This is a genomic window from Rhodoferax sp., assembly GCF_028689295.1.
Taxonomy (GTDB): domain Bacteria; phylum Pseudomonadota; class Gammaproteobacteria; order Burkholderiales; family Burkholderiaceae_C; genus Rhodoferax.
The window spans coordinates 229237-286907 of the sequence record NZ_JAQTWL010000002.1; the positions used below are offsets into that span (position 1 = coordinate 229237).

At 60.1% G+C, this 57671-nt stretch carries 49 protein-coding genes (2 of these 49 only partly in view); 31 read left to right on the forward strand and 18 right to left on the reverse strand.

The features are described from left to right. Positions 1–178: the 3' portion of an urease accessory UreF family protein gene (locus PHF15_RS03395; RefSeq protein ID WP_300118950.1), read on the forward strand. The gene continues 539 nt to the left of window position 1, outside the view; the window shows 178 of its 717 coding nt (coding positions 540–717); its start codon lies beyond the left edge, outside the window; the stop codon is at positions 176–178. A gap of 43 nt (positions 179–221) precedes the next feature. After that, a complete protein-coding gene (gene ureG, locus PHF15_RS03400; RefSeq protein ID WP_300118952.1) occupies positions 222–908 on the forward strand; it encodes an urease accessory protein UreG in 687 nt (228 codons plus the stop codon). Here ureG and PHF15_RS03405 read toward each other — a convergent pair. Further along, the gene (locus PHF15_RS03405) at positions 877–1584 is read right to left on the reverse strand and encodes an SIMPL domain-containing protein (RefSeq protein ID WP_300118953.1); all 708 of its coding nucleotides are present in this window, start codon (positions 1582–1584) and stop codon (positions 877–879) included. The two genes, ureG and PHF15_RS03405, sit on opposite strands and share 32 nt — an antisense overlap. Positions 1585–1720: 136 nt before the next feature. Between PHF15_RS03405 and ompR the strand changes: the two genes are divergently transcribed. After that, positions 1721–2452, forward strand: a complete 732-nt coding sequence (gene ompR, locus PHF15_RS03410; protein WP_300118955.1) for a two-component system response regulator OmpR — start codon at positions 1721–1723, stop codon at positions 2450–2452. Further along, a complete protein-coding gene (locus tag PHF15_RS03415; RefSeq protein WP_300118956.1) occupies positions 2439–3776 on the forward strand; it encodes a sensor histidine kinase in 1338 nt (445 codons plus the stop codon). The genes ompR and PHF15_RS03415 overlap by 14 nt, the downstream gene beginning before the upstream one ends. 1 nt (position 3777) lies before the next feature. Here PHF15_RS03415 and PHF15_RS03420 read toward each other — a convergent pair whose 3' ends face one another. After that, positions 3778–6114: a YgiQ family radical SAM protein gene (locus PHF15_RS03420; protein ID WP_300118957.1), complete on the reverse strand. Its 2337-nt coding sequence runs from the start codon at positions 6112–6114 to the stop codon at positions 3778–3780. A 226-nt stretch (positions 6115–6340) separates the two neighbouring features. Between PHF15_RS03420 and PHF15_RS03425 the strand changes: the two genes are divergently transcribed. After that, positions 6341–7000 carry an LON peptidase substrate-binding domain-containing protein gene (locus PHF15_RS03425; RefSeq protein WP_300118958.1) on the forward strand — a complete coding sequence of 220 codons (660 nt, stop codon included), beginning with the start codon at positions 6341–6343 and terminating at the stop codon, positions 6998–7000. On the opposite strand, the gene PHF15_RS03430 is transcribed toward PHF15_RS03425, so the two are convergent. Beyond that, positions 6993–8117: an oxidoreductase gene (locus tag PHF15_RS03430; protein ID WP_300118959.1), complete on the reverse strand. Its 1125-nt coding sequence runs from the start codon at positions 8115–8117 to the stop codon at positions 6993–6995. The two genes, PHF15_RS03425 and PHF15_RS03430, sit on opposite strands and share 8 nt — an antisense overlap. A 46-nt stretch (positions 8118–8163) precedes the next feature. On the opposite strand from PHF15_RS03430, the gene PHF15_RS03435 reads away from it, so the two are divergent. Further along, positions 8164–9066: an acyltransferase gene (locus PHF15_RS03435; protein ID WP_300118960.1), complete on the forward strand. Its 903-nt coding sequence runs from the start codon at positions 8164–8166 to the stop codon at positions 9064–9066. Between the two features lie 64 nt (positions 9067–9130). Here the strand turns inward: PHF15_RS03435 and PHF15_RS03440 are convergent, their stop codons facing one another. Continuing rightward, positions 9131–9709, reverse strand: coding sequence for an MOSC domain-containing protein (locus PHF15_RS03440; protein WP_300118961.1), 579 nt, complete (start codon positions 9707–9709; stop codon positions 9131–9133). Positions 9710–9796: 87 nt separating this feature from the next. Between PHF15_RS03440 and PHF15_RS03445 the strand changes: the two genes are divergently transcribed. The 3 genes from PHF15_RS03445 to PHF15_RS03455 all read left to right on the forward strand — a co-directional run bounded on the left by PHF15_RS03445 (position 9797) and on the right by PHF15_RS03455 (position 11642). After that, a complete protein-coding gene (locus PHF15_RS03445; RefSeq protein ID WP_300118962.1) occupies positions 9797–10699 on the forward strand; it encodes an alpha/beta fold hydrolase in 903 nt (300 codons plus the stop codon). Between the two features lie 181 nt (positions 10700–10880). Continuing rightward, positions 10881–11093, forward strand: coding sequence for a 30S ribosomal protein S21 (gene rpsU / locus PHF15_RS03450; RefSeq protein WP_296159322.1), 213 nt, complete (start codon positions 10881–10883; stop codon positions 11091–11093). Positions 11094–11195: 102 nt separating this feature from the next. Beyond that, the gene (locus PHF15_RS03455; protein ID WP_300118963.1) at positions 11196–11642 is read left to right on the forward strand and encodes a GatB/YqeY domain-containing protein; all 447 of its coding nucleotides are present in this window, start codon (positions 11196–11198) and stop codon (positions 11640–11642) included. Between the two features lie 39 nt (positions 11643–11681). Here the strand turns inward: PHF15_RS03455 and PHF15_RS03460 are convergent, their stop codons facing one another. Then, positions 11682–13976 (reverse strand): DUF1631 family protein, encoded by a 2295-nt coding sequence (locus tag PHF15_RS03460; RefSeq protein ID WP_300118964.1) that lies wholly within the window; start codon positions 13974–13976, stop codon positions 11682–11684. 23 nt (positions 13977–13999) lie between these two features. Then, positions 14000–15661 carry an energy-dependent translational throttle protein EttA gene (ettA, locus tag PHF15_RS03465; protein ID WP_300118966.1) on the reverse strand — a complete coding sequence of 554 codons (1662 nt, stop codon included), beginning with the start codon at positions 15659–15661 and terminating at the stop codon, positions 14000–14002. A gap of 326 nt (positions 15662–15987) precedes the next feature. Between ettA and PHF15_RS03470 the strand changes: the two genes are divergently transcribed. Beyond that, positions 15988–17823, forward strand: coding sequence for a DEAD/DEAH box helicase (locus tag PHF15_RS03470; RefSeq protein ID WP_300118967.1), 1836 nt, complete (start codon positions 15988–15990; stop codon positions 17821–17823). Between the two features lie 14 nt (positions 17824–17837). Here the strand turns inward: PHF15_RS03470 and PHF15_RS03475 are convergent, their stop codons facing one another. Next, positions 17838–18221, reverse strand: a complete 384-nt coding sequence (locus PHF15_RS03475; RefSeq protein ID WP_300118968.1) for a hypothetical protein — start codon at positions 18219–18221, stop codon at positions 17838–17840. A 76-nt stretch (positions 18222–18297) separates the two neighbouring features. Between PHF15_RS03475 and gloA the strand changes: the two genes are divergently transcribed. From gloA to PHF15_RS03490, 3 genes are all read left to right on the forward strand, one after another. Beyond that, a complete protein-coding gene (gene gloA / locus PHF15_RS03480) occupies positions 18298–18684 on the forward strand; it encodes a lactoylglutathione lyase (protein WP_300118969.1) in 387 nt (128 codons plus the stop codon). 232 nt (positions 18685–18916) lie between these two features. After that, positions 18917–19819 carry a phosphate/phosphite/phosphonate ABC transporter substrate-binding protein gene (locus PHF15_RS03485; RefSeq protein WP_300118971.1) on the forward strand — a complete coding sequence of 301 codons (903 nt, stop codon included), beginning with the start codon at positions 18917–18919 and terminating at the stop codon, positions 19817–19819. After that, complete coding sequence (locus PHF15_RS03490) at positions 19819–22977, forward strand: EAL domain-containing protein (RefSeq protein WP_300118973.1); 3159 nt, start codon at positions 19819–19821, stop codon at positions 22975–22977. The genes PHF15_RS03485 and PHF15_RS03490 overlap by 1 nt, the downstream gene beginning before the upstream one ends. Positions 22978–23045: 68 nt before the next feature. Here PHF15_RS03490 and eda read toward each other — a convergent pair whose 3' ends face one another. Then, entirely contained in the window at positions 23046–23687 is a 642-nt protein-coding gene (gene eda / locus PHF15_RS03495; RefSeq protein WP_300118975.1) for a bifunctional 4-hydroxy-2-oxoglutarate aldolase/2-dehydro-3-deoxy-phosphogluconate aldolase, read from the reverse strand. A gap of 59 nt (positions 23688–23746) precedes the next feature. Then, positions 23747–25564 carry a phosphogluconate dehydratase gene (edd, locus tag PHF15_RS03500; RefSeq protein WP_300118976.1) on the reverse strand — a complete coding sequence of 606 codons (1818 nt, stop codon included), beginning with the start codon at positions 25562–25564 and terminating at the stop codon, positions 23747–23749. A 133-nt stretch (positions 25565–25697) separates the two neighbouring features. Here edd and pdxH point away from each other — a divergent pair, with 133 nt between their 5' ends. From pdxH to PHF15_RS03560, 12 genes are all read left to right on the forward strand, one after another. Further along, on the forward strand, positions 25698–26351 hold the full coding sequence (gene pdxH / locus PHF15_RS03505; protein ID WP_300118977.1) for a pyridoxamine 5'-phosphate oxidase: 654 nt from the start codon (positions 25698–25700) through the stop codon (positions 26349–26351). 65 nt (positions 26352–26416) lie between these two features. Continuing rightward, positions 26417–27235 carry an ABC transporter ATP-binding protein gene (locus PHF15_RS03510; RefSeq protein WP_300118978.1) on the forward strand — a complete coding sequence of 273 codons (819 nt, stop codon included), beginning with the start codon at positions 26417–26419 and terminating at the stop codon, positions 27233–27235. A 151-nt stretch (positions 27236–27386) separates the two neighbouring features. Next, on the forward strand, positions 27387–29015 hold the full coding sequence (locus PHF15_RS03515; RefSeq protein ID WP_300118980.1) for an antiporter: 1629 nt from the start codon (positions 27387–27389) through the stop codon (positions 29013–29015). Positions 29016–29141: 126 nt separating this feature from the next. Then, positions 29142–32957 (forward strand): nitrate reductase subunit alpha, encoded by a 3816-nt coding sequence (locus PHF15_RS03520; RefSeq protein ID WP_300118982.1) that lies wholly within the window; start codon positions 29142–29144, stop codon positions 32955–32957. A gap of 66 nt (positions 32958–33023) precedes the next feature. Next, entirely contained in the window at positions 33024–34547 is a 1524-nt protein-coding gene (gene narH / locus PHF15_RS03525) for a nitrate reductase subunit beta (RefSeq protein ID WP_300118983.1), read from the forward strand. A 3-nt stretch (positions 34548–34550) separates the two neighbouring features. Beyond that, positions 34551–35237: a nitrate reductase molybdenum cofactor assembly chaperone gene (narJ, locus tag PHF15_RS03530; RefSeq protein ID WP_300118984.1), complete on the forward strand. Its 687-nt coding sequence runs from the start codon at positions 34551–34553 to the stop codon at positions 35235–35237. Then, on the forward strand, positions 35234–35968 hold the full coding sequence (narI, locus tag PHF15_RS03535; RefSeq protein WP_300118985.1) for a respiratory nitrate reductase subunit gamma: 735 nt from the start codon (positions 35234–35236) through the stop codon (positions 35966–35968). Before narJ ends, narI begins: the two co-directional genes overlap by 4 nt. Before the next feature lie 10 nt (positions 35969–35978). Further along, on the forward strand, positions 35979–36773 hold the full coding sequence (locus PHF15_RS03540) for a peptidylprolyl isomerase (RefSeq protein WP_300119096.1): 795 nt from the start codon (positions 35979–35981) through the stop codon (positions 36771–36773). 14 nt (positions 36774–36787) lie between these two features. Next, complete coding sequence (locus tag PHF15_RS03545) at positions 36788–37192, forward strand: ribonucleotide reductase subunit alpha (RefSeq protein WP_300118986.1); 405 nt, start codon at positions 36788–36790, stop codon at positions 37190–37192. An 8-nt stretch (positions 37193–37200) separates the two neighbouring features. Further along, positions 37201–37899 carry a Crp/Fnr family transcriptional regulator gene (locus PHF15_RS03550; RefSeq protein ID WP_300118988.1) on the forward strand — a complete coding sequence of 233 codons (699 nt, stop codon included), beginning with the start codon at positions 37201–37203 and terminating at the stop codon, positions 37897–37899. Between the two features lie 31 nt (positions 37900–37930). Continuing rightward, positions 37931–38635, forward strand: a complete 705-nt coding sequence (locus PHF15_RS03555) for a Crp/Fnr family transcriptional regulator (RefSeq protein WP_300118989.1) — start codon at positions 37931–37933, stop codon at positions 38633–38635. Between the two features lie 203 nt (positions 38636–38838). Next, positions 38839–41742, forward strand: coding sequence for an adenosylcobalamin-dependent ribonucleoside-diphosphate reductase (locus PHF15_RS03560; RefSeq protein WP_300118990.1), 2904 nt, complete (start codon positions 38839–38841; stop codon positions 41740–41742). On the opposite strand, the gene PHF15_RS03565 is transcribed toward PHF15_RS03560, so the two are convergent. The 7 genes from PHF15_RS03565 to PHF15_RS03595 all read right to left on the reverse strand — a co-directional run bounded on the left by PHF15_RS03565 (position 41739) and on the right by PHF15_RS03595 (position 48952). Beyond that, positions 41739–42197 carry a universal stress protein gene (locus PHF15_RS03565; protein ID WP_300118992.1) on the reverse strand — a complete coding sequence of 153 codons (459 nt, stop codon included), beginning with the start codon at positions 42195–42197 and terminating at the stop codon, positions 41739–41741. The genes PHF15_RS03560 and PHF15_RS03565 overlap by 4 nt on opposite strands. Positions 42198–42278: 81 nt before the next feature. Then, on the reverse strand, positions 42279–43904 hold the full coding sequence (locus tag PHF15_RS03570; RefSeq protein ID WP_300118993.1) for an NAD(P)-binding protein: 1626 nt from the start codon (positions 43902–43904) through the stop codon (positions 42279–42281). Positions 43905–43906: 2 nt separating this feature from the next. Then, positions 43907–44899 (reverse strand): thiamine pyrophosphate-dependent enzyme, encoded by a 993-nt coding sequence (locus PHF15_RS03575; protein ID WP_300118995.1) that lies wholly within the window; start codon positions 44897–44899, stop codon positions 43907–43909. A 9-nt stretch (positions 44900–44908) separates the two neighbouring features. Beyond that, positions 44909–46162: a transketolase C-terminal domain-containing protein gene (locus PHF15_RS03580; RefSeq protein ID WP_300118997.1), complete on the reverse strand. Its 1254-nt coding sequence runs from the start codon at positions 46160–46162 to the stop codon at positions 44909–44911. Beyond that, positions 46155–46739 carry a 2-oxoacid:acceptor oxidoreductase family protein gene (locus PHF15_RS03585; protein WP_300118999.1) on the reverse strand — a complete coding sequence of 195 codons (585 nt, stop codon included), beginning with the start codon at positions 46737–46739 and terminating at the stop codon, positions 46155–46157. The genes PHF15_RS03580 and PHF15_RS03585 overlap by 8 nt, the downstream gene beginning before the upstream one ends. Positions 46740–46895: 156 nt before the next feature. After that, on the reverse strand, positions 46896–48086 hold the full coding sequence (locus PHF15_RS03590; protein ID WP_300119001.1) for a serine hydrolase: 1191 nt from the start codon (positions 48084–48086) through the stop codon (positions 46896–46898). Continuing rightward, entirely contained in the window at positions 48086–48952 is an 867-nt protein-coding gene (locus PHF15_RS03595; RefSeq protein WP_300119003.1) for an ion transporter, read from the reverse strand. The genes PHF15_RS03590 and PHF15_RS03595 overlap by 1 nt, the downstream gene beginning before the upstream one ends. Positions 48953–49205: 253 nt before the next feature. On the opposite strand from PHF15_RS03595, the gene PHF15_RS03600 reads away from it, so the two are divergent. From PHF15_RS03600 to PHF15_RS03615, 4 genes are all read left to right on the forward strand, one after another. Continuing rightward, entirely contained in the window at positions 49206–50240 is a 1035-nt protein-coding gene (locus tag PHF15_RS03600; RefSeq protein WP_300119005.1) for an amino acid ABC transporter substrate-binding protein, read from the forward strand. 85 nt (positions 50241–50325) lie between these two features. After that, positions 50326–51501 carry an ABC transporter permease subunit gene (locus tag PHF15_RS03605; RefSeq protein WP_300119007.1) on the forward strand — a complete coding sequence of 392 codons (1176 nt, stop codon included), beginning with the start codon at positions 50326–50328 and terminating at the stop codon, positions 51499–51501. Between the two features lie 13 nt (positions 51502–51514). Next, a complete protein-coding gene (locus PHF15_RS03610; RefSeq protein ID WP_300119009.1) occupies positions 51515–52618 on the forward strand; it encodes an amino acid ABC transporter permease in 1104 nt (367 codons plus the stop codon). A 125-nt stretch (positions 52619–52743) separates the two neighbouring features. Continuing rightward, entirely contained in the window at positions 52744–53502 is a 759-nt protein-coding gene (locus PHF15_RS03615) for an amino acid ABC transporter ATP-binding protein (protein WP_300119011.1), read from the forward strand. On the opposite strand, the gene pmbA is transcribed toward PHF15_RS03615, so the two are convergent. Continuing rightward, the gene (pmbA, locus tag PHF15_RS03620; protein ID WP_300119097.1) at positions 53499–54860 is read right to left on the reverse strand and encodes a metalloprotease PmbA; all 1362 of its coding nucleotides are present in this window, start codon (positions 54858–54860) and stop codon (positions 53499–53501) included. The two genes, PHF15_RS03615 and pmbA, sit on opposite strands and share 4 nt — an antisense overlap. A 100-nt stretch (positions 54861–54960) precedes the next feature. Here pmbA and yjgA point away from each other — a divergent pair, with 100 nt between their 5' ends. Continuing rightward, complete coding sequence (yjgA, locus tag PHF15_RS03625; protein WP_300119013.1) at positions 54961–55614, forward strand: ribosome biogenesis factor YjgA; 654 nt, start codon at positions 54961–54963, stop codon at positions 55612–55614. Further along, positions 55611–56225, forward strand: a complete 615-nt coding sequence (gene mog / locus PHF15_RS03630) for a molybdopterin adenylyltransferase (RefSeq protein WP_300119015.1) — start codon at positions 55611–55613, stop codon at positions 56223–56225. Before yjgA ends, mog begins: the two co-directional genes overlap by 4 nt. Here the strand turns inward: mog and PHF15_RS03635 are convergent. Beyond that, positions 56215–57671, reverse strand: partial view of a DNA methyltransferase gene (locus PHF15_RS03635; RefSeq protein ID WP_300119017.1) — the final stretch only. 1867 nt of this gene lie beyond the right edge of the window; the window shows 1457 of its 3324 coding nt (coding positions 1868–3324); the start codon falls outside the window, past its right edge — the gene reads right to left on this strand; the stop codon is at positions 56215–56217. The genes mog and PHF15_RS03635 overlap by 11 nt on opposite strands.

Here is a 57671-nt window from a genome sequence, read left to right on the forward strand (position 1 = left end):
AGTGCCCCTGGGCCAAAGTGCCGGGCAGCGCATTCTGTCGGCCTTGACGTCCGCCATTCCTGCGGCCATCAATCACGCGATGTCGGTGCCAGACCACGCGCGCCAGGCTTATTCTCCGATGCTGGCCATTTTGAGCGCCCAGCATGAAGTTCAGTATTCACGTCTTTTCCGCTCGTAACCCTTTATATCGTTCAGGCTGAGCCTGTCGAAGCCCCATCACCATGACCTCACTACATCACATCAAGAACCGCACCAAACACCTGCCCCCTTTGCGCGTGGGCATCGGTGGCCCGGTGGGCTCGGGTAAAACCACGCTGCTGGAAATGCTGTGCAAGGCCATGCGCGACGAATACGACCTGGTGGCCATCACCAACGACATCTACACCAAGGAAGACCAGCGCCTGCTCACCGTAAGCGGCGCCCTGCCGCCCGAGCGCATCATGGGTGTGGAGACCGGCGGTTGCCCGCACACTGCGATCCGTGAAGACGCGTCGATCAACCTGGAGGCCATCGACCGCATGCTGGTGGATTTTCCGAATGCCGACATTGTGTTCATCGAGAGCGGCGGCGACAACCTGGCCGCCACTTTCAGCCCCGAACTGTCCGACCTGACGATCTATGTGATCGACGTGGCGGCGGGCGAAAAAATCCCGCGCAAGGGCGGCCCCGGCATCACCAAGAGCGATTTGTTTGTGATCAACAAAACCGACCTGGCCCCTTATGTGGGCGCCAATCTGGACGTGATGGCGCTAGATACCACGCGCATGCGCAGCACGCCCAAGGGCCTCAGGCCCTTTGTCATGACCAACCTGAAAACACTCGATGGCCTGGCGCACGTTGTGGACTTCATTGAGCAGAAAGGCATGCTTAAGAGCGCTACTTCAACTGCACCGAGCCCGACACATTGACGCTCACGTTGCTCAAACCGGCTTCCAGCGGCACCGGGGCGTCTTCCGCCATCGACTTGGCGCTGGCCGCCATCATGTAGGGCCGCACCGGGCCGATCTGGTTGGCGTTGACATTGATCTCGCTCAGGGTGTAGCCGCCAAAGCCGAAACTTTTGGCGATCTCCGTGGCGTTTTTCTGAAACTGTTCGATGGCTTGGCTTTGCGCCTGCGCCTGCGCCTCCTGGCGCAGTTGCGAACTCAAGCCAAAGCTGACACTGGCCACGCTCAGGGTTTGCAACTGCCCCGCCGTCTGGCCGATGCGCACAAAATCACGCCCTTGCAACACCAGTTCAGCCAAACCCTGCCAGCCAACCAGCTTGCCATTGCGATCGTGCCGTGGCGACAGTCCGAAACGCCCGGTGCTGACGCTCATCAAGGGACTTTGTTCCTGCCGTTTGGCCAGCGTCAGCGCAGCATCCAGTGCTGTCTTGAGTTGGCTTTGCACCTCTTGCGCAATCACGCCTTCGCGCTGGGTGCTCAGGGTCAGGGTCAGTTCGTCTTGCGGCACCTGCACCGTGGCGCTGGCCGCCAGGCTCACCCGCTGACTCGGCAGCGGTGGCGCCATGTGTTGAGCAAAAGCGGCGCTTGCGCTCATCATGGAAGCGCTGACCGCGATCAGTTTCATGCAGTTTTTCATCTCGGATTCCTTAAGGATACAGTCCAGTCAATGAGAAAATAATTTGTAACAGCATGTCAATACGTCCAAAAAAATCATAAACCACAAATTCAAACACGCAAAATCGCGCTTGTTACAAATTGTCCTGGAGCGAAGTATGTCCGCAAAACCCGATCGTGTTGACAAAATATTGGTGGTCGATGACGACGCCCGCATTCGCGACCTGTTGCGCCGCTACCTGACGCAAGAAGGTTTCGAGGTACTGCAGGCTGAAGACGGCAAGGGGCTGACCCGCGTGCTGCAGCGAGAACCCGTTGATCTGATCGTGCTCGACCTGATGATGCCAGGCGAAGACGGCTTGTCGGTGTGCCGACGCCTGCGCGGTGCCAACGACCGCACCCCCATCATCATGCTCACGGCCAAGGGCGAGGACATCGACCGCATTGTGGGACTTGAAGTGGGTGCCGATGACTACCTGGGTAAGCCCTTCAACCCGCGCGAACTGCTGGCCCGCATTCATGCCGTGCTGCGCCGCAGACCAACGGTAGAAGCACCGGGTTCGCCGTCGCCCGAGAATGAAACCGTGATTTTTGGTCCTTTCAGCTTTGACCTGGGCGCGCGCATCCTGCGCAAGGGCCAGGAAGAACTGAGCCTGACAACCGGTGAATTTGCCATGCTCAAGGCGCTTGTGCGGCATCCTCGCCAGCCGCTGTCGCGCGAAAAACTGGCGCAACTGGCCCGCGGGCGCGACTTTGAGCCCTTCGACCGCAGCCTCGATGTGCAGGTGTCGCGGCTGCGCAAACTCATCGAGGAAGATGCCACCGCGCCGCGCTACATCCAGACCGTGTGGGGCGTCGGTTACGTGTTTGTTCCTGATGGCGAGCAATAACCCCCGCCTGAGCCTGTTCTGGCGCACTTTTGTGCTGCTGGCGCTGCTGCTGTTGGGCAGTGTCCTGGCCTGGACCGAGACCATGCACGAACTCGAAGCCGAACCACGCGCCACCCAGACCGGACGGCAGATTGCGTCGATGGTCAATCTGAGCCGTGCCGCGGTCATGCACACCGACAGCATCACCCAGGTCTCGCTGTTCAAGACCATGAAAGACCAGGAGCACGTGGTGATCGTGCCGCGCGAACCCAATGATGTGATTCAGCCCCTGAACAATGACGAACTCAACCACTACATGGCGAAGGAGTTGAAAAATCGTCTGGGGCCAGACACGCTGGTGGCGGAAAAGGTCAATGGCGTGGAAGGCCTGTGGATTGGCTTCGACATTAACAAGGACCATTTCTGGCTACAAACGGATCGTTCCCGCTTTGACCAGCCCGAAGCCAAGACTTGGCTGGTCTGGCTGAGCACCGCGGCGGCTTTGTCGCTGCTTGGCGCGGCCTGGATGGCGCGGCTCATCAACAAGCCCCTGAAAGATCTGTCGTTTGCCGCCAAACGCGTGCGCGAGGGCGACTTCGAGGCCAGCCGACTCGATGAAACGGTGAGCACCAACGAGATCAGGGCGGTCAATATCGGTTTTAACCGCATGACACAAAAGCTCACCAGAATCGAAGAAGAGCGTGCGGTGATGCTGGCCGGTATTTCGCACGATTTGCGCACGCCGCTGGCACGATTGCGGCTGGAGGCCGAACTCAGTGTCAGTGATCCTGCGGCGCGTGAGCACATGGCCAACGACATTGCGCAACTTGACGCCATCATCAACAAGTTTCTGGATTACGCACGGCCTGGCCATATCAAACTGAGCCCGGTCGCACTCAGCCAGACCATCGAGCAGAGCCTGACAGCGCTGCGCCACCGCCCCGAGCTTGACATCAAGGTAAGTCTTGAACCCAATCTGATGGTTCAGGCCGATGCCGTGGAGTTACAGCGCGTGGTCACCAACCTGATTGAAAACGCTGCGCGCTATGGCACGTCGGCCGATAGCGGTCTGGCGCGGGTGGAAGTGGTGGCGCGTCAAATGGACAACACCGTGCTGCTGAGCGTGCGCGACCATGGCCCGGGCGTGCCTGCTGATCAACTCAAACAGTTGACGACACCATTTTTTCGCGGTGAAGCCGCCCGTACGGCTGCCAACGGCACCGGCCTGGGTCTGGCGATTGTGCAAAAAATCGTCTCGCGCATGAGGGGTACGCTGGAGCTCAGCAATGCCAGCGGCGGCGGCTTGTGCGCAAATATCCGATTGCAGCTTGCCCAAGTGAGTTGAATCACTTCTTCACACGCGGTGGCAGGCCGGTGTGCTGGGTCAATAAACGACCGGGTTTGGGCGTCTTGACTGCTGCAGTGCTTGAGTTCTTGCGCCGGGCGCTGGTGTAGCTTCCATCCGTCAAGGGCTGAAACGTCGGGATCAAATGGTGCTTGCCGTTGCCGATCAAATCGGCCCGGCCCATCGCCTTGAGCGCGTCGCGCAGCAGCGGCCAGTTGTTGGGGTCGTGATAGCGCAAAAAAGCCTTATGCAAGCGGCGGCGACGTTCACCGCGCACCACGTCCACTTTTTCTGCCCGGTCGTCCCGATGAATGCCCTTGAGCGGATTCAGGTCAGTGTGGTACATGGCCGTGGCGGTGGCCATGGGGCTGGGGTAAAAGGTTTGCACCTGGTCGGCGCGGAAGCCGTTTTTCTTGAGCCAGATCGCCAGGTTCATCATGTCTTCGTCGCTGGTGCCGGGGTGGGCGGCAATGAAGTACGGGATCAGGAACTGTTTTTTTCCGGCTTCCAGTGTGAACTTGTCAAACAGGGTCTTGAACTTGTCGTAGGTTCCCATGCCGGGCTTCATCATTTTGCTCAAGGGTCCCTGCTCGGTGTGCTCGGGCGCAATCTTGAGGTAACCGCCGACATGGTGCTGCACCAGTTCCTTGACGTATTCAGGGCTTTGCACGGCCAGGTCGTAGCGCACGCCCGAGCCGATCAAAATCTTCTTGATACCCTTCAAGGCGCGGCCACGGCGGTAGATGTTGATCAGCGGCTGGTGGTCGGTGCCCAGGTTCTGGCAGATGCCGGGAAAAACGCAGCTCGGCTTGCGGCAGGCGGCTTCGATCTCGGGGCTTTTGCAGCCCAGCCGGTACATGTTGGCCGTCGGGCCACCCAGGTCGGAGATTGTGCCGGTGAAGCCTTTCACCTTGTCGCGGATGTCCTCGATTTCCTTGATGACCGACTCTTCCGAGCGGCTCTGGATGATGCGGCCCTCGTGCTCGGTGATCGAGCAAAAGGTGCAGCCGCCAAAGCAGCCACGCATGATGTTGACACTAAAACGGATCATCTCCCAGGCTGGGATCTTGGTGGCGTGGTCATGGCTGCCCTTTTCATCCGCGTAGCTGGGGTGCGGGCTGCGCGCATAGGGCAGGCCAAAGACCTGGTCCATCTCGGCGGTGGTGAGCGGAATGGGCGGCGGCATGATCCAGACATCACGGGCGGTCGCGCCCTCCCCGTGCGCCTGCACCAGCGCGCGGGCGTTGCCGGGGTTGGTTTCCAGGTGCAACACTCGGTTGGCGTGGGCGTAAAGCACCGGGTCGGACCTGACCTGCTCGTAGCTGGGCAGGCGGATCACGGTGCGGTCACGCGCGGGCAGAGTCTGCCTGCCCGCGCGCTGGGACAGCGCGGGGTTGGGCATGAAGCACAAAGGCTGGGAACCACTGCCACGGTCCGTTCTGGCTGAGCTTGTCGAAGCCCCTACAGGCCCTTCGACAGGCTCAGGCCGAACGGCCTGGTCCTCCTTGCTGCAGGTCGTGCCCTGCCCGGCTGCTTGCTCGCTGGTGGTCTGGTAGGGGTTGATGTGCGACTCGACCGTGCCAGGTGAGTCGACGTCGGTCGAGTCGATCTCGAACCAGCCCAGGCGGGTATCGTCGTCAGTGCGGCGCACAAAGGCGGTACCGCGCACGTCGGTGATATGCTCTACCGGCTCGCGCCGGCTCAGGCGATGGGCAATTTCAACGATGGCGCGCTCGGCGTTACCGTACAGCAGCAGGTCACATTTGGCGTCAACCACAATGCTGCGGCGCACCTTGTCGCTCCAGTAGTCGTAGTGGGCGATGCGGCGCAGGCTGCCTTCAATGCCACCCAAAATGATCGGCACGTCCTTGTACGCCTCGCGGCAACGCTGGCTGTAAACAATGGCGGCGCGGTCGGGCCGTTTGCCGCCAATGTCGCCGGGGGTGTAGGCGTCATCGGTACGTATCTTGCGGTCGGCGGTGTAGCGGTTGATCATGCTGTCCATGTTGCCCGCCGTGACGCCCCAGAACAAATTGGGTTTGCCAAGCGCCTTGAAGGGCTCGGCGCTTTGCCAGTCGGGCTGGGCGATGATGCCCACCCGAAAACCCTGGTCTTCAAGCATGCGGCCAATCACCGCCATGCCAAAGCTGGGATGGTCCACATAGGCGTCGCCGGTGACCAGCACCACGTCGCAGCTGTCCCAGCCCAGTTGCTCCATCTCGGCGCGGCTCATCGGCAAGAACGGCGCCGTGCCAAAACGGGCTGCCCAGAACTTGCGGTAGCTCGACAGCGGCTTGGCGGCACGCGAGAAAAAAGAGACGTCAACCAAGGCGTTCATGGGCACATAGGGGTGGGAGGGGATGCCAAGTGTAAGGTTTTGAGGTTTGAAACATTGCCATCAAGGTCATTGCCGGCTTGGCTGGCAGAGCCTAAAACAGTCCCTTTGAACGATTGCGGGGTTCGGCGGGGTCGGCTAGTTGCGTCTGATGGACTGCGTTAACATGGTCTCGATCTATCGTGCCTCCTGGCGCTGTGGCATTCAGACTCAATTTTCCACAACAGTCATGACTGATAACCCATCGTTCGATGTGTTACCGCTTTTTCCCCTGGAACTGGTGCTGTTCCCGGGCGGCTGCCTGCCCTTGCGGATTTTTGAGGTGCGTTACCTTGACATGGTCGGCAAGTGCTTCAAGGCGGGTGAGCCGTTTGGCGTTGTCACGCTCAAGTGTGGCTCGGAGGTGCACACTGCCCCAAGCGACCTGGCGGGTGAGGCCGGCACAGCCCAGGAAATTTTCTATCCCGAGGGCACCTTGGCGCGCATCACCCACTTGAGTCGGCCGCAACCGGGCTTGATGCTGATCAGTTGCACTGGGGCGCAGCGCTTCAGTGTGGTCCAGCCTGAGTTGCTCAAGCACGGCCTGTGGGTAGGCCACGCCGAGTTGTTGTCGGACGATCAAAGCGTGCCGATTCCAGAAGACTTGTTGCCGGTGGCAGGTGCGCTGGCACGCGTGATAGACACCCTGAAAGCGCAGGGCATCACGCCGGAGCAGATGCCGATCCAGCCGCCCTACGCGCTGCATGACTGCGCCTGGGTGGCCAACCGCTGGTGCGATCTGCTGCCGATGTCGCTAGCGCAAAAGCACCGTCTTCTGACGCTGGACAATCCCTTGGTGCGCTTGGAACTGGTGAGCGATTTGCTGGAGCGCAACGGTATTCCTACCTGAGCGCTACTGGCGTTGGCAGCGCCACAAACTGCCCCAGCGCCGCGCTTTGCTCCCCCAGGCCCAGCAGTTGCATCACGGCGTGCACCTGGGCACGTGTAACGCCGGGCTGCGGCGCCAGTCCCCAGAGATAGTCACGCAATTGGGCGTAATAGGCCAGATAGTTGCCACCAGCCTGGGGCGCTACCGTGCGCACCGACACCGGCACTGCCACGCCGGGTATGTTTTCCATGTGCAGCAGCTGGCCCGGCTGCGGATCCTGTCCCCAGTCGTGCAGGGCATCCAGATGCGGGCGCTGGCCAGCTTTCAGGGCGTCTTCTTGCACGTCGAGGCCAAATTTTTTGAAGCTGCCCTGGGTGCCGTGCACAACCCAGCGTGGCCCTGGCTCGGCCACCAGCGTGCTAGCGTGCAGGATCACGCGCAGGCTGCCCTGCGGCCTGCCATAGCGCAGCACGGCATGAAACCAGTCGTTCACATGAGCGCTGTCGCGCAGCTCGGCTTGTTCCAGCAGTAGCGCATCAGGTTGGCCAAACAGCACCAGCGCCTGGTCCAGCAAATGCGGCCCCAGGTCCAGCCAGAGGCCGGAGCCGGGCAGATTTTGTTCGCGCCAGCGCGTCGGCACCATGGGGCGATAGCGGTCAAAGTGCGAATCCACCTGCACCACTCGGCCCAACTGGCCACTTTGGATAACCTGCTGCACGGACAGAAAATCGCTATCAAGGCGCCGGTTTTGGAAAACCGTGAGCACCTTGCCCCGTTGGCGCGCCAGGTCCAGCAGGGTTTCGGTCTGAGTCAGCGTCACGGTGCAGGGTTTGTCCACCACCACATGTTTGCCCGCCTGCAGCGCGGCCCGGGCCAATTCAAAATGACTGTCGTTCGGGGTGGCGATCACCACCAAGTCGATGGCCGGGTCGGCCAGCGCGGCACCGGCCGCAGCCACGCAGGGCACGGCAGGCCAGTCGCGCTGCACCGCCTCGAACTGACGCGTCACGATGCAGGCCAGGAGCAGGCCGGGCACGCCGGCAATGAGCGGCGCATGAAAGATGCGGCCGGCGCTGCCGTAGCCGATCAGTGCGACTTGCAGGGGCGCATGCCGATGGGGGTGTTGAGTTGATGGCATGAGGTTCATGCCCGAATCATCACAGAAAATCGCGCACAATTTAGCCATGCTTCACTTTTTGCCAGCACCGATCAACGGTGTCATTGCCAGCGCACTGATGCTGCTCAACATTTTGCTCTGGGTGCCTCTGTTGTTGATCACTGCCATGATCAAGCTGGTGCTGCCCTTCAGGCGGGTGCGCTTGGCGGTTGACCCCTTGCTGCTGCGCATTGCGGAGGCCTGGATTGCCGGCAACAGTGGCTGGATGCGCCTGACGCAACCGCTGCAATGGGACGTAAGCGGCCTGCAGGACCTGAACCCGCGTCAGTGGTATCTGGTGATTTGCAACCACCAGTCATGGGTTGACATTCTGGTATTGCAGCATGTGCTGAACCGGCGCATTCCCCTGCTCAAGTTTTTCCTGAAGAAGCAATTGATCTGGGTGCCCATCATGGGCCTGGCCTGGTGGGCGCTGGAGTTCCCGTTCATGCGCCGGCACAGCGAGGCATTTCTGCAAATGCATCCGGAAGAGCGCGGCAAGGACGCCGCCACCACTCGCGCCGCCTGCGAAAAATACGCGCTGGTGCCCACCAGCGTGATGAATTTTGTCGAGGGCACGCGCTTTACCCGGGCCAAACAACAACGCCAGCAGTCACCCTACCGGCATCTCCTCAAGCCCAAGGCCGGCGGCATCAGCCTGGCGCTGGACGCCATGGGCGAAAAATTTGGTGCGGTGCTCGACATCACCATTGCCTACCCGGATGGCACGCCCAATTTCTGGCAGTTTTTGCAGGGTCGCGCGCCGCGGGTCATCGTGCAGGCTCGCACTCTGGCTGTTCCGCGGGTGGCTGCCAAGGCTGCAGGCGACCCCTCGCAGGCTTTGCGCGAGTTGTGCCAGGTCTGGATCAATCAGTTATGGACCGACAAGGACGCCCTGCTGGACAAGCTTCTGACCAAAATAATTGAATAATTTACTTCAATAATCCTATATAAAATATTGATTTAATTATATTTATGACAGATGAACAGTCGAATTAGCGCAGGTGCTTGAATAACTTGGCGCTGAACATTTCCGGGATGCCAAGCCGGCGCGGACCCGCCACCAGCTCAAAGACTTCACCGGCCTGCAGCATGCCGGGCACCTCAACAGCCAGGTAAAAACCGCAACAGCCCTGCTGCGCCATCACCTTGCTCGCATGAGAAAAACCCATCGCGGCGTTGAACTTGTAACAGGGTTCGCGCGGTTGCGTCACACGCAAGGCACAGTGGGCAAATTGAAGCACGTCGCCAACCCACACTTCGCACTCGAGCAAACCCGCAAGGCTCAGGTTTTCACCCATGCTGCCCCAAGGCAGGCCATCGTCGAGGCCAGCCAGCCCGGCATCGGCACGGGCTTGTCGCCAGAATGGGTAGTGCTCGCTCGGGTAGGCATATACCGCTTTATCCAGGCCGCCATGCACCGACAGGTCGGCTTGCTCGTCGCCTGCCAGCCCCAGCGGCATCACCGCGACCTGCCCGATAGCAGCTTGTTTGTGAATGGCCGTGAGCACATTGCGTCCATGAATGCCGACACGCCGGGCGCTGCCGATTTGCAGACTTAAAAGTTGGGGCATGGTAAAAACTTGCGGGTTGATTCGATCGGCCCGATGCCGCTACTGGCATACTCGACGGACCGACACCCCATTATCAGGACACCGCCCATGCTCGCCCGCTTACTGCGCCGCATTTACTTCTTTCAATTGCTGGTGGGCGGCATGCTGGGAATCTATGTTGCGGATCGACTCGACCAAAGTGGGGCATCTGCACTGGCGCTCGTGTTTCTGTGCGCCCTGCTGCTGCCTCTGCTGCTGCAGTTGGCTGTGATCAGCACGAGCATGATTCTGTCGCGGCCGAAACAGGCCGGAACCTTGTGGTGGCGGGCGTTTGGGGGTGAATTTTTGGCTGCCCTGCGAATTTTCTGGCTGCAAATGCCCTTCGCTTCCGCGAAAACCGAAGTCTGGTTGCCAGACACCGCCCAGCGAACGCAGCCCTGGCGGGTGCCCGTGCTGCTGGTGCATGGCTACATTTCCAACTACCGGGTATGGGACAAAGTGGCACGGGCGCTGCACCATGCTGGCCATCCGGTGCTGGCCATCACCCTGGAACCACTCTTTGCCTCGATTGAGGATTACACCCCGCAAATCCAGCAGGCCGTGCAGCAATTGAAGCAGGCAACCGGTGCCGCGCGGGTGACGCTGGTGGGTCACAGCATGGGAGGATTGGTCATACGCGCCTGGCTGCGTCGGCATGGCAGCGCTGTGGTGGCCAAAATCATCACGCTGGGAACACCGCACCAAGGCACAAATAGTGCAGCCTGGCCGCTCACCACCAATGTGGCACAAATGAATTGGCACAGCCCCTGGTTGCAAGCCCTGCAGGCCGCCGAAAGCCAAGCCACCCGGCAATTGATACACATTGCCTTGACCAGGCATGACAACATTGTTTATCCGCAGCGCGAGCAGGTGCTCGAAGGTGCTGCGGTTACCGAGTTCGAAGGCGTGGGACATCTGGAACTGTGTCTGGACGACCGTGTGATCCAGTGGCTGTTGCAAAAATTAGACTAAAGCTGCCTATTTCATGCCAGGATGGTTCTGATATGCCATGGCTCATCGCTATAATCCATGGCTTTGCTGGCAAAACTCCGCTGCCTGATCAACTTTTAAGCGGGGAACTTCGTAAATTGTTGAGTTTCAGGCCCGATCTTCCCGAAACTGAACGTTTGCATATTTAGGATCTCTTGACGTAATGACAACCATCCGTGTTAAAGACAACGAACCTTTTGACGTCGCGCTGCGTCGCTTCAAACGCACCATTGAAAAACTGGGTCTTCTGACCGACTTGCGCGCCCGCGAGTTCTACGAAAAACCCACTTCCGAGCGCAAGCGCAAGAAGGCTGCCGCCGTTAAACGCAATTACAAGCGCATTCGTGCCATGCAATTGCCCAAGAAGCTGTACTGATCCTGTTGCTCTGACAGGGCTGTAACAGCCTCTTGCACAAGCTCGCCGGGGACGCTCAGGCGGGCTTTTTTTATGCCCGAATCCATTCAAGGAGTATCGAAGATGTCACTCAAAGACCAGGTGATCGAAGACATGAAAACCGCCATGCGCGCCAAGGACAGCGAGCGCCTGGGCACCATCCGCCTGCTGCTGGCAGCGGCCAAGCAGAAGGAAGTGGACGAGCGCGTGGTCCTGAGCAATGCCGACATGATCGCCATTGTGGACAAGCTCATCAAACAGCGCAAGGACTCTGTGGAGGCCTTCACCAAGGCCCAGCGCATGGACCTGGCAGACAAGGAAAGTGCCGAAATCGTGGTGTTGCAAGCCTATTTGCCGCAGCGGCTGAATGCGCAAGAAGTCAGTGCGGCGGTGCAAGCCATCGTGACCAGTCTGGGCGCCAAAGGTCCCGGCGACATGGGCAAGGTGATGGCAGCCGTGAAGGCGCAACTGGCCGGCAAAGCCGACATGGCCATGGTGTCGAAAGCGGTCAAGATCGCGCTGGCAAGCTGAGTCAGGCCCGCTCGGAGCGGCGCCGCATCCGGCGGGTCATCACAGCCGGAGATCGAGGCTGTTGAGCATGGCGGTGTGAACCACCGCATCAAGTGCGCCATCCACCATGGATTGCTCGGAGACCACCTGCAAAGCCTGGGTTGCCAGCAGCTTTTCGATCGACTCGCGCGCCATGGATCGCGTGCGACCATTTTGGTTGGTAAACAGGTACATGGTGTGTTGCGGGCTGATCCAGCTGAGCTGGGCGCGTTGCCAGACATCCTTGACACGTATTTCCACCCAAGTACCAACGGCCAGCTGCTCCAGATCAATACTGACGGGCACCGGTTGGGTCTGGCTTGCCATGGGTATCACGGACTCCAGCAAGGGCGCACCTGGCTGATCATACTGATAGGCAGCAGCTTCGTCAGCCAGGTCCATGAAGCCGGAGGCCTGAACCTCGGCTGGTGCAACCCAGTGCTGACGTTTGCCGGGCGAATTGTTCCCCGGGTCTTGGCTTGGCAGTTCCGGCGCTCTGACGGCCGGGCTAAAGGCCTGTTGATGCAATTTCATCAACGAATCAAAAAACGCACTGGTTTTCAGGGTTGGGTAATCGATTAGCGCCAGACCCTCGCGCAGTTTTGACAGAAGACTGGCGACCTGTCGGGTCAGCCTGCCGACATCGCCACGGGTCAGCTCGGGCTGTGCGCTCCAAAGCAGAAAATTGACCAGGCTTTTGTATTCGCCAGGGTCCTCAACACCCTCGGAATTATCGAGTTCGACATAAGCCATGACCTGAGCCCACGGCCCGAGAATAAATTCTGCCACGGTGGCATGCACCCGCTTCATGTCGGGAATCCGCTCCAGGATGGCGACCATTTTTTCGGCCAGCAGGTTGCGCTCTTCGGCCCGGCTCAAGGCTTGCTTTGCCTGTTCAACGGTCTTGTTGGTGCCTTGCGATTGCTCTGACCACATGGCATTGAGATTTTTCAAGGCCAGCTCAAAAGGCTCGGCATTCTCAACGGGCATGCGCGACAAGGGGTTGACGTAGCGATGTAGCGACCTGATGAAAAGTGCGCATCCGGGCGCGTCAACCGCTTCAAAGGCCAGCCCGCGCTGAGTCAGTTCCTGGAGCAGGCGGCGTGCCGGATGGAGCTTGTTATTGAAAAAACGCACATCCACCTTCACCAATTGGAACAGGGCAGGCTCCAAATCTTCGATGACACGGCGGATGGGTTCGAGCAACCGGGGGTCTTGCACCAGGTTGTCAACCATCTGGCACATCACTTCAAAGCTCAGGACTTGCGCGGAAGTCTGGCACTTGCGGCGAAATTTTTGCCGGATGGATTCCGGCTGGCCATCGGCATCAGAGACTGTTTGGTGGCGTTTTGGCAGGCGCGCCAAGACGTTGTCCACCTGGATCATGTTTTGCAAAGCCTCAAAGGCAACCGGAATCGTCGCGGCAAAGTCGGTGGTCGGCTCGTCGTCATCTTCGAGGGGACTCAGGTCAACGGTGCCCGAAAATTGCGTATCCACCTCGTCCGGAGCCAGCAGCTGCGGGGCAGGTGTCTGCGTCGCAAATAATTCATGCAAGCGGTGCAGCGTCAGCGCACCGGGCTGAGCTGGTGCTTCGACCGCATCAGCTTGCTGGCGCCTGAATTCAAACACGGGCTCAACAAGCGTTCTTTCGGGCGGCACCGTTTGGGCCAATGACAACGGAGTCACACCATAAGATTTGATTTTCTTTACCAGTAAGGCGTATGAGCCGTGCAAGGCTTTTCCCAAGGCTGCTGCCATGTGGTTCAACCAGATGATCCGCATGGACGTGGGCACGGCTGCATCGACCATCAGCTGGTGCAGGACCTTCAGATAAATTTGCGGTCGCAAGGGATTGCGCTCCTGCTTGATGTGATCAAGTCCCTCCAAGGCGCTCATGTAGCCATTAAGCTCGTTCAGCGAATCTTGCACCAGGAGTTGCACTGAACGCAGTACCCGTGCCATTTCAACCCGCTCCTGCACTTGGGTTTCATCCATCTGCTCCAACTGGTCATGGTTCAATTCACCCAAAGCCAGTTCACCAAATTGGGAACTAATGGCATGCTTGCTCTGAAATACCTGCCGCAACTGGGCCGGGAATTGGGCGCAAAGGGCCGCCGCCCTGTTATCCAGCCATTGACAACTCAGGCGCAACTGATCGCGTTCGGGTTGCCCGGCAGCATGCGCAATTTCTGCGTCGAGCGAGCGCAATGCAGCATGAAACACCTCGCGCAACAAGCCCTCGCCATCACGCGCCGACTGCCCCAATGCAGCGCGAAACAAATTCAGGTAGTGTTCACTTCGAACGGCGGCAGTCACTCTGTTGCTCGATTCGTCTTCTGTTAGCGTAAGGCCTTGAAACGCATGCGGTGGGGGCGCGCACCTTCTTCACCCAGGCGTTTTTTCTTGTCGGCCTCGTATTCCTGGTAATTGCCATCATAAAAGTACCACTGGCTGTCGCCTTCGCAGGCCAGAATGTGGGTGGCAATGCGGTCCAGAAACCAGCGGTCGTGGCTGATCACCATGACCGAGCCGGCAAACTCGAGCAAGGCGTCTTCCAGCGCGCGCAGGGTTTCCACGTCAAGGTCGTTGGATGGCTCGTCGAGCATCAGCACGTTGCCACCGGCAATCAGGGTTTTGGCCAGGTGCAGTCGCCCGCGTTCTCCACCCGAGAGCGTGCCCACGCGTTTTTGCTGGTCGGCGCCATTGAAATTGAAGCGCCCGCAATAGGCTCGGCTCGCCATCTGGAACTTGCCGATGTTCAACATATCGAGGCCGCCGGAGACGTCTTCCCAAACGGTCTTTTCGTTGCTGAGGTCGTCGCGATTCTGATCGACAAAGGCCATTTTGACGGTCTGGCCGATCTTGACTTCGCCGGAATCTGGTTTTTCGCGTCCGGCAATCATCTTGAACAGTGTGGATTTACCGGCGCCGTTGGGGCCGATGATGCCGACGATGGCGCCCGGTGGCACCTTGAAGCTCAGGTTGTCGATCAGCACTCGGTCGCCAAAGGACTTCGTGACATTGACAAACTCAATCACTTCCTGACCCAGACGATCCGCCACGGGAATGAAGATTTCGTTGGTCTCGTTGCGCTTCTGGTATTCGAAGTCGGACAGTTCCTCGAAGCGGGCCAGGCGGGCCTTGCTCTTTGCCTGGCGCGCCTTGGGGTTCTGGCGCGACCATTCCAGTTCTTTCTTGAGCGCCTTGGCGCGGGAATCTTCGCCCTTTTGCTCCTGCTCCAGACGTGCCTGCTTTTGCTCCATCCATGAGCTGTAGTTGCCCTTGTACGGGATGCCGTTGCCGCGGTCGAGCTCCAGAATCCACTCGGCGGCGTTGTCCAGAAAATATCGGTCGTGGGTGATGGCCACCACGGTGCCGCTGTAGCGCTGCAAAAATTGCTCCAGCCAGTCCACCGACTCGGCATCCAAGTGGTTGGTGGGTTCGTCCAGCAGCAGCATGTCGGGGTGCTCCAGCAGCAGGCGGCACAGCGCCACGCGGCGCTTTTCACCGCCGGACAACAGGCCCACCCGGGCCTCCCACGGCGGCAGGCGCAGGGCATCTGCGGCAATTTCGAGCTGGTGTTCGGAGTCGGTGCCGGCCGTGGCGATGATGGCTTCGAGTTCGGCCTGCTCGGCCGCCAGCTTGTCGAAGTCGGCATCTTCATCACCATAGGCGATGTAAACCTCTTCGAGGCGCGCCTTGGCGTTCAGCACCTTGCCCATGGCTTCTTCCACGGTTTCGCGCACGGTTTTGTCCGGGTCCAATTGGGGTTCTTGCGGCAGGTAGCCGATGTTCAGACCCGGCATCGGGATGGCTTCACCTTCGATTTCCTTGTCCAAACCGGCCATGATCCTGAGCAGGGTCGATTTGCCCGAACCATTGGTGCCCAGCACGCCGATCTTGGCGCCTGGGAAAAAACTGAGAGAAATGTCTTTCAGAATGTGCCGCTTTGGCGGCACGATCTTGCCGACGCGGTTCATTGAAAATACGTATTGAGCCATGAGTCTATTGCATTCACATTAGGGATAAAGGTTGCATTATCGGTGCTCTCATCCACTCTGCGCGGTGAACGTTGTTGTGAAGCGATTTACCTGTACCAGGTTTCCGAAAAATGACAAAATTGTGCAGCAAATCAAGGCCAAGCCGAGAGCATGCGACAATACGCGGGCTTGCGGGGCTTCAGTTGCCTGCAAGACCAGCACCTTGCTGGGAACCCAGGTACTACACCGCGGTTCCATTTTTGATCCCATCTGCCTTTGACTGAACTGTCGCTACCCGCGCCAGAACAGGCCGATGCCCTGGCGCCCTGGATGGGGTGCACCTCTAAATGAAATTTGAAGAACTAAATCTGGCTCCGGCCATCATCAAAGCCGTGCTTGAGCAAGGCTACGAGACCCCCACGCCCATTCAGGCACAAGCCATTCCGGTGGTGCTGGCAGGCCTCGACCTGCTCGGCGGCGCCCAGACCGGCACCGGCAAAACGGCGGCCTTTGTGCTGCCCATGCTCAACAAGCTGATCGCATCAGAAGCACCGCGCAACAAGTTTGGTGGCATTGCCACCCGCGCTCTGGTGCTGACGCCGACACGCGAACTTGCCGCCCAGGTCGAGGAATCGGTGCAGACCTACGGCAAATATGTCGAACTCAGCTCGGCCGCCATTTTTGGCGGTGTCGGCATGAACCCGCAAATCAGCCGCATGAAAAAAGGCGTGGACATTCTGGTGGCCACCCCCGGGCGCCTGCTCGACCTGATGCAACAAGGCATGGTGGACCTGAGCCAGGTGCAGATCCTGGTGCTCGACGAGGCTGACCGCATGCTCGACATGGGCTTCATCCATGACGTGAAAAAAGTGCTGGCCGCCGTACCCAAACAAAAACAAAGCCTGCTGTTCTCGGCCACGTTCAGCGATGAGATCCGCGAACTCGCCGACACACTGCTGAAAAACCCGCAAAGCGTGCAGGTCACGCCGCGCAACACCACGGTGCAGCGCATCACCCAGCTGATTCACCCGGTGGGTCGTGGCAAAAAGAAGGCATTGCTGGCGCACATCATCCAGGAAAAAAACTGGAGCCAGGTGCTGGTGTTCACCCGCACCAAATTCGGCGCCAACAACGTCGCCGAATACCTAGAGAAAAATGGCATCACGGCCATGGCCCTGCACGGCAACAAAAGCCAGGCAGCGCGCACGCAGGCGCTGGCCGGCTTCAAGAGCGGCGACATGCGTGCCCTGGTGGCCACCGACATTGCCGCGCGCGGCATCGACATCGACGACCTGCCGCACGTGGTCAATTACGACATTCCCAATGTGACCGAAGATTACGTGCACCGCATTGGCCGCACCGGCCGCGCAGGCGCCGACGGCATGGCCGTGAACCTGGTAAGCCTGGACGAAGAAGGCTTCATGCAAGCCATCGAGCGCTATACCAAGCAGGACATTGCGGTGGAAATCATTCAGGAATTCATGCCCGAGCCGGGTGAGAAAGCCGAGCCCATCGCCATGGGCCGTCAAACCATCTGGGGCGGCGCCGGCAAACCACCGAGCCGCGATGTGATGCAGGCCGCGGCCAAAGCAGCACGCACTGAAATGCTGACCCGCGTGCGCGAGAGCAAAGGCCCGGGCGCAGCACGCAGCGGCGGCGGCGGCAGAGGCCCAGCACCAAGCGGCCGTGGTGGCAGCCGGGGTGGACGCAGTGGCGGCAGAAATTCTGCTGGCGCAAGCGCATCTTATGGCGGTGAAGCGCGCAGCAACAACACCAGTGATGACAATTTCGGCAACGCAGGCGCGGGCCGCGAAGCCGAGCCGCGCAGCCACTTGTCAGCCGCCGAGCAAGCCGTGCGCGGTCCGGGTCAGCGCCAGGCGCGCGGCTATGGCGGCGGCAATGGTGGTGGTTATGGCGGCCCGGTTGATGCTGGTGCCGGACCCTCGCGCTCAGGCGCTGGCGGCCAACCCGACCCGATGCGCACCAGTGTGGACATGATGGCTGACCGCGGCCCACGCCGTGGCGGTTTTGGCGGCGGCAACCGCAACGCTGGCGGTGGTGGCGGTGGTGGCGGTGGTGGTGGCGGTGGTTTTGGCAGCGGCGGCCGACCGGGTGGTGCCGGCAGGCCGGGCGGCAATCGCCCGCGCAATGCCAGCGGCACCCGCGGGCAGTCTGGTCGTTAAATTTTCTGTTGTATTCAGCCACGCAAAAACAGCGTGACCAGCGGCTCGGAGCCCAGCTGGCGGCTCCAGTGCCCGTGCCGTTGGTCGTCAAATTTCTGACCTGCTGGCAACAGGTCGGCTGAATAAAAATGCTCGCCCGGCTTGAAGATGCGGGAACTGCCATCGTGCAATCCGATCTCCATCTGCCCGCCCAAAATGAACACCCATTGCGGATCGGTGGTGCAGTGGTACGTGCTGCGAAACCCAACCGGGCTGGCGCGTAACTGGTAACCACCAGAGGGCATCAAGGCTGACAGCGCCGACTTGGGCGTGCCCTGGTCAAGCGGCACTGATTCCTCTTTGAAACGGGCCTGTCCGTCGCTGTCGGTAAATAAAATGACTTTGATAAAGTGGGGCATGCGGACTCCGTGCAAAATGACGACTTGATTATTGTCTGTAAAGACATGGCGCACAAAAATTTAAGGACCGCAAACCATGCGACTGCTGCACACCATGCTGCGCGTTGGCAACCTGCAACGTTCGATTGATTTCTACACCCAGGTGCTGGGCATGACGCTGCTGCGCACTTACGACAACCCAGAGTACAAGTACACGCTGGCCTTTGTCGGTTATGGCAGCAACCCGGAGCACGCCGAACTGGAGCTCACCTACAACTGGGGCGTGGACCACTACGAAATGGGGACGGCTTACGGCCACATTGCGCTGGCCGTACCGGATGCCTATGCGGCCTGCGACAAAATCCGTGCCAATGGCGGTAACGTGACACGCGAAGCCGGCCCGGTCAAGGGCGGCAGCACCGTGATTGCCTTTGTCACTGACCCCGATGGCTACAAGGTGGAATTGATCCAGCGACCGGAGTAGGTGGGCGGCACAGCCATTCGCGATCAACAAATTTTCGCCGACGCCGGAACGACTCCCGCATGATTGACCAGATCCAAGTCCGGCTGATGGACGGTGACAGTCCTTCACGGAGGAAAAAACAAAAGAACGCGCATTTGCAAAAATGACAATGTCTCCCAAATCAGCAAACACCATCCCTTTTCAGGTAAGCTGGAAATTGGGGGTATCGCTGACGATCTTTTTCCGCTTCACCGTGGCGGCCCTAAACAAGGCCCTGCTGATCACTCTGCCCCTGACCGCGTGCCAGCAACAAGCGGCGGACAAACCGCTGGAATACAGCACGGAGCCGGCCCATGTCGCGACACCGGTTTACCGGCTCGTCCCCCATCCCTTGTACAACCCGCAAACCCTCAGCAAGCTGTTCCAGCCGCTGGTGGATCACATCAACGGCAAATTGCAGGGCGGGCACCTGGAGCTGGAGGCCTCACGCGACTACCAGTCCTTTGAGCAAAAGTTCCTCACCCGCGAGGCCGAATTTTTGATGCCCAATCCGTGGCAAACCATTGAAGCCCAGAAAGTGGGCTACCAAGTGATGGCCATGTGGGGCGATGCGGAAAACTTCAAGGGCTTGCTGATCGTTCGCAAAGACAGCCCAGTCAAGACACCAGCCGACCTCAAGGGCAGGACCGTGAGTTATCCGTCATCCACGGCACTGGCCGCTGCCATCATGCCCCAGTATTTCTTGCACACACAAGGCATCAACGTCAACTCAGACATCCACAACATTTACGTCGGCTCACAGATGTCGTCCATCATGAATGTTTATCTGGGGCAAGTTGCCGCAGGCGCCACCTGGCCGCCGCCCTGGAACCTGTTCCAAAAAGAGCATCCCACAGAGGCGGCACAACTGAAAGTGATCTGGGAAACCCCGTCGCTGGTCAACAATTCCGTGATGGTGCGCAACGACGTTCCGGTCGCCATCAGTCAGCAGGTCAGACAAACCTTGCTCGACCTCACCGAAACACCCGAAGGCCAAAAAATACTGGCGGGCATGGAGACAGCACGTTTTCATGCGGCCAATGATGCCAATTACGACGTCGTTCGGACGTATATCAAGCGCTTCGAGACAGAAGTCCGCCCCATTAAGCAGCCATGATGTTTCATCGTCTTTACTATCTGCTGGCTGGCACCCTGCGCCGACAGCTCATCGTCGGCATGGCGGTGATACTGAGCATCACCATGTCGGCGTTTATCTGGGACCAGACCCGCCGGCAGCAATCGGTTCTGTTGGAGCAGCAAACCGATCAGGCCATGGTACTGGCACACAGCGTGGCCACCTCGGCCGCGGTATGGCTGATCTCACGGGATTACGGTGGCTTGCAGGACATTGTTCACAGCCTGAAGCCATATCCTGACGCGCAGTATGTCATTGTGCTTGATGTTCCCGGACGCGTGCTGGCGCACAGCGATCCCTCCCGGCGGGGTCTGTATTTGCATGATTTGCCGCCAACCGCAAAAGCCACCATGCTGCAACGCGGTACGAGCCAGGTCGACGTGGCCAGTCCCGTGGTGCTCTCCGGCAAACACATTGGCTGGGTCCGTGTTGGCCTGGGTACCCACGCGCTCAATGCCAAGCTGGCCAATACCATGCAGCGCGGGATCCTGGGGGGCATGAGCGGCATTGTCCTGAGCCTGGCGCTGGCGGCGCTCACCGGCCGATACCTGACGCGCCGCCTGCACGCCATTCAACGCGTGGCCGACGCCGTTCAGGCGGGCGATTCCGGCGCACGTGCCAAGGTCACCGGTGACGATGAGGCGGCGCAACTCGCCCGTCAATTCAACCACATGCTCGATAGCCTGGCGCAAAGGGAAACCGCCCTGCTCATGAGTGAGTCCCGCCTGCGCATCACCTTTGACATGGCACAGAACGCCGTGATTGGCATGGACGATCACGGTTTGATCGTCGAGTGGAACAAAAGCGCCGTATCCATCTTTGGCTGGTCCAAGAGCCAAGCCATCGGCCAGCCGCTGCATGACTTGATCATTACCGAACAACACCGGCAATCCCATCAAAAGGGACTGGCACGGTTTCTGGAGACGGGTGAAGAAAGGTTCAGCAACCGCAACGTCGAGATCACCGCGCTGCGCCGCAATGGTGAAGAGTTCCCGATCGAGTTGTCCGTCACCGCACTGAAGATCAACAACCGTCTGCAGTTCACGGCATTCATCACCGACATCTCGCAGCGCAAACAAGCCGAGGAACGGCAGCATCTGGCCGCCAGCGTGTTCACCCATGCACGTGAAGGCATCATTATTTCTGGCCTGAACGGAGCCATCATTGATGTGAATGATGCCTTCACGCGAATCACGGGCTACACGCGTGATGAGGTCATTGGCCAAAACCCGCGCATCATGAGTTCCGGCCGCCAAAGCAAGGTTTTTTATGTGCACCTCTGGAAGCAATTGGCCAGGAAAGGCCATTGGTATGGGGAAATCTGGAACCGGCGCAAAAACGGCGAGCTGTATGTCGAAATGCTCACCATCACCGCGGTCCATGATGCCGACCATCGAATCACCCACTACATTGGCTTGTTCTTCGACATCACGGCGGCCAAAGAACAGCAACAAAAACTCGACCACATTGCCCATTACGATGCCTTGACCAATTTGCCCAACCGCGTGTTGCTGGCCGACCGCTTGCAACAGGGCATGCTCCAGGAGCAACGGCGGGGCAAAAAGCTGGTGGTGGTCTTCCTCGATCTGGATGGCTTCAAATCCGTCAACGACAACTATGGTCATGAAACAGGCGACCAGTTGCTGATTGCCCTGGCCACGCGCCTGACACAGTGCCTGCGTGAAGGTGACACGCTGGCGCGTATCGGTGGTGATGAATTTGTCGCTGTTTTGGGCGAACTTGACGATGTCAATGCCAGCGTGCCCATACTCACGCGACTGCTCAATGTCGCGGCACAACCTCTGATGATCAATGGCTGCATGCTGCAGATTTCAGCCAGTCTGGGCGTCACTTACTACCCTCAGGCCCAGGAGGTCGAGGCGGACCAATTGCTGCGGCAGGCCGACCAGGCCATGTACCAGGTCAAGCAGTCCGGCAAAAACCGCTACAACTTTTTTGATGCCGAACAAGACAACGGCATCCGCAGCCACAACGAGAGCGTCGAGCGCGTTCGCCAGGCTCTGGCCAACGGTGAATTCATCCTGCATTACCAGCCCAAAGTGAATTTGCGCACCGGCGAAGTCATTGGCTGCGAGGCGCTGATCCGCTGGCAACACCCGCAAGCTGGACTGAAATCGCCGGCACGGTTCCTGCCCATCATTGAAAACCATCCCCTCTCGATTGAACTCGGGGAATGGGTGATTGCCAACGCCCTGACCCAGATGGCGCACTGGCAAGCTCAGGGGCTGTCCATCCCCGTCAGCGTCAACGTCGGCGCGCGTCAGTTGCAGCAGCCCAATTTTGTCTTTCGCCTGCAAGAGCTTCTGGCTGCCCAGCCCGCAATCAAGCCTTCGAGTCTGGAGATCGAAATTCTGGAAACCAGTGCTCTCGAAGACCTGGCACGGGTGTCCCAGGTGATTGAAGACTGCCGCGAGCTGGGCGTGAGTTTTGCCATGGATGACTTTGGCACCGGCTATTCTTCGTTGACCTATCTGCGCAGGCTGCACGTCAATCTGCTCAAGATTGACCAAAGTTTTGTCAGCGGCATGCTCAACAACGTGGACGATCTGGCCATCCTGCAGGGCATCATCGGGCTGGCCAAATCCTTCCAGCGCGAAGTCATTGCCGAAGGCGTTGAAACCGTGGCCCATGGCACGCTGCTACTGCAGCTGGGTTGCGAGCAAGCCCAAGGCTACGGCATCGCCAAACCCATGCCAGCCCATGAACTACCGGACTGGATCAGCCATTGGAAACCGTATGCAGCCTGGAACCGGCAAACGCCAATTCCTGCCAACAACATCTCGCTGCTGTACGCACAGATCGAACACCGCAACTGGATCACCTCGCTCAAGAGCCACCTTCTGGGAGAGCGTCCGGTGCCACCACCACTGGAGCGCAACCAATGCCAATTCGGGCAATGGCTCTACCAGGACGGCCTGCGGCAGTACGGCACGCTGCCCCAGTTTGTGACCATCGAGCAGTTACATCAACAGATTCACGATCTGGGTATGGAACTGGTGCAGCTTCAAAGGCGGGGGCAAAATGCCCAGGCACGGTCCAGGCTACCTGAACTTGAAGCCCTGCGCGACACCTTCTTGAGTCAACTCGACCAACTGGCCCAGACCGGTCAAACGGGCTGATTTTTTGACCCTGTTTCCGCTTGAGACAAGCGCCTGCAACATGCATGGCAAATCGCCAGCATGGCACACTAGCTGTGCAAAGCCCGGGTTTCGCTCGCCAGCCGAGTCACCCGGCCCCAGTCACCCTGCTCGGCGGTGCTGGACGGCACCAGCCATGAACCGCCGACGCAGATCACGTTCTTCAAAGCCAAAAAATCCGGCGCGTTTTGCAGGGTAATGCCGCCAGTAGGGCAAAATCTGACGTCAAAAAATGGCCCGGCCCAAGCCTTGAGCATGGCCACGCCACCAGCTTGCACGGCAGGAAAAAACTTGAGTTCGGTGAAGCCGTCTTCGCAAGCGGCCATGATCTCGCCGCCGGTCGCCACACCCGGCAGCAAAGCCAAACCCATGTCACGGCAGGCCTGGCCCACGGCTGAGGTATAGCCCGGGCTCACCGCAAAGCGCACCCCGGCATTGGCCGCCGCTTGTGCGTCGGCGCGGCTGCGCACAGTACCGGCACCGACCACCGCCTCGGGCACGTCGCGGGCAATGGCCTCGATGCAGGCCAGCGCCTGCGGCGTGCGCAGCGTGACTTCGAGCATGCGAATGCCGCCCGCCAACAAGGCGCGCGCCATCGGCACCGCGTGCGCCACGTCGTTAAGCACAATCACCGGAATCACCGGGGCATCTTGCATGACCTGCAAGGCGGTCAAAGAAGTTTGAGTTGTCATGTGATCTTTCAGGAAAATGTGTAGCCGTTAGCACGAGCCGCCGCAATCCATCCGTCCGGTCAAATCCAGCTGCAAGCGCCCTCTTCGGCGCTCAGGGCGTTGCGGCGCATGCTGGCAAACAGCTCACGGCCCATGCCCAGACCGTTGGCCTGGCGCAGCGCATCCGGCATGGGTAAGGCGTCACGGGCGGCCCATTCGGCATCCGGCAGCAACACCTGCAGTGTGCCATCATTGGCATCGAGGCGGATCACATCACCGTCACGCACACGGGCCAGCGGACCGCCGGCAGCGGCTTCTGGTGACACATGAATGGCAGCAGGCACCTTGCCCGAGGCGCCACTCATGCGGCCATCGGTGACCAGTGCCACCCGGTAGCCCTTGCCCTGCAGCACGGCCAACGGTGGCGTGAGCTTGTGCAGCTCGGGCATGCCGTTGGCCTGCGGACCCTGCCAGCGCACCACGCAGATCAGGTCACGGTTGAGTTCGTCGGCGGCAAAAGCCTGGTGCAAGGCCTCCTGCGAGTCGAATACCCGGCACGGTGCCTCGATCACATGGCGGTCGTCAGGCACCGCCGAAATCTTGATCACGCTGCGCCCCAGGTTGCCCTGCAGCAGTTTCAGTCCGCCGCTGGGGCTGAACGGGCTGCTTGCCGGGCGCACCACCGATTCGTCCTGACTGGCCGCGGCGATGTCCCACTGCAGGCGGCCATCTTCAGCCGCATGTGGAATGCCGGTGTACTCGCGCAAGCCCCCGGCCCGGTTGGTCAGCACATCGGCGTGCATGTAGCCGCCATCGAGCAGTTCGCGGATGATGAAGCCGGGGCCACCGGCCACCTGGAACTGATTGACGTCGGCACTGCCATTGGGATAGACGCGGCTGAGCAGCGGCACCACATCGGAAAGAGCCGAAAAATCATTCCAGTCGATCACAATGCCGGCGGCACGCGCCACCGCCACCCAGTGGATCAGGTGGTTGGTGGAACCGCCCGTGGCGAGCAAGGCGACCATGGCGTTGACGATGCAGCGCGCATCGACCACCCGGCCAAGCGGCGGACATTTGAAATCAGCACTGCCCAGCACGGTGCGCAAGGCTTCGCGTGTCAATTCATCACGCACCAATGTGCCAGGATTGATGAACGCTGTGCCGGGCACATGCAAACCCATGGCTTCGAGCAGCATCTGGTTGCTGTTGGCTGTGCCGTAAAAAGTGCAAGTGCCGGGGCTGTGATAGGCTGCTGATTCGGCTGCACACAGCTCGGCCCGCCCCACCAGCCCTTGCGCGGCTTGCTCCCGAACCCTGGATTTTTCGCTGTTGGACAAACCTGAGGTCATGGGCCCGGCCGGCACAAACACGGTGGGCAAGTGGCCAAACTGCAGCGCACCGATCAGCAGGCCGGGCACGATCTTGTCGCACACGCCCAGCATCAGCACGCCGGAAAACACGTCGTGACTCAGCGACACCGCCGTGGCCATGGCGATCACGTCACGCGAAAACAGGCTCAGCTCCATGCCCGGTGTGCCCTGCGTGACGCCGTCGCACATGGCCGGAACGCCGCCCGCCACCTGGGCCGTGGCACCATGTTTGCGCGCCTCGGTCTTGATCAAATCCGGGTAATGCTGGAATGGTGCATGTGCCGACAGCATGTCGTTGTAGGCGGTGACGATGCCGATGTTGGGCGCTTTCTCTGCCACCACGCGCAGTTTGTCGTTGCCTGGCAAGGCGGCAAACGCGTGCGCCACGTTGGCACAGCCCAAGCGCTGGGCGCCCGGCGGGCGCTGCAAGGCGGCATCCAGTCGCGCCATATAGGCGCTACGGGTGGGTAAGCTGCGCTGGGCGATGCGTTGGGTAACATGGGCGACAGTGGCGTGAAGTTTCATGGTTTCCATAATTTTTGGTAACTAAATTACAGTCGCGATGTTACCCGCTAATTGGAAGCCGACCGGTCGCTCAAGCTACCAATACGCAATATGGCCGCAGGCCGCTTCCGAGTGAATTCCCTATACTCCCGGCATGACCCACATTGCCGACCTCCGCAAAAGCTACGAACGCGCCGAACTCAACGAAGACGCCTCTCATGCCGACCCTCTGAAGCAGTTCGAGCAGTGGCTCAAGGAAGCCATTGCCGCCGAAGTGCCAGAGCCCAACGCCATGACTGTGGCCACCGTGGCCGGCAACCTGCGCCCAAGCACGCGCGTGGTGCTGATCAAGGGCTACGACGAGCGCGGCATCACCTGGTTTACCAACTACGACAGCCGCAAGGGCCAGGAACTGGCGGGCAACCCCTATGCCGCACTGCAGTTTCACTGGGTCGAACTGGAGCGCGTGGTGCGCATCGAGGGTCTTGTGGAAAAGGTCAGTGCCGAGGAAAGCGACGCCTACTTCCATAGCCGCCCGCTGGACTCGCGCATTGGCGCCTGGGCCAGCCCGCAAAGCCAGGTGATCTCGGGCCGCGGCGTGCTCGTGGCCAATGCGGCCAGGTACGGTGCCCAATTTTTATTGAATCCGCCCCGGCCACCACATTGGGGCGGCTACCGGCTCAAGCCCGACAACTGGCAATTCTGGCAGGGGCGCAAAAGCCGCTTGCACGACCGGCTGCGGTATAGCCCGAAGCCTTCATCTGACGGGCGTGAACAATTGTGGCTGCGGGAGCGTTTGGCGCCCTGAAATTGGCCGTCACCCCAAGCATCCCCTATCATTTGCGTGCCGGGCACTGCCCGCATCGAGTATTCATGCCAACCACCACCCACCCATCCCTTGTTGAATTGCGCAACCTGAGCTTCGGCTATGGGGATCGCGCCGTGCTGGACGACGTTTCGCTACGCATCCCCAGGGGCCAGGTCACGGCGCTCATTGGTCCGATGGGTGGCGGCAAGACCACCACGCTGCGCCTGATGGGCGGCCAGAGCCGCGCATGGTCGGGGCAAATGCTGTTCGACGGACAGGATTTGGGTCCCATGGACCAGCAGCGGCTCTATGCCGTGCGGCGGCGCATGGGCATGTTGTTTCAGTTCGGCGCCTTGTTTGCCGACATGAGCGTGTTCGAGAACGTGGCCTTCCCGCTGCGCGAACATACCGATTTGCCCGAGGCACTGATTCGCGACATCGTCCTGATGAAGCTCAACGCGGTGGGCCTGCGCAACGCGCGCGACCTGATGCCCAGCGAAGTGTCGGGCGGCATGGCCAAGCGGATCGGCATCGCGCGTGCGATTGCACTGGACCCCGAACTGGTGATGTACGACGAGCCTTTTTCAGGCCTCGATCCGATTTCGCTGCATGTCGCCGCGCGGCTGATTCGCCAGCTCAACGACTCGATGGGGCTGACCAGTATTTTTGTCTCGCATGAACTGACCCAAACCCTCGAAATTGCCGACCATGTGGTCATTCTCGACCGGGGAAAGGTCGCGTTCCAGGGCACGGTGAATGAGGTGCGCGCCAGTACCGATCCGCTGGTGTTCCAGTATGTGAATGAACGCCCGGATGGCCCGGTGCGGTTTCACTACCCTGCTGTCCCCATTGAAAAAGATTTCGGCGTTCCCAGCCATGCCTGACTAACGCCTGGTGACTCCGACTAGTTCTCCCGAACTACCCCCCTGCCCCGCCGTCTAGTTCCACAAACCCGTACTGCCTGTACTTCAGAGGGATACCGCCAAAAGTCTGTCAAAACTACAGTCGTGTCACATCAAAACAGGAGTTTGTGACATGACCGATAACAAGCATTCGAGCGTTGACATTGCCGACTGGCGTCCCGAAGACAACGATTTTTGGGAAAGCAAGGGCAAGCATATTGCCAACCGCAACCTCTGGATTTCCATCCCCAACCTGCTGGTGGCGTTTGCGGTCTGGGCGATGTGGGGCATCATCACCGTGCAGATGTTGAACCTCGGCTTTCCATTCAAGCCGGCGGAAATGTTCACGCTAACAGCCATTGCCGGCCTGATGGGCGCCACCTTCCGCATCCCGGCCTCGTTTTTCATCCGGCTTTCGGGCGGGCGCAACACCATCTTCCTGACCTCGGCGCTGCTGATGATTCCGGCGGTGTGGACCGGCATTGCGCTGCAGGACTCCAGCACGCCCTTGTGGGTGTTCCAGGCCTGCGCTTTCCTGAGCGGCATCGGTGGCGGCAACTTTGCCTGTTCGATGTCAAACATTTCAGGCTTTTACCCCAAGCGCCTGCAGGGCACCGGCCTTGGGCTGAACGCCGGTCTGGGCAACTTTGGAGTGACCACCATGCAGGTGCTCATTCCCCTGGTCATGACCGTGGGCCTGTTTGGTGCTGTCGGCGGCGGCTCGATGGTGCTGACCAAGGACAGTGGCTGGATCATGGGCAAGATTCTGGCCGGAACACCCACCTTCATTCAAAACGCCGGCTTCATCTGGGCGGCGATTCTGTTGCCGCTGGTGGTGGCCGCCTGGTTCGGCATGAACAACCTGCTGCCGCTCTCGCCCAACTACGGCGGCACCTTTGCCGCATTTGCCAAGATCCTGTACCTGTGGGGCATCACCTGCCTCATTGGCGGCTTGGGGCTTTACCTGTACTTGCCAGCACCAACAGGCCTGGGCTTGTTGAACATGTGGATCGCGCTGCCGCTGACCATCGTGGCCACCCTGATGGCCATGAAACTGGCGGCATTTGGCGAGATGAAGGGCAATATCGCCAAGCAGTTCGAGATTTTCAGGAACAAGCACACCTGGTCGTTGACGCTGCTGTACCTGGTGACCTTCGGCTCATTCATCGGCTTTTCGATGGCGCTGCCGCTGTCGATCTCGGTCATCTTCGGCATCAGCCACGCGCCCGATGCCGCCGGTGTCATGCAGCACACGCTGAAGAACCCCAACGCGCCGTCTGCCCTGACCTACGCTTGGATCGGCCCGTTTGTCGGCGCCCTGATTCGCCCGGTGGGTGGCTGGATTGCCGACAAGGTCGGCGGCTCCATCGTCACACAAATCATCTCGGCCATCATGGTCATGGCCTCGGGTGGTGTCGGCTACATGATGATGCTGGCCTACGGTTCGGCTACGCCCGAGCAGTATTTCTCGACTTTCATGTGGCTGTTTGTGCTGTTGTTTGCCGCCAGCGGCATTGGCAACGGCTCCACCTTCCGCACCGTGGGCGTGATCTTTGACCGCCAGCAAGCCGGCCCGGTGCTGGGCTGGACCTCGGCTGTAGCGGCTTATGGCGCCTTCATCGCGCCGGTGGTGATCGGCCAGCAGATCAAGGCCGGCACGCCACAGATCGCCATGTACGGCTTTGCCATCTTCTACGCCCTGTGCCTGATCCTGAACTGGTGGTTCTATTTGCGCAGCGGGTCGGAGATCAAAAACCCGTGACCTGCCTGGCCGTCATTGCTGGCTGCAGCGCGGCACTCCATACCTCCTGAAGTCATGGATCGCCACGTCGCTTCGCTCCTCGCGATGACGGGAAATTTTTCAAATCAATTTTTACAGAGGTAACCCATGAGCCACTTTCTGGATCGACTCACTTATTTCTCGCAACCCAAAGAAGCCTTCTCAGGCGAGCACGGCGTCACCACCGGTGAAGACCGCACCTGGGAAAACGCTTACCGCGACCGTTGGGCGCACGACAAGATCGTGCGCTCAACCCACGGCGTGAACTGCACGGGCTCCTGCTCCTGGAAGATTTATGTCAAGGGCGGCATCGTCACCTGGGAAACACAGCAGACCGATTACCCACGCACCCGCTGGGACATGCCCAACCACGAACCGCGTGGTTGTGCCCGCGGTGCCAGCTACAGCTGGTATTTGTACAGCGCCAACCGGGTCAAGTACCCAATGGTGCGTAGCGGCTTGCTCAAGCTCTGGCGCGAAGCCCGTCAAACCCAGGCTCCGGTCGAGGCCTGGGCATCGATTGCACTGGACGATACCAAGCGCAAGAGCTACCAGACCCAGCGCGGCATGGGCGGCTTTGTGCGCTCCAGCTGGGACGAGGTCAATGAAATGGTGGCTGCAGCCAATGTGTTCACCATCAAGCAATACGGGCCCGACCGCATCATCGGTTTCTCGCCCATTCCGGCCATGTCGATGGTGTCGTATGCCGCAGGCAGCCGCTACCTGGGTTTGATTGGCGGCGTGCCCATCAGCTTTTACGACTGGTATTGCGACTTGCCACCCGCCAGTCCGCAGATCTGGGGCGAGCAAACCGACGTGCCCGAGTCGGCCGACTGGTACAACTCGTCGTACATCATCGCCTGGGGTTCCAACGTGCCGCAAACGCGCACGCCCGATGCCCACTTCTTCACTGAAGTGCGCTACAAAGGCACCAAGACCGTGGCCGTCACGCCAGACTACTCTGAAGTGGCCAAGCTGTCCGACATCTGGATGAAGCCCAAGCAAGGCACGGATGCGGCCGTGGCCATGGCCATGGGCCACGTCATCCTGAAAGAGTTCTATTTCCCTGATGGCGGCAAGCCGCGCAGCGAGTACTTTGACAACTACGTGCGCCGTTATACCGACATGCCCATGCTGGTCATACTGAAAGAAAAGCTATTGTCCAGCGGTGAAACCGTCATGGTGCCAGACCGTTATGTACGCGCCTCCGACTTCAATGGCAAGCTTGGCGCGGCCAACAACCCGGAGTGGAAAACCGTCGCGCTGGACATGAGCGGCAAAGTGGTGCTACCCAACGGCGCGATTGGTTTCCGCTGGGGCGCAGACGGCCGTGCTGACCAAGGTCAATGGAACCTGGAAGCCAAAGAAGCCCGCCATGGCACCGAAGTCAAGCTGAAATTGACCGTGATGGAGGGTGATGAGGCCAGCAGCGAAACCGCCAAGGTGGGTTTCCCGTACTTTGGCGGCATCGTCTCCGAACACTTCCCCAATAATGCATCAGGTGACGCTGCCAACAATGTACTGGTGCGCACCGTACCGGTGCAACGCATCTTCCTGGGTAAGGAAGGCGACAAGCGCGAAGCCCTGGTGGCCACCGTGTTTGACCTGCAAGTGGCCAACTACGGCGTGGCGCGTGGATTGAGTGGCGAAATGGCCGCCAAGGACTTTAACGACGACACCCCTTACACCCCGGCCTGGCAGGAACGCATCACCGGCACGCCACGCGAGCAGCTCATCACCGTGGCGCGCCAGTTTGCCGACAACGCCGACAAGACGCACGGCAAGTCGATGGTGATCATCGGCGCGGCCATGAACCACTGGTTCCATGCCGACATGAACTACCGCGGCGTCATCAACATGCTGATGATGTGCGGCTGTATTGGCCAAAGTGGTGGTGGCTGGGCACACTATGTGGGCCAGGAAAAATTGCGTCCACAAACCGGCTGGACCGCGCTGGCCTTTGCGCTGGACTGGATTCGTCCGCCCCGGCAGATGAACGGCACCAGCTTCTTCTATGCGCACACCGACCAGTGGCGCTATGAAACCGTGGGCGTGGACGAAATTCTTTCGCCGTTGGCTGACAAGGCCAAATTTGGCGGCAGCATGATCGACTACAACGTGCGTGCAGAACGCATGGGCTGGCTGCCCAGCGCACCGCAGCTCAAGACGAACCCGCTCGAAGTGGTTCGTGCGGCGACTGCGGCCAACATGGAGCCCAAGGATTACCTGATCAAGGGCTTGAAAGACGGCAGCCAGACCATGAGCTGCGAAGACCCCGACCACCCCAACAACTGGCCGCGCAACCTGTTTGTCTGGCGCTCCAACATCCTGGGCTCCAGCGGCAAAGGGCACGAGTACTTTTTGAAGCACCTGCTTGGCACCAAACATGGCGTGCAAGGCAAGGACCTGGGCTTGGACGACGCCCGTCCCAAGGAAGTGGTCTGGCACGACAAAGCCCCCGAGGGCAAACTTGATCTGGTGGTCACGCTGGACTTCCGCATGAGCACCACCTGCCTGTACAGCGACATTGTGTTGCCGTCAGCCACCTGGTACGAAAAAAACGACATGAACACCAGCGACATGCACCCGTTCATTCACCCGCTGTCCGCCGCGGTGGACCCGGCCTGGCAGTCGCGCAGTGATTGGGAAATCTACAAAGGTTTTGCCAAGAAGTTCAGCGAGATCTGCGTCGGTCATCTGGGCGTAGAGCGCGAGATGGTGCTCACCCCCATCATGCACGACACCCCAGCCGAAATGGCACAACCGTTTGGCGTGCAAGAGTGGAAAAAGGGTGAGATCGACCTGATCCCCGGCAAGACCGCTCCCAGCTTCACCGTGGTGGAGCGTGACTACCCCAATGTTTACAAGCGCTTCACCGCTGTAGGCCCGCTGATGAACAAGGTCGGCAATGGCGGCAAGGGCATCAGCTGGGACACCAAGATTGAAGTCACGCAACTCGGCCAGCTCAATGGCCTGGTGACCGACACTGGTGTGACCTGCGGCATGCCCAAGATCGAGACCGACATCGATGCCTGCGAAGTGATCCTGCAGCTAGCCCCAGAGACCAATGGCCACGTGGCCGTGAAGGCTTGGGAAGCCCTTGGCAAACAAACCGGGCTGGACCACACTCACCTGGCGCTTCACCGCGAGGACGAAAAAATCCGCTTCCGCGACATTCAGGCGCAGCCCCGCAAGATCATCAGCTCGCCCACCTGGAGCGGCATTGAGAGCGAGACCGTGTCGTACAACGCCGGTTACACCAACGTGCACGAGATGATCCCATGGCGCACCCTGACCGGTCGTCAGCAGTTCTACATGGACCACCCGTGGATGACCGCGTTTGGCGAAGGTTTCTCCAGCTACCGTCCTCCGGTGGACCTGAAGACCACCCACGCCATGCAGGACCGCAAGCCCAATGGCAACAAAGAGATTGCGCTGAACTTCATCACACCGCACCAGAAGTGGGGCATTCACAGCACCTACAGCGACAACCTGCACATGCTGACCCTGAGCCGTGGCGGCCCGATCGTCTGGATCAGCGAAGACGACGCCAAAGCCGCTGGCATTGAAGACAACGACTGGATTGAACTCTTTAACCTCAACGGTGCCCTGACCGCGCGTGCCGTGGTCAGCCAGCGCGTACGCAACGGCATGTGCTTGATGTACCACGCCCAGGAAAAGCTGGTGAACATGCCAGGCTCGGAGATCACGGGTGGTCGTGGCGGCATCCACAACTCGGTCACCCGCATTGTGCTCAAGCCCACGCACATGATTGGCGGCTACGCCCAGTTCAGCTACGGTTTCAACTACTACGGAACCATCGGCACCAACCGCGACGAATTTGTGGTGTTACGCAAGATGGCCAAGGTGGACTGGCTGGATGACGAAGGCTCGGCTACTTCAACCACAGCCACCCACATTTAATCAGTTTGAGGACAGAGTTGGCGACTGCGTCGCTGCGGTCTGTCCCGCAAAACATAGGAGTTACACATGAAAATTCGCGCACAAATCGGCATGGTGCTCAACCTGGACAAATGCATTGGTTGCCACACCTGCTCGGTCACCTGCAAAAATGTCTGGACCAGCCGCCCCGGCATGGAATACGCCTGGTTCAACAACGTTGAGACCAAGCCCGGCATCGGCTACCCGAAAGAATGGGAAAACCAGGACAAGTGGAACGGTGGCTGGACACGCAAGGCCGACGGCAAGATCGAGCCACGCCAGGGCGCCAAGTGGAAACTGCTCATGCGCATCTTCGCCAACCCGAACCTGCCGCAAATTGACGACTACTACGAACCCTTCACCTTTGACTATGCGCACCTGCAAAGCGCACCTGCCGGCAACAACGTACCCACCGCCCGGCCACGCAGCCTGATCACCGGTCAGCGCATGGAAAAAATTGAATGGGGACCGAACTGGGAAGAAATTCTGGGCGGCGAGTTTGCCAAACGCAGCAAGGACAAAAACTTTGATGACATCCAGAAGGACATCTACGGCCAGTTCGAAAACACCTTCATGATGTACCTGCCGCGCCTGTGTGAGCACTGCCTGAACCCAGCATGTGTGGCCAGCTGCCCGTCAGGCTCGATCTACAAGCGCGAGGAAGACGGCATTGTGCTGATCGACCAGGACAAATGCCGCGGCTGGCGCATGTGCATCAGCGGCTGTCCGTACAAAAAGATTTACTACAACTGGAAGAGTGGCAAGGCCGAAAAATGCATTTTCTGCTACCCGCGCATCGAGGCCGGTCAACCTACCGTGTGCAGTGAAACCTGCGTCGGCCGGATTCGCTATCTGGGCGTGCTGCTGTACGACGCCGACCGCATCCAGCAAGCCGCGAGTGTGGAGCATGACCGCGATCTGTACCAGGCACAACTCGACATCTTCCTGGACCCCAATGACCCCAAGGTGATTGAGCAAGCCCGCCTTGACGGCATTCCGGACAAGTGGATGGATGCCGCCCGTAACAGCCCGGTTTACAAGATGGCGGTGCAGTGGAAAGTGGCTCTGCCCCTGCACCCAGAGTACCGCACGCTGCCGATGGTCTGGTATGTGCCGCCGCTCTCGCCTATCAGCGCCGCCGCCAACGCCGGCCAGATCGGCACCAACGGCGTGATTCCAGACGTGAAGCAACTGCGCATTCCGGTCAAGTACCTGGCCAACCTGCTAACCGCCGGTGACACCATGCCGGTGGAACGCGCGCTGGAGCGCATGCTGGCCATGCGCGCCTACCAGCGCGAAAAGCATGTGGATGGCCGCATCAACACGACTGCGCTGGAGCAGGTGCAAATGACCCAACTGGAAGTTGAAGAGATGTACCACGTGATGGCCATTGCCAATTACGAGGACCGCTTTGTCATCCCCAGCACGCATCGCGAGTACGCCGAAAACACCTTCGACGTACGCGGCGGCTGTGGCTTCTCGTTCGGCAACGGCTGCTCGGATGGCGCCAGTGAAACCAGTCTGTTTGGTGGCACCAAACACCGCACCATCCCGATTCAGGCAGAGGCTTAAACCATGGCACAAAAAACCGCATCCATCACCCTGCGCGTGCTGGCACGCCTGCTGTCTTACCCCAACGCCGCCCTCAAGATCGACCTGGCCGACATGCAAAACGCGCTGCATGCCGAACGCGCGCTGGACAAAGACCGTCTGCAGGAGCTCGACACCCTGATCGCGTATTTGGCAAACGGCGATGCCCTGCAGCTCGAAAGCGAGTTTGTCGAACTGTTCGACCGCGGCCATTCCACGTCTTTGCACCTGTTCGAGCATGTGCACGGCGACTCGCGTGACCGTGGTCCGGCCATGATCGACCTGACCAAGACTTTTGAGGCAGCCGGGCTTTTTCTGGCCCCGGGCGAGTTGCCCGACTTTCTGCCGGTGGTGCTTGAATTTGTATCGACCCAGCCGCCCAAAGAGGCAAAAGCTTTTTTGGCGGAGATGGCGCATATCTTCAACGCCATTTTCAGTGCACTGCAACAGCGCCAGACAGCGTATGCCAGCGTGATCGGTGCCCTGCTGGAACTCAGTGGCGAAAAGGCGCAAGCCGTCAAGGTACCCGCTGACGAGCCCCTTGATTCCGCCTGGGAAGAGCCCGAGGTCTTTGGCGGCTGCTCCGTCAAAGGCCAGGACAAGCCCGGCCAGCCCCAACCCATCCATTTTGTGCGTGCCAACGCAGCCGCCACCGCAGGAGCCCCGCTATGAACACCCTTGATCACTTTCTGTTTGGCCTGTACCCCTACATCGCCTTCGTCGTCTTTGTGCTCGGCAGTCTGATCCGCTTCGACCGCGACCAGTACACCTGGAAAAGCGACTCGTCGCAAATGCTGAAAATGGGGCAACTGCGCTGGGGCAGCAACCTGTTCCACATCGGCGTGCTGTTCCTGTTCTTTGGCCACACCGTGGGCATGCTGACGCCGCACTTTGTCTATGAGCACTTCATCAGTGCCGGCGACAAACAACTCATGGCCATGATCAGCGGCGGCATTGCCGGCTTGCTGGGCTTTGTCGGTGTCACCATTCTGTTGCACCGCCGCCTGACCGAGCCACGTATCCGCATCAACTCCAAAACCAGCGACATCGTGCTGCTGGTGATGCTGTGGCTGCAACTGGCGCTGGGTCTGGCCACCGTGCCACTGTCGGGGCAACACCTGGACGGCAGCATGATGATGAAGCTGGCCGGTTGGGCGCAGGCCATTGTGACCTTCCAGCCCGGCGCGGCAGAGCTGCTGAATGAGGCGGGCTTCGTCTTCAAGGCGCACATGTTCTTAGGGCTGAGCATTTTCTTCCTCTTCCCGTTCACCCGCCTGGTGCACGTCTGGAGTGGCTTTGCCTCAGTAGGCTATTTGATGCGTCCCTACCAAGTGGTACGGTCCCGGCGCCTGAATGTGCCTGCTGGCCAAAATCAGCCGCGCCAGCCTGGCGCCGGTGTTTGAGGTAACCGCCATGCAAACCACCTCCATCACAGAGACCCCGGTGGTCAGCATCAACGGCGTTGCACTGCATAACGCCGGCGATATCTTGACAGCAGACGCGTTGCGCCAACGCGCTTACGCCGAATTGTTGCGTCAAACGGCCATTCAAAAGGGCTTGCTCAACGCCGACGACGCCCCCGGCACCGACGGTGTGACCAGCGAGGCTGCCTCCGTCGCCATCGAGGCTTTGCTGGAGCAGGAACTGGTGATTCCAGAGCCGTCCGAGGAAGCCTGCCGCCGCCATCACGCGGCCAACCAGGCAAGCCACTACACCACCGGCGAGCGCGTCAACGTGCGCCACATCTTGTTCGCGGTCACGCCAGGGGTGGACCTGAACGCCCTGCGCAAGCAAGCCGAAGGCACGCTGCTCAATGTGCGCTGCTTTGACAGCAAAAATACTGAAGCTGCCTTCTTCAAGGCTGCCACGACGCTATCCAACTGCCCCAGCGGCGCCGAGGGCGGCCAGTTGGGCTGGTTGACCACGGCCGACTGCGCACCCGAGTTTGCCAAGGAGCTTTTTGGCCACCCGGAAGTGGGTGTGCTGCCACGCCTGGTGCACAGCCGTTTCGGCCTGCATGTGGTGGAAGTCATGGGACGCGAGGCGGGCGTGGCACAGCCTTTCGAGTCGGTGCACGGCGCGGTCACCATGACACTCAAACAACAGACTTTTGTGACAGCGCTGCGACAATACCTGAGCCTGCTGGCGACTGATGCACACATCGAAGGCATTGACCTCGACAGCAGTGACACACCCCTGGTGCAGTAATTGAAAGTGAATCCATGACGATTTCAAGTTTTGACGACCTATTGCTCGCGGCTTGCGAGCAGCCGCAAGGGCAGCGACTGTTGCTGGTCTTTGCCGCCGCCGAATTGCCGGATGACGCCACCCCTGAGCAACGCGCAGGCTTTGCTCAAGGCGCAGGCGGCGCCCTGGTACCAACCATGTGCGTGGACAAAACGCCCGAAGAGATCGGCAATTTTGCACGCCTGATGCAAGAAGCCGACCAGTTCGATGCGCCATGGCGCGTCCTGTTTGCCAGCAGCTTGTCGGGGGCTGGCGACCAACCGCCCGCAAGCGATGCAGCTGAGCCTGCCCTGCAAGGCATGGTCGAGGCCATCAAGCAGGGGGCGTTCGCCAATATGATCGCCTTCGACACGGTGGGCAATGCCATCGCCCTCGCCTAGTTCTGACCATGGGTGCCGAGATTATTGACTTGCAGCGCTTTCTGGCGGGTTCGCCGCTGTTCAGTGGCTTGTCTCCCGATGAGTTGTGGCGCATCACTCAAAGCAGTGATCTCAAGAATTACACCAAGGGCGAAATGATCTTCAGCGTGGGTGAAGCCTGCGAGGCCTTCCACATCGTGGTCAGCGGCCAGGTCAAACTGTTCGTGGTGTCGCCGGCGGGCTACGAAAAAGTAATCGAAATCATCAGCCCAGGACAAAGCTTTGCCGAGGCACTGGTGTTTTTGGACAAACCCTACATCCTCAGCGCCCAGGCGCTCGCCGACACAGTGCTGGTGAACGTGAGCAAACGCGGTGTGGTCAGCGAAATCGAACAAGACGCCCACTTTGCCCTGCACATGCTGGCCGGTGTTTCACGGCGTCTGCATGGCTTGATCCAGGACGTGGAAGCCTATGCGCTACGCAACGGCATGCAGCGCCTGATCGGCTACCTGCTGCGCGATGTCGAGATGGACCCTGCCAGCGGGCAAAACACGGTCACGGTCTCGCTGCCCGCGAGCAAAGCCACCATCGCCTCACGCCTGTCGCTCACCCCGGAGTACTTTTCTCGCGTACTGCACGAACTCGAAGCCCAGCAGCTCATCGCCATCGACCGGCGCGACATCCGGATTCCGGATGTGCAAAAACTGCTGGGATACGGCGCGCAGTAATAATGGCGGTGGCTGCGTGGTCAGCCACACCATGAAGCCAAACACCGGGCCCTTCAACCTGCAGCGTTACCTGTCAGTCATGCCGCTTTTCAGCGACTTGTCCGACGCCGAGCGCGCCCGCCTGGTATCGGGCTGCCTGCTCCAGCGTCTGACGCGCGGCGACATGGTTTTCAGAACCGGTGAACTCTGCGACGCTTTTTATGTGGTGATTCTGGGCCAGGTCAAGCTTTTTGTGTCTGCCCCGAACGGCCAGGAAAAGGTGATTGAAATTGCGGGACCTGGCCGCAGTTTTGCCGAGTCCATGATGTTTCTGGAGGTGCCCTACATCCTGAATGGGCAAGCGCTCATCGACTCACTGCTGCTGCGTGTCAGCAAAGCCACTGTGTTCAGCGAGATCGAACAGGACCCACGCTTTGCCCTGCGCATGCTGGCGGGTATTTCACGCCGTCTGCATGGCCTGGTGCAGGACGTCGAGGCCTACGCGCTGCACAGCGGCATCCAGCGCCTGATTGGCTACCTGCTGCGCGATGTGCAGAACACCGGTTCTGCCAACCCGCAGGCTATCACCGTGTCGCTGCCCGTCAGCAAGGCCACCATTGCCTCACGCCTGTCATTGACACCCGAGTACTTTTCTCGCGTACTGCATGAACTCGAAGCCGAGGGTCTGATCGCCATCGACAAGCGCGATGTGCGCATCCTGGATGTGCAGGGCCTGGCCAACTACGGCCCGCACTAGAAAAAAGCCGCAGATTCATCTCTTCAAGCCAGCAGGTAGTCCTGTCATTGCGCAACCTAATACACTACATTTAGTTTTTTTTATAGGTATTAACACTACCTATAGTGTTTTTTATTTTTAATTTGTCTGTCGTATTTGTGCAAAATCATTGAAATGTGAAATTTCCAGAACTACCATAGCAACTCGTTTTTAGGAAGGAAACCATGTCACAAACTGCCACCACACCCATTTTGACCGCGCTGGAGACCCAGCCCATCAGCATCGAAGTCCTCATCGAAAAATACAGCAAAGGCACCGAAAAAAGCATCACCGATGTGAACCAGCGCGTTGCCCGCGCCCTGGCCAAGGTTGAAGCGCCTGAGCAGCAAAAAGACTGGGAAGCCAAATTTCTGGCCACGCTAGAGGCCGGCTTTTTGCCCGCCGGGCGCATCCAGTCGGCCGCCGGCACCGACCTGGCCGCAACCCTGATTAATTGTTTTGTGCAACCCGTGGGCGACTCGATTGCCCATGTCGAAGACGGCCACCCCGGCATATACACGGCGCTCACCGAGGCCGCTGAAACCATGCGCCGTGGCGGCGGTGTGGGTTACGACTTTTCCCGTATCCGCCCGCGCGGCGCGTGGGTCGGCAGCACGCAGAGCAGCGCCTCCGGGCCGGTGAGCTACATGCGCGTGTTCGACCGATCGTGTGAAACGGTCGAGTCGGCGGGCGCCCGGCGCGGTGCCCAGATGGGGGTGCTGCGCTGCGACCACCCTGACATCGAGGAATTCATCCACGCCAAGGACAAAGGCGACCTGAAAAACTTCAACATCTCGGTGGGCGTGTCCGATGAATTCATGAACGCGGTGCAAGCCGATAGTGACTTTACCCTGGTACACAAGGCCGAGCCCGGCATGTCCCAAAAAGACGCGGGTGCCTACCACGATCAGGACAAGGGCGTGTGGGTCTATCGCAAGCTCAAGGCCCGCACCCTGTGGGACCAGATCATGCGTTCCACCTACGACCACGCCGAACCCGGCGTGCTGTTTCTGGACCAGATGAACCGCGACAACAACCTGTCATACTGCGAAACCATCGCCAGCACCAACCCCTGTGCCGAGCAACCGCTGCCCCCCTACGGCTGCTGCTGCCTGGGCTCGATCGACCTGACGCGCTTTGTCAGAGAGCCGTTTTCCGACAACGCCAGCTTTGACCGTGCCGCTTTTGCCGAAGTCGCCAAGGTGGCGGTGCGCATGCTCGACAACGTGCTCGACGCCACCGTCTGGCCGCTGCCGCAACAGCAGCAGGAAGCCGCTTCCAAGCGCCGCGTCGGGCTGGGCTACACCGGGCTGGGTGACGCGCTGGTAATGCTTAATTTGCGCTACGACACGCAAGCCGCGCGCGACATGGCGCGGCAGATCTCCGAGCAGTTGCGTGACACCTCCTACCAGGCCTCCTGCGATCTGGCCGTTGAGCGCGGCGCCTTCCCGCTGTTCAATGCCGACCTGTACCTCAGCGGCCAGAATTTTGCCACGCGCTTGCCCGCCGATCTTAAAAAACGCATTCACCAGCATGGCCTGCGCAACTCGCACCTGTTGTCGATCGCACCCACCGGCACCATCAGTCTGGCATTTGCGGACAACGCCAGCAATGGCATCGAGCCGGCTTTCAGCTGGACCTATACGCGCAAAAAACGCATGCCCGACGGCAGTTTCAAGGAATACGCGGTCGAGGACCACGCCTGGCGCCTGTACCGCCACATGTTCGGCGCAGACGCCCCCCTGACCGACGCCTTTGTCACGGCCCTGGAAATGAGCGCCCAGGCGCACGAAGAAATGGTGGCGGCTGTGGCGCCCTACATCGATACTGCCATTTCCAAAACCGTCAACGTGCCAGCCGACTACCCTTATGAAGACTTTCAGGGACTGTACACCCAGGCTTGGCAGTCGGGCCTGAAGGGCCTGGCCACTTACCGGCCCAACTCGGTGCTGGGCTCGGTGCTGAGCGTGACCGCACCACCGGTTCCGAGCAGCGCAAAACCTCTGCAGATTGACGGTGCCAACCACCGCCTGCTGCTCGATCGCCTGCCCGCTCCCGTGTTGTCATCGCTGCGCTGGCCTGGCCGCCCTGACCTGCCGGGCGGCAACCCGGCCTGGACCTTCATGGTGCACCACCCGTTCGGCGACTTTGCCCTGTTCATCGGCGAACTCTCGCTGGTCGAAGGCGGCGCACCGCAGCCCTTTGAAGTGTGGGTAAACGGCGCCGAGCAGCCGCGCGGCCTGGGCGCCATGGCCAAGACCCTGTCGATGGACTTGCGCGCCAACGACCCCGCCTGGCTGCAGCTCAAGCTCGATGCCCTGGCCACCGTCAGCGAAGAGCATTCATTCGAAATGCCGTTCCCGCCGCATGGCGAAAAGCGCCTGTTCCCGGGCGTTGTGGCCGCCACGGCAGCCGTGATCCGCTGGCGCTGCGAGCAAATCGCTGCTCAATCCACGAAAAAATCAACGAACAGCAACGCTGTTTACACCCCGGTCATCGATGCCATGTTTAGCCGCAACGAGCCCATCACCGGCCCGTCTGGCACGCTGGCCTGGGCGGTCGATGTGGACAACCCTGCCACCAGCGAAGCCTTTACCGTGACACTCAAGGAAGTCAACCTGCCCGGCCCGGACGGCAACATGGTGACGCGGCCCTGCGCGGTGGGTTTCAGCGGCAACTACCCCAGGGCAATGGACGGCCTGGCGCGTCTGCTGTCGCTCGACATGCGGGTGATCGACCCGGCCTGGATCGGCATGAAGCTGCGCAAATTGCTCAACTACGCCGAGCCCCTGGGCCACTTCATGGCTTTTGTACCGGGCCTGCCCAACGGCGAAAAGCGCCAGCAAACCTGGCCGTCAACCGTGGCCTACATTGCCCGACTGATCATCCACCGCTACGCCATGCTGGGTATTCTGAATGAAGAGGGTTATCCACTGCGCGACATGGGTGTTCTCGACACGCCAGAGGCGCGCGAAGCCAGCAAAACCATGGCCGGCAAAACCTGCCCCGAGTGCGGCAACCCCACCGTGATCCACAAGGACGGCTGCGACTTTTGCACCGCCTGTGGTTATGTGGGGCAGTGCGGCTAGGTTTGCTTGCCGTGTTGACTGTCGCGCACCACCAGCACTGGCAGCTTGGTGTGCGACAGCACGGCCTGCGCCACACTGCCGAGCACCAGTTTTTCCAGCGCGTTGCGGCCGTGTGAACCCATCACGATCAGGTCGGCCTGCAAGGAATCACCCGCTTCGACGATGCCGCGCCAGGCGGTGTGTGCTTCGACCACCGAGCTGTCGACATTGACACCGGCATCGAGCAACGCCTGCTTGGCTACCTTGACCGCCTCATTGGCTTCAGCCGTGGCAGCGCTCAAATATTCGGCCTGGCCATAGGCAAAATCGGTACCCACGCCGGTAAACGGATAGGGATCGATGACATAGATCACCGTGACCCGGCTGCCAAACGCTTTGGCCATGGCGCTAGCCTTGCCCACAGCCATTTGCGCCGTTTCAGAGCCATCGACGGGGACCAGAATATGCTTGAACATGACTTACTCCTTTTACAAAAAAAGACAAGCGCATTTTGATCCAGATCATCAGACTAGTTCTGACAAATCGCATGAAATGAATCAAATGTCTTCGGGCACCATCTTGATCGAGCCGCAGGGGCACTCCGAGACACAAATGCCGCAGCCCTTGCAATAGTCGTAATTGAATTCAAAGCCTTTGCCCGGGCCAAGTTTGATCACCGCGTTGTCCGGGCACACGCCGTAGCAGTTGTCGCATTCGAAACAATTGCCGCAGGACAGACAGCGCCGAGCCTCAAATAACGCGTTGCCCTCATCGAGGCCACCCTGCACTTCCTCGAAGGTGGATTGACGCCGGATGATGTCGAGCATCGGCCGCACCGTCTTGGGCGCGTCGCTGTAATACCAGGTGTTGAGCAAATCGAAGTTGGCAATTTCGCTTTTTGGCGCCGGTAGATAGGCCGTGCCGCGCAGCCAGGCATCGATGTTGCGGGCCGCTTTTTTGCCGTGGCCGATGGCCACCGTCACGTTGCGCTCGGCGGGCACCATGTCGCCGCCGGCGAAAATGCCATCGTGACCGGTCATCATCTGGGCATTGACCTGCACGACTCCGTCCTGCACGGCCATGCCTGGCACGCCGTCGATCAGCGACAAATCGACATCCTGGCCCAGCGCCAGCACCACCGAATCGGCTTCGAGCGTTTCGAACTCGCAGGTGGGCTGTGGAAAGCCCTTGTCATCGAGCGCCATTTTCTCGACCGTGATGGACGATTCTCCGGCCTGCTTGATGGTGGACAACCACTTGATCATGACGCCCTCTTGCAGCGCTTCCTCGACCTCGAAGTCATGCGCCGGCATCTTGTCGCGGTTGCGCCGGTAAACGATGATCGACTCGGTCGCGCCCAGCCGTTTGGCCGTGCGCGCCATGTCGATGGCCGTGTTGCCGCCGCCATAGACCACCACGCGCCGGCCGAGCAAGGGTTTGTCCTCGCCTTCCATGGAGCGCAGCACCGACACGGCGTCGAGCACCTTGGCGGAATCGCCCGCGGGAATGTAGGCGCGTTTGGCTATGTGCGCGCCCACGGCAAGAAACACGGCGTCAAAACCGCCCGCCAGCTTGGATTCGAGCACGTTCGACACCTTGCTGTTGTACTCGATGCGCACACCCAAATCCACAATGCGCTGCACTTCGGCGTCGAGCACCTCGCGCGGCAAGCGGTATTGCGGAATACCGAAGCGCATCATGCCGCCCGGCAGCGGACCGGCTTCGATCACTGTGACGGCATGACCCAGGCGCGCCAAATGGTAGGCCGCCGACAAGCCCGACGGTCCGGCGCCGACGACCATCACCTTTTTGCCCGAACTGGCTGGCGGCTTGGGAAATTTCCAGCCCTGCGCGATGGCCTCATCGCCCAGGAAGTGTTCCACCGAGTTGATGCCCACGGCCGAGTCGAGTTGACCCCGGTTGCACGCACCTTCGCAGGTGTGGTAGCACACGCGGCCCATGACGGCCGGGAAAGGGTTGTCTTCGACCAGCGTGCGCCAGGCTTGCTGGTAGTTGCCGGATTCGGCATTAAACAGCCAGCCCTGGATGTTCTCACCGGCTGGGCACTGGTGGTTGCACGGTGGTTTGCGATTGAGATAGACCGGTCGCGAAGTGCGCCAAGAGCCGGTGTGGTTGGCCAGCGAACTGCCGACATCGAGCGTGATGGCAAATGGTTTTTGCATTTTCATTCCCCTAACAAACCAAAACGGCGGATATTGCGGTCGGCGCGCGCCTGCAGGCGCGCCAGCGTGGCCACGTCGGGCTTTTTGCCAAACAGGTGGGCGAAGCGCTTTTGCGGTTTCAGGTAATCCTCCACCGGCACCTGGCGACGGATCTTGAGCACGCCGGTGACCTCGCCGCGCTCGGCTTCGAAGACCGGAAAGACACCGCTCTCCACTGCCAGACGCGATAACTTGATGGTGTCGTGCGAGGCCGCGCCCCAGCCCAGCGGGCAAGGCACAAAAATGTGGATGTAGCGCGCGCCATGCATCGACATGGCCTTGGTGACCTTGTATTCGAGGTCGCGCAAATCAGCCACAGTGGCGGTGGCCACATAGGGAATTTCGTGCGCCATGGCAATTTGCGGCACATTCTTGCCCTGCCCAAATTCATTGCCCGGGTGCTCACCCACCGTCATGGTGGTCGCCGTGCGCGCCGCCGGCGGCGTGGCGCTGGAGCGCTGCACGCCTGTGTTCATATAGGCCTCGTTGTCGTAGCAGATGTAGAGCACGTCGTCGTTGCGCTCGAACATGCCCGACAGGCAGCCAAAGCCGATGTCGGTGGTGCCACCGTCGCCACCCTGCGCCACCACGCGCACGTCGTTGCGGCCCTTGGCTTTCATGGCGGCGGCAATGCCGGTGGCCACGGCGGCGGTGTTGCCGAAAAGCGAGTGAATCCAGGGCATTTGCCACGAAGTTTCGGGGTAAGGGGTGGAAAACACCTCCAGGCAACCGGTGGCGTTGGCGGCGATCAACTGGCCGTTGGTGGCCGCCATGGCGGCATCAATGGCGTAGCGGGCGCCCAACGCCTCGCCGCAGCCCTGGCAGGCGCGGTGGCCCGAGTTGAGCGAGTTGCTGCGCGCGGGCCCTGCCTGCACGCTGCGCTGCTCGGGTGCGAGCAGGCGGTTGCCGACCGTGAAGGTGCCGGTTTGGTAAAACTTGACCAATGTCTGTTCCATGTGTGTCTCCTAAACGACCTGAGTTCCTACACTGCCCATGTCGCGCAGGATGCCTTCGGCAATCGGGCCGGAGCGGCGCTGGGTTTTCTCGCGTTCCAGCACTCGGTTGACCACGTCCCAGTCCAAGTCGAGAAAGGTCAGCAGTTCCAGTTTGTCGGCAATGGCGTCGAGCAGCAAGTTGTGCACCGAAGTCTTGGTGATGGCGCGACCACCCAGGCCGGCCACCACGGTCAGTACCGGCTGGGGCCGGTTGCGCACGGCGCTGCGCACGTCGCGCGACACAATGCCGCCAATGCCGACGGCAAAGCACTTTTCAATGACCACAATGCGCTTGGCGTTAGCCGTGGCGTCGCGAATGGCGGAAATGGGAAACGGCCGGTACGAGGTGATGCCGAGCACGCCGACCTTGATGCCTTCGGCGCGCAGATCGTCCACTGTGTCCTTGATGGTGCCCAGCACCGAGCCCAGCGCGATCACGATGGTCTCGGCGTCTTCGGTTTTATAGGTTTTGATCAGCCCGCCCGAATCGCGGCCAAACTCTTTTTTGAACTCGGCGGCAATCTGCGGAATCAGGTTGAGCGCCTGCATCTGCTTGGCATGCGCCAAATAGCGCACCTCGGTGAACGCCTCGGGGCCGACCATGGCGCCGATGGTGACCGGGTCGTTGGGGTCGAGCACCTGGCGCGGCTCGTAGGGCGGCAAAAAGCGATCCACCTGCGCCTGGTCGGGCATGTCAACCCGCTCGTAGGCGTGTGTCAGGATGAAGCCGTCCATGCACACCATCACTGGCAGCGACAACTCCTCGGCGATCTTGAAAGCCTGAATGTGCAGATCAAGCGCCTCCTGATTGGTCTCGGCAAAAATCTGCAGCCATCCGGCGTCGCGCATCGACATGCTGTCGGTGTGGTCGTTCCAGATGTTGATGGGCGCGCCAATCGAGCGGTTGGCCACCGTCATCACAATCGGCAGGCCCAGGCCCGAGGCGTTGTAAACCGCCTCGGCCATGAACAACAGTCCCTGGCTGGCCGTGGCCGTGTAGGACCGCGCACCGGCAGCAGAGGCGCCAATGGCGACGCTCATGGCGGCAAACTCAGACTCGACGTTGATGAACTCGCAGGGCGTCAAGTCACCCGACTTCACCATCTCGCCCAGGCCTTCCACAATGTGGGTTTGTGGGGAAATGGGATAGGCGCAAATCACCTCCGGGCGGCTCAGCGCCACGGCTTTGGCTACGGCATGCGAGCCTTCGCATTGTTCAAGCATGGTGTGTCTCCTCGGTCTTCTGGCTCATGACGGTGTTGTAGGCTTCAGCGGCCGCCGCCTTGTTGCCCAGCGCGACAGCGCCCTTGAATTTTTCATCGATGGCACTTTGCACGGCCGCGAGCGAAATCAATTTGCACAGGGCGGCAAAGGCACCGAGCAGGGGCACATTGGGTACCGCACGGCCCACATGCTTCATGGCCAGCTCGGAGGCGGGCACGGTCAGCAAATGGTCGCTTGGGAAGCCTTTGATAAATTCACCGATGCCCAATTCCTCGAAACTGCGGATGGTGTTGATCAAAATAAAGCCGTCTTTCTTGAGGCCGCTGAACACGTCCACCTGGTGCAGCAGCGTGGGGTCCTGAATGATGATGGCATCGGGCTGCATGATCGGCTCGCGCAAGCGAATTTCCTTGTCGTCCATGCGGCAAAAAGCCACCACCGGCGCGCCGGTGCGCTCCGAGCCAAAACTCGGAAAAGCCTGCGCGTGGCGACCTCCCTGAAACGCAGCGATGGACATCATCTCTGCCCCCGTGACAACCCCTTGGCCGCCGCGTCCGTGAATGCGAACCTGAAACATGGTGTGCTCCTCAAATGTTGGCAGGTCAAACAGGCGAAGTGTCTGCGGCCTCTTTTCAACAGTGCGAATCATCTTCCCGTCACACATCGGCCATTTGATTTGGATCAAACTCTTTTACGATAAGGAACTCTATTTCATATCATGGAATACGGACAACTAATCCTGCAGCGCCGCGTACACCATGTCCCGAAACAGCATGCGGTAGTACTCGCGCTGATTCGGCGCCTGCAGCATCAAAATTCCAAACAGATCCAACGCCGGATCGACAAAGAATGTGGTTCCCGCCAGGCCGCCCCAAAAGTAGGTGCCGACAGAACCCGGCACTGGCGCCACGCCCAGGTGTTTGCGCACCGCAAAGCCCAGGCCAAAGCCGTGCCCGGCGGGCAGCAACGAACGGGAGCCGGCGCTGAAAACCGGGATATCGCCCAAATGATCGGTGGTCATGAAATCGACCGTGCGCGGCCCCAGCAATCGCACACCCGAGAGTTCGCCGCGGTTCAGCATGAACTGCAGGAAGCGGGCGTAGTCCATCGCGGTTGAGGTGAGCCCGCCACCGCCTGATGCCAGCGCCGCATCATTGCGCACATCGATCACGCGCATCTGCACACCGCCATCGGGGTCGCGCGCAAACGGTTCGGCAATCAGCTCGTGGTGCTGCTCCTGCACATGAAACGCGGTGTCATGCATACCCAGCGGCTCAAAGATGCGTTCGCGCAGAAACGCCTGCAACGTCTGGCCCGACACCACCTCGACCACCCGCCCCAGCACGTCGGTGGCGCGGCTGTACTCAAACGCCGTGCCTGGCTCGAAGATCAGCGGCAGGCTGGCCAGTTGCCGGGTAAAGTCAGCCAGAGTTCGCTCGCGCGAGCCAATGCGCAACTGGGTGTACTGGCGCTGCACCGGCGTGCTGCCGAGAAACTCGTAAGTCATGCCGGCGGTGTGGCGCAGCAAATCATGCAGCGTGGCGGCGCGCCCCGCCGCTTGCAGTTGCACCGTGCCATCAACTTGGGCAGCCACTTGCTGCGCCGCGAATTCAGGCAAATGGCTCGCCACCGGATCGTTGAGCAGCAGCTTGCCTTCTTCCAGCAACATCATCGCCGCCACCGAGACGATCGGCTTGGTCATGGAATAGATACGAAAGCGGGCGTCAATCGTCATGGCCACCCCGGTGGCGGGGTCAAGCTGTCCCACGCTGTCGAACAAGGCCACCTGACCATGCCGCGCCACGACCGCCACGGCGCCAGGCAGGCGTTTTTTAGCCACTTCGGCCTGCAACACGTCCATCAGTTTTTGCAGGCGCTGCGGGCACAGTCCCACTTTTTCAGGGGCAACAGAATTCAGAGGCATCACTTCTCCATGGTTTCATTGGCATAAGCCGGCAAGCGGACGCCGCAATGGCGGCAAAAATTGGCATCGGGCATATGGCCCTCGGTCAGGCATTCCTGGCAGGTTCGGGTGGTGGTGGGCGCATTGCGCGCATAGGCCATTTCAGCCGTGACAATGCCGGTGGGCACCGCCAGCGTGCCCCAACCCAGCAGCATCATGGCCGACGCAATCAGCCGGCCAAAATCTGTTTTTGGGGTGATGTCGCCAAAGCCAACCGTGGTCATGGTGGTGATGGCCCAATAGACCGAAGTTGGAATGCTGGTGAAGCCGTTGACGGGGCCTTCGACCACATACATCAGCGTGCCGATCACCAGCACGATCATCAGCACAGCGGTCAGAAACACCATGATCTTGCGCTTGCTGGCGCGCAAGGCCTGGCCGATCGTGTGGTACTCCGACACATAGGCCGTGAGCTTGAAGACACGGAACACCCGCAGCAGCCGCAAGATGCGCACGTCGATCAGCACCGCCACCTCGGGCACCAGCAGGGCCAGGTAAGTAGGCAACAGCGCCAGCAGATCGACGATGCCGTAAAAACTGAAAACGTAGCGCCAGGGGTGGCGCACACAACTCAGGCGCGCCGCGTACTCCAGGGTGAACACCAGGGTAAAAAACCACTCGGCCAGTATCAACCAGTCGTGAAAGCGGTTGCTGATGTCATGCACGCTGTCAGCTATCACCACCGCCACGCTGGCCAGAATGACTGCAATCAGCGTCTGATCGAAAAGGCGACCGGCGTGGGTATCGGCTTCAAAAATAATGGTGTAAAGCCGCAAGCGCCAGCCCGTCAGGGGCTTGCCCAGTACTTTCGCTTTCAAATAGGTCATCTATGCCTCAAAGTCGATTCGTTGTCATGGATTTTGACAGCCAATGCCTTGCATGGCATGTTTACTGCTAGCATTTTGGCCGTGAGACGTTTTTTCAGCGAACTGAATCAGCTTATGAGCAAATTGCATATACCTCAAGCGTAAACCCGGATGCAAAAGCATTCGGCGCACTGTTACAGTGCAATTCTTGTTGAGAAACCCTTTCGTTGGATCAACATCACTCGTTTTCCTTTTTTAACTGGAGTAACTAAATATGCGCATCAGCAATCTTAAAAACCTGGCAATCCTGGCAACCGCCCTGGGCACCCTGGCCGCACTTCCTGCCCACGCAGGCAAAACGCTGGACGGCATCAAGGCCCGTGGTCAAGTCGTTTGCGGCGTGAACACCGGCCTGGCTGGTTTTGGTGCTGCCGATTCAAACGGCAAATGGAGCGGCCTGGACGTGGACGTGTGCCGCGCCATCGCAGCTGCCACACTGGGCGACGCTGAAAAAGTCAAATATGTGCCCCTCAACGCGCAACAACGCTTTACCGCCCTGCAATCTGGCGAAGTGGATATTCTGTCGCGCAACACCACCTTCACCCTGACCCGTGATGCCTCGCTGGGCCTGAATTCCACGGTCACCACTTATTACGACGGCCAGGGTTTCATGGTACCGCTCAAGAGCAAGATCAAGAGCGCCAAGCAGCTCAAGGGCCAAACGGTCTGCGTGCAGTCCGGCACCACCACCGAGAAAAATCTCACCGACTACTCCAAGGCCAACGGTCTGAACATCAAACCCGTGGTGTTCGAGAAGCTCGAAGCCGCTGAAAACGCCTATTTCACCGGCCGTTGCATTGCCTACACCACCGATGCGTCAGGCCTGGCCTCGACCCGTAACAAGGTGGCAAAAAACCCGGCTGACCACATCATCCTGCCCGAACTGATCTCCAAGGAACCGCTCGGTCCAATGGTTCGCCGCGGTGACGATGAGTGGTTTGCCATTGTCAAATGGACCATCTACGGTCTGCTCGAAGCCGAAGAGTACGGCATCACCCAAGCCAATGTGGACAGTCTGAAAACCACCAGCAAAGACCCGGTTGTGACCCGCATTCTGGGTGTCTCCGAAGACACCGGCAAGCTGCTGGGCCTGAGCAAGGACTGGATGGCCAACGCCATCAAGGCCACCGGCAATTACGGCGATATTTTCGAGCGAAATGTCGGCCCCAAATCAGCCCTGGGCCTGCCCCGTGGTGTCAACAACCAGTGGAACAAGGGTGGCCTGATGTACGCCTACCCGGTCCGTTAATCCAAGCGCACAGCGCCCAAAGCGCCGCCTGACATCGTCACAAGCGATTCATGCGGCGCTTTTTTTTTGATGGATGGCAAGCACGATGAAACCACAAACTCCTCCCAAAAAAAATAACTGGTCCTGGCGCAGCCAGGCCTTCCGGGGCCTGATTTACCAGCTCATCGCCATTGCGGCCATTGCCGGCGTGGCCTGGTTTCTGGCCCACAACACGCTCGTCAACATGCGGGTGCGCGGCATCCAGAGCGGCTTTGATTTCTTGAACCAGGCCGCCGGCTTCGACATTGGCGAAAGCCTGTACCCCTTTGATTCGGCACAACCCTATTGGCAAGCGTTTTTGGTCGGTGTCACCAACACGCTGCGCGTGGCCGTGCTGGGCATCATTCTGGCGACCATCCTGGGCACCCTGCTGGGTGTGGGCCGCTTCTCGCGCAACGCCCTGGTGCGCGGCCTGTGCCTGTCTTACGTTGAATTTTTCCGCAACATCCCGGTGCTGCTGCAATTGCTGATGTGGTACGTGATCCTGACCGAAGTGTTGCCCGCAGCGGCGGATGCCTGGACGCTGGGACCGCTATTTTTGAGCAAGGGGGGCCTGAACTTCCCTATCCCGGTCTGGAGCACCGGGCAACTCTGGGCTGCCTACGGCTTGTTGCCCGGCTTGCTGCTGGGCTGGGCTTACCGGCGCTGGGCCATCAGCCAGTTCGAGGCCACCGGGCGACCCCGCAGCATGGTGCTGCTGCCCGCGTTGATCGTGCTGCTGTCGAGCTTTGCGGGTTGGGCTTTGGGGGGTGCGCCCACCGAGTTCAATCGCCCCGTCAAAGGTGATTTTTCGATTGAAAACGGTGGTGCCCTGACGCCTGAATTTCTGGCGGTGCTGATGGGTTTGACGCTTTACACGGCGTCCTTCATTGCCGAAGTGGTGCGCGGGGGCATTGCCTCGGTGGCGCGCGGCCAGGGCGAAGCGGCCTCGGCTCTGGGCTTGAACCGCAACCAGGAAATGCGTCTGGTCATGCTGCCGCAAGCGCTGCGCGTCATCATTCCCCCGCTCACCAACCAATACCTGAATCTGACCAAAAACTCTTCGCTCGCCGTGGCCATTGGCTACCCCGATGTGGTGTCGATCGCCAACACGGCGCTCAACCAGACCGGGCGTGCCGTGGAATGCATCTCGCTGGTGATGCTGGTGTACCTGATCACCTCGCTGGGCACGTCCCTGCTGATGAACTGGTACAACAGCCGTGCCGCCATCAAGGAACGTTGAACAGGACCAAGCCATGAATACCACAACGTTTCAACCGATCGCGCCGCGCCCGGCACCCGTCAATACCGAGGGCCCGGTGGCCTGGGTCAAGGCCAACTTGCTGGCCGACTGGAAAACCTCGCTGGCCACCCTCATCATTGGCGGCGTGCTGCTGTGGCTGGTGCCGCAAATCCTGAACTGGGCCATCGTCAAGGCCGTCTGGGTGCCCGACTACGATGCCTGCCGCGCCGACGGCGCGGGCGCCTGCTGGGGCGTGATTGCCGAAAAATACCGCATCATCATTTTTGGCCGCTACCCGTTCGAAGAACAGTGGCGCCCGCTGGTCGCCACGGTGCTGCTCATTGGCTTGCTGGTGGCCAGTTGCATGCGCAAGTTCTGGCACGCGTGGCTGCCGCTGCTCTGGATTGTGGTGTTCGCCGTCTTCTTTGCACTGATGTACGGCAACACGATGGGCCTGAGCCGTGTGGAGACCGATCGCTGGGGCGGCCTGCCCCTGACGATTCTGCTGGCCTCGGTGTCATTGGTGCTGTCGTTCCCGATTGCCCTGCTGGTGGCGCTTGGGCGACGCTCCAATCTGCCCGCCATTCGCAGCTTTTGCACCCTTTATGTCGAGCTGATCCGCGGTGTGCCGCTGATCTCGGTGCTGTTCATGGCCTCGTTCATGTTCCCGCTGTTCATGCCGCCCGATGTCAAGATCGATGTGCTGGTGCGCGTGCTGGTGGGCATCACGCTGTTTGCCGCGGCTTATTCGGCCGAGGTCATTCGGGGCGGCCTGCAGGCGGTACCCAAGGGCCAGGTCGAAGCTGCCGCCACACTGGGCTTGTCGTACTGGCAAACCCAGCGCAAGATCGTCCTGCCGCAGGCGCTGGCCATGGTGGTGCCGGGCATCATGAACAACTTCATCTCCACCTTCAAGGACACCTCGCTGGTGACCATCGTGAGCCTGTACGAATTGACGGGCGCCATGAGCCTGGCGCTCAATTCAGACGCCAACTGGCGGCCGTTCACCATTGAGGGCTACATCTTCATCGCGCTGATTTATTTTGTGTTTTGCTTCTCCATGTCGCGCTACAGCCACTGGGTGGAGACGCAGGTCAACAAGAGCAAATTGAGATAACGGTTATGTACCGTCATTGCGAGGAACCCCGCGACGCGGCAATCCATGAACCCTGGATTGCCACGCTTCGCTCGCAATGACAAATTTCCTGTCCACGATTTTCAATACCTCAACAGATCATCATCATGGCTGACACCAATACCTCCACCCCCATCATCACCTTTGACAAAGTCAACAAGTGGTACGGCAACAACTTTCATGTGCTGCGCGACATCGACCTGAGCGTGGCCAAGGGCGAGCGCATCGTCATCTGCGGGCCATCGGGCTCGGGCAAATCCACCCTGATCCGCTGCATCAACCGCCTCGAAGAACACCAGCAGGGCCACCTGATTGTCGATGGCACCGAACTGACCGACGACGTCAAGGCGATTGACCGCGTGCGCAAGGAAGTCGGCATGGTGTTCCAGCAGTTCAACCTGTTCCCGCACCTCACGGTGCTGGAAAACCTGACGCTGTCGCCGATGTGGGTCGGCAAAATGCCCAAGAAAGAAGCCGAAGAAAAAGCCATGGTCCAGCTCAACCGGGTGCGCATCGCCGAACAGGCCAACAAGTACCCGCTGCAGCTTTCGGGCGGTCAGCAGCAGCGTGTGGCGATTGCCCGCGCCTTATGCCTGAAACCCAAGATCATGCTGTTCGACGAACCCACCAGCGCGCTCGACCCCGAGATGATCAAGGAAGTGCTCGACGTGATGATCGCCATGGCCGACGAAGGCATCACCATGCTCTGCGTCACGCACGAAATGGGATTTGCCAAGGCAGTGGCCGACCGCGTGATCTTCATGGACCAGGGCCAGATCGTCGAGCAAAACAACCCGCACGACTTCTTCAACAACCCGCAAAGCGAGCGCAGCAAGGACTTTTTGTCAAAGATCCTGGGACATTAACTCCCGGCCACCTTCATCTTGCCGATGAGGATCGAGCCCACGGTTTTGGCGCCATAGTTGTAGGCATCGGCGCCCACCGCCACGATGCCCTTGAGCATGGCCTTCATGTTGCCGGCAATGGTGATCTCGTGCACTGGATAAGCGATGCGGCCTTTTTCCACCCAGAAGCCGCTGGCCCCGCGCGAATAGTCGCCGGTCACGTAGTTGACGCCGCTGCCCATCAGCTCGGTCACAAATAGCCCGGTGCCCAGGCGCTGCAGCATGGCCTCCAGATCGTCGCCAGCGCGGGTCAGGCGCGACGTGAACACCAGGTTGTGCGAGCCGCCCGCATTGCCCGTGGTTTTCATGCCCAGTTTGCGCGCCGAGTAGCTGCCCAGAAAATAGCCCTGCACCCTGCCCGCCTCGACCACGCTGCGCGCCCGCACCCGCACGCCTTCGTCGTCAAACGGCGAGCTGCCCTTGCCGCGCTTGATGAACGGGTCTTCCAGAATGTCAATGTGCTTGGGAAACACCGGTTTGCCCAAAGAATCGAGCAAAAAACTGCTCTTGCGGTACAGCGCGCCGCCGCTGACGGCCTGCACAAAGCTGCCCAGCAGGCCGGCGGCCAGCGGCGACTCGAACAGCACCGGGCATTCGGTGGTGGCGATCTTGCGGGCATGCAGGCGGCTCAAAGCGCGCTCGGCGGCATAACGCCCCACCGCCTCGGGGGAAGCCAGCTCGGCGGCATTGCGCTGCGAGCTGTACCAGTAGTCGCGCTGCATATCATCGCCGCGCCCGGCAATCGGCGACACCGACACCGAATGGCGCGAGCTGGCGTAGCCGCCGCGAAAGCCATGCGTGTGGGCGCTGAAAAAGTGCGACTGCTGGGCCGACACGCCAGCGCCCTCGCTGTTGGTAATACGCTTGTCCACGGCTAACGCAGCCGTCTCGGCCTGCAGCGCAATCTGCGCCGCCTGCTCGCTGGTGATCGTCCAGGGGAAAAACAACTCCAGGTCGGTGCGCTGCTCATCAGCGCGGGCAATGTCGGCCTCGTCGGGCAGCGCCGCAAACGGGTCTTCAGCGGTAAAACGGGCAATGTCGAACGCGGCCTGCACGGTCTGCTCGATGGCCGCCTGCGAAAAATCGGAGGTGCTGGCGTTGCCGCGGCGCTGGCCCAGGTGCACGGTGATGCCGAGCGACTTGTCACGGTTGCGCTCCACGTTTTCCAGCTCGCCCTTGCGCACCGACACGCTCAGGCCGCAGCCCTCCGAGGCGTGCGCCGCGGCGTCGGTGGCGCCGAGTTTTTTGGCATGGGCCAGGGCCGAATCGACCAGACCTTCAAAAAAAGTGCGGCTGTAGCTGAAGCCATTGGCCGGCATATCGGCGCTTTTGTTTGACGGGGTAGCGGCGGCGCGGCTCGACTTGGAAGCGCGCCTGGGGGTGTTGGATGTGTTCATAGCGCGGCTATGATACTTGTCTATGTCAAGAAAACTCAAAAAAGGCTATTTCGTGCGTGGCGAGTTCGTCGCCGAGGGCAGCGAGCGCGACCTGGAGCTCAAGGCCGAGCTCAAGGGCACCGACGACCAAAGCCGCACCGACCTCAAACGCGAGAGCACCGAGCTGCAAAAGCTGGGCGCCGATTTGCTGGAACTGCGCGCCGATACGCTGGCCAGGCTGGACCTGTCCGACAAGTTCAAGGATGCAATTGAAGAAGCCAAACGCATCACCAACTTCGAGGGCAAGCGGCGCCAGATGCAGTTCATCGGCAAACTCATGCGCAAGCTCGAACCCGAGGTGCTCGAAGCCGTCAAAAAGGCGCTCCATGACGAAGCCACCGGCTCGGCCGCCGACAACCTGACGCTGCACCAGGCCGAGATCTGGCGCGACCGCCTGATTGCCGACGACGATGCCGCCGCCCAATGGATCACCCAGAACCCCGGCTGCGACAACCAGCAGCTGCGCGCGCTGATTCGCCAGGCGCGCAAGGACGCCAAGCCAGCCAAACCCGGCGCCCTGCCGCGCCATGGCCGCGCCTATCGCGAAATATTTCAACTGGTGCGCGAGCAGCTCGGCGCCATTCCGCCGCACGACCACACCGACACGCCTTTCAGCCCCGCCAGAGAAGCCTCATGAGTACCGCTGTTGCCAACCCCTACCCACCCGTCAAAATCGGCATCGTTTCGGTCAGCGACCGCGCCTCAGCCGGCATCTACGTTGACAAAGGCCTGCCCGCGCTGCAAGACTGGCTCAGCCGCGCTTTAAAGAACCCGCTGCAGTTCGAACCGCGCCTGATCCCTGACGAGCAGGCCGCTATTCAAGCAGCGCTGATCGAGCTGGTGGACGCCGGCTGCGCCCTGGTGCTCACCACCGGCGGCACCGGCCCGGCGCTGCGCGACGTCACCCCTGAAGCCACACTGGCCGTGGCGCACAAGGAAATGCCTGGCTTTGGCGAGCAGATGCGCCAGATCAGCCTGAACTTTGTGCCCACCGCGATTCTGTCGCGCCAGGTGGCGGTGATCCGCAACCAGACCCTCATCATCAACCTGCCGGGCCAGCCCAAGTCGATCGCCGAAACGCTGGAAGGCCTGCGCGACGCTGACGGCAAATCAGTGGTGCCCGGCATCTTTGCCGCCGTGCCCTATTGCATCGACCTGATCGGCGGGCCGTACCTGGAAGCCGATGAAGCGGTGTGCAAGGCCTGGCGCCCCAAAACTGCGGTCCGGAGTTTTCCCACTACACCATAGCGTCTGATCGGGCCAGGTTCAGCGCCAGCAGGCGCTTGAGGATTTCGTCGTCGGGCATGGCTGGCGTGTAGTCTGTCCAGCCGTAAGCAGCGGCCACGGCCTGATCAAGTTGCTGGTGCGCCATGCTGAGCCAGGCTGGTCTGGCGTTGTAGAGATTGGTGAGCGTGCGTTTTTGCAGGGCCTTGAGGTCAGCCTCGGTGATGCCGGGCTTGGGCTCGATGCGGTCGGGGTAAGGCGACTTGTCCAGCCCCAGCGGTGTGACTTCGGGCACCTTGTGCGTCCACTCGGGCGGGTTCAGCCAGTGCTCCCTAAGATCGTTGAGTTTCTTGGCGGCGTTGGCGATTTGGATGGCCGCTTGACGCAAGTTTTGTGCGCCTTGACCCGGCAGGGCTGGCTCGGACGCCGGGGGCTCATACGCTTCGCTTTTTAAAATCGCCCCCGACATCCGAGCCACCCCCGCCTTTAACGGTTGTTCTTGCAACTGCGCGGGGATCAGGGCACCGGTTTCCAGTAACTCGGTTTGCTGGTGGGCAGTGTCGGCGGGCGTGAGGCCTGCGGGGAAGGGGAAGGTTTCGAAGCAGGATTTGGCGTTGTAGGTTGGGTCGTTGCCCACACCGTGCATGGACGCTTGCGCCAGTGACCAGGCTTCGTGAGTGCGTGAACTCAGGATGCCGAAAGTCGTGTCGTCTGCTCGGGCAACAATGAGTAACCTTGAATCTGGTGAAACCGATACTGGCAACCAGGAAAAATATCGGTACTTTGCAACTCGCGGTGTCACCACATACCGAATAAGACCTTTAACGCCTTGTCGCATATCCGCGCCATTGCGACCAAATCGCCACCAATTTTCTCTGCGACCACGATCATTGTTCAATTCGCGCTCAGGTTTTACATGCAAAGTGACATAGCTGAATGGCTCTTGATACAAGGCCGCATCAACCAGTGCCGTACTAACGCCATAGTCAATAACCCAATGGTCTTTTGGCCTGTCTGACATGTCTGATCCATTGCGCCAAGGCAATAACACCTCAGCATTTGACCGGCCGTGTGGGTTGGGCAAACTCAACCATTGCCTAGCCAAAGCGCCGTCAATCTCAAAAGGACCAGATTTTTCGGCTCCTTTGAAGGCTGCTGCACCGTTTGCGGGCAGCGGATGCGCTTCCGTTAAATTCAAACCGTTACCACCCGTCAGGTCAGCGTGGATAGCGGCAACAGTTTGCCCGTTCAACATGACATTCTGACAACCCGATTTTTCAGGAACGGCAGCAGCAAAACAGATCAGCGACACGCGTACTGCAGCACCCTCGTTGACCCAGGACTCATCGCTCCAGGCATCCACTATTTTGGCAGTCGCGCAAATGGCCGTCAGCACGGCGCGGTTCGAACCAGCACGTATTGACTGCGTTGCGACCAGTCCGGCAGCCTCCAGCCCATCGCTTTCAATCG

Excerpts from the sequence above, each read along its gene's own strand:
- ureG (WP_300118952.1), top strand. The coding sequence starts at position 222 with ATGACCTCACTACATCACATCAAGAACCGCACCAAACACCTGCCCCCT.
- PHF15_RS03405 (WP_300118953.1), bottom strand. The coding sequence starts at position 1,584 with ATGAAAAACTGCATGAAACTGATCGCGGTCAGCGCTTCCATGATGAGC.
- ompR (WP_300118955.1), top strand. The coding sequence starts at position 1,721 with ATGTCCGCAAAACCCGATCGTGTTGACAAAATATTGGTGGTCGATGAC.
- PHF15_RS03415 (WP_300118956.1), top strand. The coding sequence starts at position 2,439 with ATGGCGAGCAATAACCCCCGCCTGAGCCTGTTCTGGCGCACTTTTGTG.
- PHF15_RS03420 (WP_300118957.1), bottom strand. The coding sequence starts at position 6,114 with ATGAACGCCTTGGTTGACGTCTCTTTTTTCTCGCGTGCCGCCAAGCCG.
- PHF15_RS03425 (WP_300118958.1), top strand. The coding sequence starts at position 6,341 with ATGACTGATAACCCATCGTTCGATGTGTTACCGCTTTTTCCCCTGGAA.
- PHF15_RS03430 (WP_300118959.1), bottom strand. The coding sequence starts at position 8,117 with ATGCCATCAACTCAACACCCCCATCGGCATGCGCCCCTGCAAGTCGCA.
- PHF15_RS03435 (WP_300118960.1), top strand. The coding sequence starts at position 8,164 with ATGCTTCACTTTTTGCCAGCACCGATCAACGGTGTCATTGCCAGCGCA.
- PHF15_RS03440 (WP_300118961.1), bottom strand. The coding sequence starts at position 9,709 with ATGCCCCAACTTTTAAGTCTGCAAATCGGCAGCGCCCGGCGTGTCGGC.
- PHF15_RS03445 (WP_300118962.1), top strand. The coding sequence starts at position 9,797 with ATGCTCGCCCGCTTACTGCGCCGCATTTACTTCTTTCAATTGCTGGTG.
- rpsU (WP_296159322.1), top strand. The coding sequence starts at position 10,881 with ATGACAACCATCCGTGTTAAAGACAACGAACCTTTTGACGTCGCGCTG.
- PHF15_RS03455 (WP_300118963.1), top strand. The coding sequence starts at position 11,196 with ATGTCACTCAAAGACCAGGTGATCGAAGACATGAAAACCGCCATGCGC.
- ettA (WP_300118966.1), bottom strand. The coding sequence starts at position 15,661 with ATGGCTCAATACGTATTTTCAATGAACCGCGTCGGCAAGATCGTGCCG.
- PHF15_RS03470 (WP_300118967.1), top strand. The coding sequence starts at position 15,988 with ATGAAATTTGAAGAACTAAATCTGGCTCCGGCCATCATCAAAGCCGTG.
- PHF15_RS03475 (WP_300118968.1), bottom strand. The coding sequence starts at position 18,221 with ATGCCCCACTTTATCAAAGTCATTTTATTTACCGACAGCGACGGACAG.
- gloA (WP_300118969.1), top strand. The coding sequence starts at position 18,298 with ATGCGACTGCTGCACACCATGCTGCGCGTTGGCAACCTGCAACGTTCG.
- PHF15_RS03490 (WP_300118973.1), top strand. The coding sequence starts at position 19,819 with ATGTTTCATCGTCTTTACTATCTGCTGGCTGGCACCCTGCGCCGACAG.
- eda (WP_300118975.1), bottom strand. The coding sequence starts at position 23,687 with ATGACAACTCAAACTTCTTTGACCGCCTTGCAGGTCATGCAAGATGCC.
- edd (WP_300118976.1), bottom strand. The coding sequence starts at position 25,564 with ATGAAACTTCACGCCACTGTCGCCCATGTTACCCAACGCATCGCCCAG.
- pdxH (WP_300118977.1), top strand. The coding sequence starts at position 25,698 with ATGACCCACATTGCCGACCTCCGCAAAAGCTACGAACGCGCCGAACTC.
- PHF15_RS03510 (WP_300118978.1), top strand. The coding sequence starts at position 26,417 with ATGCCAACCACCACCCACCCATCCCTTGTTGAATTGCGCAACCTGAGC.
- PHF15_RS03515 (WP_300118980.1), top strand. The coding sequence starts at position 27,387 with ATGACCGATAACAAGCATTCGAGCGTTGACATTGCCGACTGGCGTCCC.
- PHF15_RS03520 (WP_300118982.1), top strand. The coding sequence starts at position 29,142 with ATGAGCCACTTTCTGGATCGACTCACTTATTTCTCGCAACCCAAAGAA.
- narH (WP_300118983.1), top strand. The coding sequence starts at position 33,024 with ATGAAAATTCGCGCACAAATCGGCATGGTGCTCAACCTGGACAAATGC.
- narJ (WP_300118984.1), top strand. The coding sequence starts at position 34,551 with ATGGCACAAAAAACCGCATCCATCACCCTGCGCGTGCTGGCACGCCTG.
- narI (WP_300118985.1), top strand. The coding sequence starts at position 35,234 with ATGAACACCCTTGATCACTTTCTGTTTGGCCTGTACCCCTACATCGCC.
- PHF15_RS03540 (WP_300119096.1), top strand. The coding sequence starts at position 35,979 with ATGCAAACCACCTCCATCACAGAGACCCCGGTGGTCAGCATCAACGGC.
- PHF15_RS03545 (WP_300118986.1), top strand. The coding sequence starts at position 36,788 with ATGACGATTTCAAGTTTTGACGACCTATTGCTCGCGGCTTGCGAGCAG.
- PHF15_RS03550 (WP_300118988.1), top strand. The coding sequence starts at position 37,201 with ATGGGTGCCGAGATTATTGACTTGCAGCGCTTTCTGGCGGGTTCGCCG.
- PHF15_RS03555 (WP_300118989.1), top strand. The coding sequence starts at position 37,931 with ATGAAGCCAAACACCGGGCCCTTCAACCTGCAGCGTTACCTGTCAGTC.
- PHF15_RS03560 (WP_300118990.1), top strand. The coding sequence starts at position 38,839 with ATGTCACAAACTGCCACCACACCCATTTTGACCGCGCTGGAGACCCAG.
- PHF15_RS03565 (WP_300118992.1), bottom strand. The coding sequence starts at position 42,197 with ATGTTCAAGCATATTCTGGTCCCCGTCGATGGCTCTGAAACGGCGCAA.
- PHF15_RS03570 (WP_300118993.1), bottom strand. The coding sequence starts at position 43,904 with ATGCAAAAACCATTTGCCATCACGCTCGATGTCGGCAGTTCGCTGGCC.
- PHF15_RS03575 (WP_300118995.1), bottom strand. The coding sequence starts at position 44,899 with ATGGAACAGACATTGGTCAAGTTTTACCAAACCGGCACCTTCACGGTC.
- PHF15_RS03580 (WP_300118997.1), bottom strand. The coding sequence starts at position 46,162 with ATGCTTGAACAATGCGAAGGCTCGCATGCCGTAGCCAAAGCCGTGGCG.
- PHF15_RS03585 (WP_300118999.1), bottom strand. The coding sequence starts at position 46,739 with ATGTTTCAGGTTCGCATTCACGGACGCGGCGGCCAAGGGGTTGTCACG.
- PHF15_RS03590 (WP_300119001.1), bottom strand. The coding sequence starts at position 48,086 with ATGCCTCTGAATTCTGTTGCCCCTGAAAAAGTGGGACTGTGCCCGCAG.
- PHF15_RS03595 (WP_300119003.1), bottom strand. The coding sequence starts at position 48,952 with ATGACCTATTTGAAAGCGAAAGTACTGGGCAAGCCCCTGACGGGCTGG.
- PHF15_RS03600 (WP_300119005.1), top strand. The coding sequence starts at position 49,206 with ATGCGCATCAGCAATCTTAAAAACCTGGCAATCCTGGCAACCGCCCTG.
- PHF15_RS03605 (WP_300119007.1), top strand. The coding sequence starts at position 50,326 with ATGAAACCACAAACTCCTCCCAAAAAAAATAACTGGTCCTGGCGCAGC.
- PHF15_RS03610 (WP_300119009.1), top strand. The coding sequence starts at position 51,515 with ATGAATACCACAACGTTTCAACCGATCGCGCCGCGCCCGGCACCCGTC.
- PHF15_RS03615 (WP_300119011.1), top strand. The coding sequence starts at position 52,744 with ATGGCTGACACCAATACCTCCACCCCCATCATCACCTTTGACAAAGTC.
- pmbA (WP_300119097.1), bottom strand. The coding sequence starts at position 54,860 with ATGCCGGCCAATGGCTTCAGCTACAGCCGCACTTTTTTTGAAGGTCTG.
- yjgA (WP_300119013.1), top strand. The coding sequence starts at position 54,961 with ATGTCAAGAAAACTCAAAAAAGGCTATTTCGTGCGTGGCGAGTTCGTC.
- mog (WP_300119015.1), top strand. The coding sequence starts at position 55,611 with ATGAGTACCGCTGTTGCCAACCCCTACCCACCCGTCAAAATCGGCATC.